Below are 57,671 nucleotides of genomic sequence, written 5' to 3' on the forward strand. Positions count from 1 at the left end.
GTTGGATCATCCGTCTCACCCACTTTTCGTGATGACTCAATTATACGTCAAAAAAAGCACAGCCACTTCAATTTTCTTGAAGTGCTGTGCTTTTTTATAGGACGGACTTTTTCAGTGGCCTCGCGCGATGCTCCGGGCTTTTGGTATATCCACTAACCGATAAAGCTGAAAATAATTTTATAGATGAGGTACGCCAGCACCATCGAAATGGGAATAGTGATGACCCAGGTCATAATCATCCGCGTAACCGTCGCCCACTTCACATCATGGAAGCGGAGGACAGAGCCCGTACCGATGATGGAGGAGGAGATGACGTGAGTCGTGGAGAGAGGCATCCCCATGTGAGTCGATACCTGGATGATGATGGATGAGTTCAAGTCGGAAGCGAACCCGTTCACCGGTTCAATCTTCAGAAGCTTTTTGCTCATCGTCTTGATAATCCGCCAGCCGCCGATTGAAGTACCGAGACCCATGGCCGTCGCAGCGGAAAGCTTCACCCACATGGGGACATCCAGCGATTCCTGGTAGCCCATGGATACCAAAGCGAAGACGATAATCCCCATAGCTTTCTGGGCATCGTTACCGCCATGCGAGAAGGAGAGCAGTGCGGCCGAGATGACCTGGAAGCTGCGAAATGTGCGGTTAAGCTTCGTCCGGGAGCTGTTCCCGCTGACCACGATAATCTGCCGGATAATCCACATGATGATAAATCCGGTAGCAAAAGCGATGATCGGTGATAACACGAGGATAATCACGATGCTTTTGAAGCCGGCCCAGTTCAGGGCTCCTGCTCCCGCACCGGCGATAACCGCTCCAGCAAGCGATCCGATCAAGGTATGGGAAGAAGAAGAAGGGATGCCATAGTACCACGTGAGCAGGTTCCAAATGATCGCTGAGATAAGTGCCGCTATAACAATATTCATGCCGTTCGCGATCGTAGCCGGGTTGGCTACCGACCCGCCGACGGTCTTCGCGACCTCGGAAGAGAATATCGCCCCGATGAAGTTCAGAGTTGCTGCTCCGATGACGGCGACCCGCGGCGACAGTGCACGGGTGGAGATGGACGTGGCGATGGCATTGGCCGTATCGTGAAAACCGTTGATAAAGTCAAAGAGCAGGGCCAGTGCTACAATGACGATGATTGTCGTTAACATGGGTTCCTCCTAAAGCTGCCGTAGAATCAATTGTACATGGTGGAGTAGGAACGGCTGCGTTAGGAGTAACGCAGAACTACGCTATCCAAAATATCGGCTACGTCCTCACAAGCATCCGTAGTCTGCTCGAGTCTCTCGTACAGCTCCTTGAGCTTGAAGTCGTGGTATGGGTCTTTCGGATTCATGAAAATTTCGCGGATGCCTTCGCGCATGAGGCGGTCGGCTTCATTCTCCAGCGAATTGATTTGAACCGTGTGATCGGTGAGCTGCGTGTACTTCTTCTTGGAGAGCAGCTTGAATGCATCCAGGATATGCTGACAGCTCGCAACAATAACTGCGGAGAATTCCTTCATATAATTATCGGAAACCGTAATGTTCAGGTAATCAAATCGGGCGATCGTGGCTTCAATGCCGTCCAGCACATCGTCCAGCTTCGTTGCCAGAATCATGATGTCCTCGCGGTCCAGAGGCGTAATGAACACTTTATTGAGCCCTTTGTAGATTTGGTGTGTGATTTGGTCCCCTTTATGCTCCAGATCTTTAAGCTGCGGATAGAAAGTTGCCGGTGGCTCGGTACCCATAACGGCATCGCGGAATTTCTGCGCAGCATCCAGAGTGTTTTCCGACGCTTTGATTAGAAGCAGCAAAAAGTCGGTATCATTTTTTTTAGCAAAAAGCATTGTTTTGGCCTCCCAAGATTGTGAAAGATTGTGAAATTTACAAAAAAATTATAGAATTTTCGGGTTTTATGTAGGAAATTAGCCCAAATTCACACAAAATTAAAAATAACATACTCATGTAACGATTTGCAATCTTAGTTTGTCCTCCAGGGGGACTTCTCATTAAAGTAATGAGTAATGTCATAGGTAGTCAACTCTCTTCAAGGCCTGGCCGTAAGCTTGATTTCCGTTCCTCTAAGATGTACAGTAAATTTATAGCGATTGAGGTAGCGAGAGGAGTTTTCAAGTGAAAAAAACGAGAATCGACAACGGAATCTTCATTACCATGGACGAAGGAAATCCGGTGGTTCACGGCACGATGATTATTGAGGGAAACCGGATTGCATACATAGGTGGAGCACCGGAAGGGGAATTCGGCGAAACGGAAGAGCGCATCGACGGGAAGGGCAAGGTATTCCTCCCCGGCTTCGTCAATACGCATAGTCACGCGGCGATGTCCCTGCTGCGCGGCTATGGGGACGATATGGCTCTGCAGCTGTGGCTTCAGGAGAAGATGTGGCCGATGGAGGCGAAGTTCACCGCAGGCGACGTACGCAGCGGCACCCTGCTATCGATCCTCGAAATGGTGAAGGGCGGAACCACGACGTTCGTTGATATGTACGACCATATGAATGAAGTGGCAAAAGCAGTACAGGAGAGCGGTCTCCGGGCTTGTCTTACCCGCGGCGTTATCGGGTTGTGCCCCCGCGACGTACAGGATGCGAAGCTGGAGGAAGCGGTACGGTTTGCCAAGGATTGGCATCAAGGGGCAGACGGTCGGATTACCGCGATGATGTCCCCGCATGCGCCGTATACCTGTCCGCCGGATTATATCGAGCGGATCGTTGCCGCTGCCCATGATCTTGACCTGCCGATACATACGCATATGTCCGAAACTGCGCGCGAAGTACAGGAGAATGTCGATCAGTACGGCGCTCGGCCGGTGGCCCATCTGGAGAAGCTCGGCGTATTCACGCGGCCGACGTTATTGGCCCACGGCGTCCATCTCACGGATGAAGAGATAGGTACTCTGAAGCAGTACGATGTTCGTGTCTCCCATAATCCGAACAGCAACTTGAAGCTGGCCAGCGGCGTAGCCCGGGTGCCGGAGTTGATGAAAGCGGGTGTCCTGGTCTCCTTGGGAACAGACGGGGCGGCAAGCAACAACAACCTGGATATGCTGGAGGAGATCCGACTCGCTGCGCTGATTCATAAGGGCGTGTCCGGTGATCCGGTTGCCGTACCGGCCTGGGATGCTCTGAAGCTGGGGACGGCCGACGGTGCCCGCTCCATTTGGCTGGAGGACGTTGGCGTGCTGAAGGAGGGCTGCAAGGCTGATTTCATTGCCATGGATATCGATCAGCCGCATTTCTTCCCGCGCACCAATCTCGTATCCCATGTAGTATATTCGGCTTCCTCCAGGGATGTAACCGACGTGTGCATCGACGGGAAGTGGATTGTGCGCAACAGGGAGTGTCTGACGCTCGACGAAGAGAAAATTATGCATGAAGCCCAGGCTTGCTTTGAACGGTTGACCTCAGGGTAGCTGAACGAAGGGTCTGGATGAAGGGAGTACGCGATGCGTAAACGGTGGAAAGGGCTTCTTTTGGCCGGAGCTGCCGTCATCGCCGCATTCGTGGGAGGAAGCTTGGTCTTTCAATCGGTGATGGATCCGGTATGGTCGCAGCAGCGGGAGGCGGTAAAGGCCGCCTACGAGAAGACCGTACTCGCCAAAGCGAATAAGGTGGAGCAGTTCGTAGGGGAAGAAACCTATACGGTCATTAAGGGAGAAGACAAGATCGGACAAGGGATATATGTTTTCGTGACGGGGGATAAATTCCGTACAGAGACTGCACCGGCCTCTATGAATGAAGAGACAGCCGCGGCGAAGGTAACGGCCAGGTTACCCGAAGCCGAGGTGCTGAGGGTTATGCCAGGCATTCAAAACGGGGTCCCAGTATGGGAAGTCTTCTATAAAGTGAAAGCCGACAAGAAGCCGGAGCAGCACTTCTACGAATATTTTACGTTTGCGGATGGACAACCGATCGATACGTGGAATTTGACGCTTCGCTAGATGAATAATAGACAAGATAGCAGCAAGGGAGTCCGGAATCGGCCGCGACAGCTTCTGCACACAACAGACCAAAAGCCGCGACGGACGACGCTGAACAGCCTCTCATCGCGGCTTTCTGCCTATTCATAAAGAAAAATTTAGGAATTTCACGGATTTTCCACACATTACATCGCCAATCGTATATATCTTGTGATATACTCTCTGTATGCCTAAGACGATATATTCTACGAAAGGGGGACGCTAGCTCATGAAGTTACGTCTCTTACCAGTCATTCTTAGTGTCCTTGTGTCGGCGTCGTTGTTGTTCGGCGGATATTTTGCATATCAGAGCTTTGCGATGGAGAGTCCGCTTCAGAAGACGGTATCGGGTATCAAAGGCGTCCAGTTGGTGTCAATGGAGCTTGGATCTACGGAGGCGACGATGGAGATTACACTCGACAAAGGTACCTCGCTGCGCGAAGTATATCACCAGATTCAAAATCAAGGCGGTACGGCACTGGCCCGTAAAGATCTGAAACTGAAAGTGACCAATCCGGGATCTCCCCGTTTGGAGCAGTGGTGGTCTTCCGCTCTGTTCGATATAGCTCAAGCCATGGAAACGAAGCAGTATGCACAAATCCCTGCCACATTGAAAGAGAAAGCCGCACAAGACGCACAAGCTGGAGGTGCCATTACAACCTCCACCGAGATGGACGAGCGTTATGTGTACATCACGCTGACCGACGGTGAAGCCAGCAAGTACATCATGCTGCCTCGTACAGCTGCCAAAATGGGGGTGTGGCCTAATGAGTAAATATGGCAAAGAGATTCTGATCGGGTTTGTTCCGGTACTCATCGTATTCTTATTCTTTCTTAATGTGAACGTGGTGCCGATTATCTTCATGTCGGTCATTCTTGGAACGTTCCTGTATATGGCCCGTGCCCGCAACGGGATGGGAGTAGGAACAACGGAACGCAAAACGCGCGCCCAAGCGCCGAAGCCTATGTCCTTCGACGATATCGGCGGGCAGGACCGCGCAAAGCGCGAATTGAAAGAAGCGCTCGACTTCTTGATCCGTGCCGAAGACATCCAGCGCCTCGGTATCCGTCCGCTCAAGGGCATCCTGCTGACAGGCCCTCCGGGAACAGGCAAAACGCTCATGGCCAAAGCATCCGCTCATTACACGAACTCCATCTTTCTCGCGGCTTCAGGCAGTGAGTTTGTAGAGATGTATGTAGGCGTGGGCGCAAGCCGGATCCGCGATCTTTTCAAAGAAGCACGCACCCGTGCAGCCAAAGAAAACAAGGACAGCGCCATTATTTTTATCGATGAAATTGACGTGATCGGCGGAAAGCGCGACGGCGGCCAGCATAAAGAGTACGACCAAACGCTGAACCAGCTGCTGACGGAGCTCGACGGTATCCATACGTCCGATGCTCCGCGGATCCTGATTATGGGAGCGACCAACCGTAAGGAGATGCTCGACAGCGCCCTGCTTCGTCCAGGCCGGTTCGACCGTCACATCGAAGTGGATCTTCCGGACAAAAAGGGCCGTCTCCATATATTAAACATCCACGCGAAAAACAAACCACTTGCCGACAATGTAAATTTGGAAACCATCGCGCAGGAAACATTCCACTTCTCCGGCGCCCAGCTCGAGAGCCTGATGAACGAAGCGGCAATCTATGCGATGCGTGAAGAATCGGAAGTGATCGGACAGCAGCATCTCTCGCTGGCCGTCGATAAGGTCATGCTCGGCGAGAAGACGGACCGCGAATCAACGAAAGAAGAGCGCGAGCGTGTGGCTATGCACGAACTTGGACATGCTATTGCAGCCGAGCTCGTCCGACCGGGCTCTGTATCGCAGGTATCGCTGAGTCCCCGGGGGAAGGCGCTGGGCTTTGTACGGCACAATCCGCAGGCTGACCAGTACCTGTATACGAAAGAGCATATCGAGAAGCAAATCATCGTCGCGCTCGCCGGCTCCGTAGCCGAAGAGATGTTCTACGGAGGCCGCAGCACCGGGTCGCGCAATGACTTCGAGCAGGCACTGAACATGGTCCGTACAATGATGGATTCCGGCTTGACCAGACTCGGCATTATCGACCGCGACATGGTAACCAAGGAAGAGCTGATGAAGGAGAATGCAGCCATTCTGGATGAGCTGACAGCGACTACCCGCACGATGCTGGAGCGCCACCGCAATGTCTTCGAACAGTCCCTGGATATTCTGATTGCCGAAGAAGTGCTCTCGGGTGACCAGTTCCGCAATCTGTTGATGGTATCCGTCACGCCACAAATCGCTTAATATTCACGTATCCCTTCTATAGAGGAAGCTGCAGGCCGCCAGCCTGCGGCTTTTTGCGTTTTTATCCTTGAATCCGCCCAAAGACAGGGAATTTTGAAGATTGTGCAACTTTTTTGGTGTTTGGTAGTCTAATATAATGGTAGATTTCGCCACATATACCCTTCGTTCTGCCGGAGGCGTCAGCATCATCCGGCATTCTACATAGGCATGATCAAATTACAGGAAATAAGAGGTGCATAATGAAGGCTTTAACTGCGTGGTTCACTCTGTTGATCCTGTCGCTCTTGATGCTGCCGGCGATGGCCGGCGCGGCGGCTCCCGCCATTCAGTTGTTCATGAACGGAGCGGCACTGCAGCCCGAGGTGGCTCCCCGCATTGTGAACGAAAGCACGATCGTGCCGATCCGGATCATAGCCGAATCGCTTGGATCCAAAGTGGCATGGAACGAGAAGAGCCGCAAAGTAACGCTGACGAAGGACGGTACAACGATCGAGCTCGTCATTGACAAGAAGGCCGCGTCAGTGAACGGGAAGGCATTTGCGCTGGAAGCGGCTCCCGTGATCGTTGATGGCAGTACGATGCTGCCGATCCGGTTCGTCAGCGAGCAGTTCGGGATCGAGGTCAAGTGGGACAACCTCTCAAGGTCCGTGTTCCTGACAAAGCCTGCGGATCCGCCGAAAACCGAGACAGCCGGGGGACAAGCACCGAAGGATCCGCAGAAAGAAACACAAGGAGAAGTACAGGAAGATACACAAAAAGAAAATCCGTCTGCAGGAAAAGATGCGGACATCCCTGCAGGAGAGTCTACCGCCGGCGAAGCCGTAAAAGCGGGAGATTCGCCAAGTTCTTCCAAGGGCGGAGAAGGCGGACAATCCGCGGGGCCGAACAAGGAACAGGGCAGTCAGCCGGCGGAGCAGGTCAAAGAGCCGGGCGGGAAGATCTCAGTCCCGCAGCCGGGATCCTCAGGGGCCTTGAAGCCCGGCGCCCCCCTTGTACCGACAAAGGAGAACGGGCAGAATGCTTCTGCTGAGACGGAAGGTGGAGCAGTAACCGGCGAAGGGACAGTGAATCCGGAAGACGCGCAGTCCACAGGGGAGAAGGAAGCCTCCGGCGAGATTGCTACCATACAGTCCATTACCTTGGCGGGGGAAACCCTCAGCATTCAAAGCGACGGCGGAGAAGTGAAGCCGGGCGTGTTCCGGCTTGCGAATCCCGAACGTCTGATCGTTGATCTTCCCGGAGCGGTCCTGGGCGATTCGCTGACGGCGAACCTGAAGGGGCTGAAGGAAGGCAAACTGCCCCTGTCGGGCGGTACGGTGACCGGAGTTCGCTATTCGCTATTTTCAAAAGAGGATTCTATCGTTAGAATAGTAATAGATTTGTCCCAGCGCTCCGACCTGAGTCTCGGCAAGGGGAGCAAGCCGGGGGAAATCACCGGCAAGATCGTGCCGGGCAAAACACGGTTCCGTGTGGTGATCGACGCGGGTCACGGCGGCAAAGACAGCGGCGCCATCTCCCTCCTGAAACGCAAGGAAAAGGATTATGTGCTTCAACAGGCGCGAAAAACGGCGGACCTGCTTAAAACCGATTCCAGATTCGATGTAGTCATGACGCGCTCGGATGATACCTTCATCGAACTCGGCGGCCGGACCGATCTGGCGAATGCGGCACAGGCGGATTTGTTCGTATCGATCCATGCCAATACGGCTGGCAAGGAGAGCATCCGGGGAACCGAGACGTACTATTATACGGAGCAGAGCCGGGATTTTGCAGGAATTATGCATAAGCATTTGCTGGGGGCGACCGGTTTTCCGGACCGTAAAGTGAAACAGGAGCGGTTCTATGTCATCCGGAATACACGCATGCCTTCCGTCCTGCTCGAAGTGGGCTTTCTATCGAACGCGGCGGATGAGGGGCAGCTCTATCAGGACGAGTTCCAAAACCGGGTTGCCGCGTCCATCGCTGCTGCCATCAAGGAGCAGTTGAATCTCGACTAAGGAGTGGGTAACGATGCAACAATCATGGCTGAAAGGCACGGCAGCGGCAGCGATAGCTGTACTCCTGGTCGCGGGCTGCGGCCAGAAGGCTCCGCTTGCGGGAGCGCCTGCGGCGCCACCGGCAACTTCCGCCCCCTCTACGGCGCCGTCAGTGGACACGGATAAGGAGCACGCAACGGCTCCGGCCAAGGAAACGCCGGCGGCACCTAAGCCCGAGGAGAAGGTGCTGGCGGTCAAAGCTTACTATAGTGATGCCAAGCTCGAAAAGCTGGTGGAGAAAAGCGTCAAAGTAACTTATAAAACGGACAAAGAGAAGTATATCGCGGTGCTGAACAGCCTGAAGAAGGCACCGGATGCCGAAAGTCTGACCTTGTTCAAGGGATTCACCTTCAAACAAGCCGAGCTGAAAGAAGGGCTCCTGACGGTCGACCTCTCGATGACCGAGGAAAGCAGACTGGGATCGGGCGGAGAAGAGATGCTGCTGCAGTCGCTGCAGAAGACCTTGTTCCAATTCGAGGAAGTGAAGAGCATCGAGGTGCTGCTGGACGGCAAGCAGACGGATTCCCTCATGGGGCATATGGAGCTTGATCACCCGATTCAGCGGCAGTAACACCATACTTAAGCGGCATTAGACTGAGAGGAGCCATACACGATGAGCAAGAAACATAACCAAGCGCGCAGGCTGGCAGCCGCCGTACTGGCTTTAACGCTGGCGGTGGGCAGTCCGGCTTACGCTGCGGAAACTTCCGAAGGGGGAAGCACCGCGGCTGCAGCCGATACGGCCTCTCAGCGGTTCTCGGACGTGAACGCCCAGCATTGGGCGATCAAACATATCACCAAACTAGCATCACTTGGCATCATTGAAGGGTACGAACGCAAGGAATTCCGTCCGGAAAACTCCGTTACCCAGCAGGAAGTCGTCGTTATGGCGCTTCGCATGATGGGACTCGAATCCGAGGTGCAGAAGAATAAAGCGGAGACCGTGCTTCCCGTAACTGTAAGCGACTATGCGAAGCCATACATCGCTTACGCATTCGATAAGGGCTTGATTACGCCGGCGGAGGAAGCGGAAGCCGCCTCCTCCAAAGTAGCTTGGGGAACGAAGGAAGCGAGCCGCGAGTGGGTGGCCAAGCTGGTAATCCGGGCGATCGGCAAAGACTCGCTTGCGAGCGATCTCAAGAACGAGAATTCCTCCTTCACAGATTCGAAGGACAATTCAGAATGGGCTGACGGCTATATTAACGCAGCCGTCTCCCTGAAGATTGTGCAAGGGTTCGAAGACGGCGGCTTCAAGCCGCAAGGCAAAGTGACCCGGGCCCAGATGGCCACCTTCCTGAGCCGGGCGGACAAAGAAATGACAAGCCGTCCCCAAAATATCGTCACCGGTTATGTGCTTGAACTCACCGACCGCAAGCTGAAGCTCCTGAATGCAAACGAAGAGACGGTCGAGTACACCTTGTCTTCGGATACGGCCGTCTACAGCGGCAAAGATGACAGCCGGATTCCTTTGTCCAATATCAAGCTGACCAATGAAGTGTATCTTGTTGTGAAAGGCAATGCGGCTGCCTATCTCGAACTGACGAACGAAGAACAGAAGCTGGAGACCTTCGAGGGGACACTGAGTAAGATGTACCTCGATCAGATGATGGTTTCCCTGCAGCAGGGCAACCAGGATACGCTCTATAAACTGTCCGCGAAGGTCACGGTAACGGATAAAGAAGGCCGCGGGCTCAGTCTTAGCTCGGTCGTGCCGGGAACGATCGTCGAGCTCAAACGCAACACGCTGCTCAAGGAAGAGAACATCTCCCTCATCGTGGTGAAGCAGCTTCCGATCAGTAAGACCGCAGAAGGCACCATCCTCAGCATCGAACAGGATAAGGGCCAAATCTCGTTCCAGGAGAGCGCGTCCGGCCTCCCGGAATCGTACGGGATATCGCTGCAGACGGCAGTCAAGACAGCCGAGGGCACGGCTTCGGATATCACGAAGCTGCGGGTAGGCGACAATGTGACCTATGAGATCAAGGACAACACGTTGCAGAACATAACGATCCGTAAGCAAGCGGACTTTGGGCAGAGCGTCACGGCAACGATGACCAGTCTCAACGAGGACAAGACGATTCTGACCGTGAGTAAGAGCGGGGAAGCGGGACTTGGGGCTTACTATGTCGCCTCTAATGCAACCGTGACGATTGACGGGCTTCAGAACGCTTCCTTGTATGATCTCGAAGCCGGAGACGCACTGAAGATCGAGCTGCTGAACGATAAAGTCGTCAACATCACCGTGACTTCGCGTTCCATCAAGCAGTATATATATGCGAGCGTTGTCGGATACGACGCCGACACGAAGATCGTGACGATCAATTCCGAGAATGGGGTCGGCGCGTTCAAGCTGACCGAGAATACGTCGATCCGCTACCAGGGTTCGAAGACGGACCTGACCAATTTCCAAACCATATTCATCGGAAGCTCGACAGGCACCAATGCACGCAAAACAAGAGTGGATCTCAAAGTATCGAAGGATAAGGTCGTCCAGATTGAGAATACGCAGTATGTGGACGGAACGATCGCCCAATTGACAAACAACAGCAACATTGCGAACGATCTGACGATCAAGACGCCCGGAGGGCAAAGCTTGACGTTCAAGGTGAACAACGGAACGCCTGTAGAGGTCGAAGGCAAAACGGCCGCGACGCTTGCCGACCTGAAGGTGGGGGATGCCGTCCGGGTAACACCGACGTTCGCCCAGGATTATGTAACGAAGATCACCACCGTCAAATCAGGGGTCTATAAGGTGCTGCTCACGAACGCCAGTACCCGGGAAGTTCAGGCCAAAGATGCTGCCGGCAAAACGGTCAAGTTCACAGTCGAGAATGATGACAAGATCTACAACCCGGGACAGTCCTCTCATGCATTCAACATGATCGGGATCGACGAGTATATTACCGCTACCATCACCGGTACCAAAGTGGATAGTGTTACGATCCAGAACGCCCAGCGGGGCAAAGTCAACGGTGTGGATACCGCAGCAGGCACGGTTACGCTGCAGACCTTGGGCGGTGCGGTTCAGGTGGTGAACGTCGGTTCGGGAGCCGCCGTAAAACAGGGGGCGGCCGTCACCGGCACGCTCAGCACAGTGAAGCCGAACGACCGGGTCGAGATTCGCAAGGATGAGACAGGCAAGTATGTCATTGAGATTGCGTCCGTATCCAAGCGCACCGTCAACAACTATGACAGCACCTTGAAGCAGATGATGTTCAAAGCCGGAACGAATAACGAGAAGACGAATTACAATCTGTTCACTAAGGCTTACCTGCACAAGGGAACCGAGACGCTGGCTCCCGGCGCTTTTGTCAACAACGAAGAAGTAAACTTATATATTATCGATGACAAAATCTATGAGCTCGAAAAGCTGTAATTAACAGCCGGAATTATAAATCTTGCGCCGATTTGAAACTTTTTCAGCCGGGAATCGTCTGTGTAGAAGGAGGCAGCTCCGAAGCACGGGCGGTTTCTTTTTTTGAGGGCCGTTTCTGGCTTAAAAAGTTCTCTTCGAAAAATAAAAAATCGTTTTTCGTAAAAAGTTCGCATTTTGTCGGCATTAGTCATTGATTACCATGAAGCGATTCGGTAAACTGAAAGAAACAAACGGAAGACAGGAGAGGGAACGATGAATCAAACTCAAGCCAGAGTCATTCTTGACACCATCGCCGACATGTTCCCTGACGCCCACTGCGAGCTGAACCACTCCAACCCGTTTGAGCTTACGATTGCCGTTCTGCTGTCCGCTCAGTGTACGGACGAAACGGTGAATAAGGTGACCGCTACGTTATTCAGCAAATACCGGAAACCGGAGGATTACCTGGCTGTTCCTCTCGAGGAATTGGAGCAGGATATCCGAAGGATTGGGCTGTACCGCAACAAGGCGAAGAACATTCAGGCGCTGTGCGCTATCTTGTTGGACAAGTACCATGGAGAGGTGCCCCAAGAGCATGAGAAGCTCGTTGAGCTTCCCGGCGTAGGACGCAAGACTGCGAATGTCGTCGTGTCGAACGCATTCGGCGTGCCGGCCATCGCCGTGGATACGCACGTAGAGCGTGTGTCCAAGCGTCTTGGCTTCGCGGCAGCGAAGGATTCCGTGTTAGAAGTGGAGAAGAAGCTGATGAAGCGGGTTCCCAGGGAAGAGTGGACGGATACGCATCACCGACTCATCTTTTTTGGGCGCTATCACTGCAAAGCACAGAACCCGAAGTGCGGGGAGTGCCCTCTGCTGGAGAATTGCCGCGAAGGAAAAAAACGTATGAAAACGAACCCGAGTAGGAAACCTATACCAAAGGTGAAACAAAGCAAAACGGCGACAGTTTAGAAACAGAAAGGACAGGGTAGCAATGAAATGTATTTCCGTGTACACCAATGATTTTGAGGTATTCTCCGACATTTACGAGAAAGTGCTCGAGACGCCTCTGCAGGAGAATGAAGAGAAGCTGGTTGAAGGCATTACGGTATCGGAGTCGGGCAGCGTGCCTGAGAACTACCTGGTGCGGATGAAGCAGCGTCCCGAAGTGGTTGTCATGAAAGTGAAAGACCGCGACATTACGATCCTCCAACATCGCGATGTGTTCGAAATCTTTATCCCGGAAACGGAAACTGTGGTACACTAAAACCGAAGCGATTCGGTTTTTTCTTTTGCCTACAAGTTCTTCTGGCTGGGCCGGGGCTGGTAAGCCAAAGAAAAAGACCGAACTGCCCGGGCGGAACAGCTTCGGACCCAGGTGGTTCCAAAGCTATAAGCCTAAGATAAAGAATCAAACTGGGAAGCACAATACAGAGACTAGGCAGGGGCAGGAGAGACGCATGACGACTGGAAGAACGGCGGGGGATACCGCCTTGAAAGAAAAAAAGGAAGAGGTAAGAACCTACGGGGAAAAAGCAATGGCAGGCGATCCGGCCATGTATGATGCGGTAAAAGGGCTGCTCAGCCAAGTCGAGCACGCAGGGGATGCAGAGAACGCGCGCAAACTGAAGCAGCTCATCGCCAAGGCGGAGAGCGGGCGGCTCTATTTGGCGTTCTGCGGCCATTTCTCCGCAGGCAAATCGAGCTTGATCAATAGGCTCTGCGGCCATCCGCTGCTGCCTTCTTCGCCGATCCCGACAAGTGCGAATATTGTCTCGATCGTGTCAGGAGAAGAAGGAGCCCGGGTCATCTACAGGGAACCTGCGGCGGACGGCTCGCTCCGTTCCGACCGTGTGGCGCTCGGGGAGCTGGCCGAGCACTGCCGTAACGGCGAAGGAATCGAGACCGTCGAGATATCTTATCCGATCGGGCTGCTGGGGGAGCATGCCGCACTGCTCGACACGCCGGGGATCGACTCGACGGATGACGCGCACCATCTCGCGACCGAATCGGCACTGCACCTCGCCGATGTGGTGTTTTACGTCATGGACTATAACCATGTCCAGTCGGAAATTAATTTGGGCTTCACCAAAAAGATGACGGAGTGGGGCAAGCCGCTGTATCTCATTGTCAATATGGTCGACAAGCACCGCGAGCAGGAAGTGTCCATCGATGCTTACCGCAGCGGCGTCCGTGAGGCCTTCGCTTCTTGGGGCGTCCGGCCGGACGGGATCGTCTATACCTCGGTGAAGGCGCCGGACCATCCCGCCAGCGAGTGGAGCCGTCTCGATTGGCTGCTGAAGGAGCTGATCGCTCTCCGCGAGCCGCTCGTGAGCCTCAGCCTCGAGAAGTCCGCGCGGGCACTGGCTGCGTCCCATGCCTCGAAGAAGGCGGAGGCCAACGAGCCGGCGAAGGAAGCGATCCGCAGCCGGCTTGACGCCGAGGGTATCGACGTCGCCGCCTCGCAAGAAGAGCAGGAGCGGCTCACGGCAGCGCTGGCGAAGCTCGATAGCCTGCCTCGCGAGCTGGATGCCGCCCTCCGCAAGGACGTGACGGCGGTGCTCGACAACGCCAACATCACCCCTGCGGTGACGCGCGATCTGGCGCATGCGTATCTCGAAAGCCGCCGGCCAGGCTTCAAGGTCGGCTGGATCGGAGCCGCCGCCAAAACGCAGGCGGAGCGGGAGGCGCGGCTCGCTGCGCTGCACAAGGATTTTGCGTCGCAGCTTGAGACGCAGGTGGCCCGGCATGTGCAGCAAGCCGTGAAGGCCCGGCTGGAGGGCCAGGGACTGCCCTCGGCCCAAGTCACGGAGGCGGCGGACCGCATCACAGCGGAAGTGACGCCGGCCTGGCTGGCGGCCCAGGTCAACGAAGCCGCCTCATTCGGGGGCGAGTACACGCTGACGTACTCGCGGGGCATTGCGGCTGAGGCAAAGGCGCTCTACCGCCAGGCGGCGCTGGCTGCCGGCGAAGCGCTGCTCGCGCAGCTGGACGCCGCGCTGCACGAGCAGCGGGCCGCGCTGCGCGGGCAGCTCGCCGCGCTCGAGGCGCGCCTCGGCGGGCTGCGCGAGCTCGAAGCGCTCGCCGCGCAAGAGGCGGCCTACGGCGCCGCGCTGACCGCGCCGCTGCCGGCGGCGCCTGCGCCCGCGCTGCCTGCGCCGGCGGACGCGCCTGCGGGCGCCGCAGCCGCCGGCACGGCGCCGCAGGCCGCGGCGCCCGCTGGGCAGGCTCAAGGCGAGTCCCTCGCCTTGAGCCTGCAGCGGGCGGGCCGCGGGGCGGCGCCTGCGAGCGGTGCCGCGCTCGGCGCTGGCGAGCACCGGGCGCAGCTGCACCGGGCGGCGGAGCGCCTGCGGACGGCCGCCGGCGAGCTGGACGGCACGGCTGCGCTGGCGAGCATCCGGCGCTCGCTGCTGGACAAGGCGGAGCGCCTCGGGCAGAGCCGCTTCACGATCGCGCTGTTCGGCGCGTTCTCGGCGGGCAAGTCTTCCTTCGCCAATGCCCTGATCGGGCAGCGGGTGCTGCCGGTATCGCCGAATCCGACGACCGCGGCGATCAACAAGATCATGCCGCCAGCGCCCGAAGAAGGCTGGCCTCACGGCACAGCCAAAGTACGGATGAAGAGCCGCGACCGGCTCATCGAAGATGTGGTGTACTCGCTAGGGGTGCTTGGGATCCGGGCGGAGGGCGAGCGGGAGGCGCTGGAAGCGGTAAGCAAGCTGCAGCCGGCTCACATTCCAGGCAAAGGGAAGCCGCACTATGCGTTCCTGAAGGCGGTGGAGAAGGGCTGGTCCGACATGGGGCCGAAGCTGGGCGAGGAACTCAAGGTATCGTCTGACGAATTCGGTGCCTATGCAGCCGAAGAAGCCCGTTCCTGCTTCGTGGAGGAGATCGAGCTGTATTACGCCAACCCGCTGACGGAGCAGGGGGTGGTGCTCGTGGATACGCCGGGAGCGGATTCGATTAACGCACGCCATACCGGCGTCGCATTCGAATACATCAAGAATGCGGATGCGATTCTGTTCGTGACGTACTATAATCATGCATTCTCGCATGCCGACAGGGAGTTCCTGCTCCAGCTCGGCCGGGTGAAAGACAGCTTCGAGCTCGATAAGATGTTCTTCATCGTCAACGCTGCGGATCTCGCCTCTTCTCCGGAGGAGCTCGAAGGAGTCGTCTCGCACGTGGAGAGCAACCTGCTCCAGCACGGAATCCGGCATCCGCGGATCTATCCGCTGTCGAGCTACTATGCGCTGCAGGGCAAGCTTGCCGGTGATACGGAAGCCGTGGAGGGGACAGGGATTCTCCGCTTCGAGCGGGAATTCGTGCGCTTCACCTTCGGCGAGCTGACCGAGATGGCGGTGCGGGCCGGCGATGCGGAAGTGAAGCGGGCCGCCGACGTGCTGAGCTTCTTCATGGAGCGGTCCACGGCGGATGCGTCGGAGCGGGAGAAGGAAGCGGCAGAGCTCAGGGCATCCCTGGAGCGGTCGCTCGCCCGTCTGGATACGATCCCGCTGGAGGCAGAGCAGCGGGAGCTCACCAAAGACATTGCCGAGCTTCTCTATTATGTCAAACAGAGGACCTCATACCGGTTCGGCGAGTTCTTCAACCATGCGTTCAATCCGGCGGTTTTCCGCGATGACAGCAGGGATCCGAAGCTGATTCTAGTGTCCGCGTGGGAGGACCTGCAGCGGATGATCGTGTTCGATCTTACACAGGAAGTGCTGGCCACTACGCTGCGGATCGGAAGCAAAGTGAACGCGCTTCTGCGCGAAGCCGGACAGGCGTGGGCGGAAGAGATCCGCAGCGGCGGGATTCCCTCCTTCGAAGCGCCGGACTTCCGTGCCATGGACTTGCCGACCCCGGAGCTGACGGCGAAGCTGCAGGTGGATATTGCGGCGAAGTGGCTGGGCGGCTTCTACAAGAACGCCAAGCAGTTCTTCGAAGGCGATGGCAAAGACAAGCTCCGCAAGGAACTCGAAGGCATGCTGACAGCGCCGATGACTGCGTTTGCCGAGGCGCAGACCCAGACACTGCAGTCCGTATATGCGCAGCAGCTGCAGGACGGCGCGGCGGTGCGGGCATCGGCTATGCGGGAGGCGCTACAGGAACACGCGGAGGGCTTGCTCGAAGCACTCCAAGCGAAGGTGGATCTGCCCGGCCTGCAGGCCAAACACACCCGCCTGCTCGCGTGCCTCGAGGAAGAAAGCGGCAGGTAGTTATATAGACGCAAGGCCGTACGGACGAAACCGTACGGCTTATTTTCTGTTCGCCAGGGCAGCTGGTGGCGGATCCGCATGAATCTTCCTCATGCCGTACCCTCGGCACTTACGTGAGGGAGCTCTCTATTCTACAACGGGAGAGAGTGGATGCGAAGAACCGGCGACAGCCGTACCCTGCCCCTTCTTACGCCCGAATAAAGATGGGCCCCGGCATTCCTACGCCTTGTGGCCCTGCTTGCTTACCTGCTTTGGCTTGCCGGCGTACGATTTTGTGAAAGGGTTTACAATTGGACGATTTCGCATGATTCCGATGAAAAAGATAGGTTGGTGCAGCCAAATGAGAGGATATGAAGAAATATCTGGATTAAGTCTCGATTATGCGGGCACACCTTGTTGCCGGTGCAGGGGGATGATGCTACACTTCAACTCATAGCTGAAACGCTTCAACCGGCACGGTTTCATGGATCCCGAGCGTGTTTTTTTGTGCGTACGACCGCTTCGGAAGACCTTGGCCTTCGTGTATGTTCGGCACGTAAGCTGTGCGGCCGGAAGACGGCCGCCGTTCCAGACAGTCCACTGTATGCAGCAGGGTGTTTGACCTGCTCCGGCGTAGCGCGGACGGGGCGGGCAGACCCGGGAGAAGGAGGGTCTCCATGAATGTATTTAGACAGCTGAAGGAGTATTACTGGTCGGAACGAAGGTATCTGCTGATTTCGGTGCTGAGCCTTATGACGGCAACGGCGCTGGGGCTCGTGTATCCGAATCTGCTCCGGTACTTGATCGACGATGTAATCGGGGAAGGGCAATACGGCAAGGTGCCCCAGCTCGCCCTTGCGGTATTCGGCGTCATGGCCGTCAAGGCCGGATTCCAGTATCTGCACGGGACGACCAGCGCAAGGCTCGGCAACATGACCGCGTTCCACTTGAGGGCGGCGCTGTACAAGAAGCTGCAGTACCTGTCATTTCCTTACTACGACAAGGCGCGGACAGGGGATCTGATGTCGCGGCTGACAGCCGATCTGCAGGCGGTGCGCGATTTTGTAGGCTTCGGGTTCGTCCAGATTCTCAATGTCATCACGATGCTGCTGTTCGGCACGGTCATGATGTTCTCCATTAACGGGGAGCTCGCCCTGTATACGATGGCGACGATGCCGCTGCTCGTCTTTACGGCGATCCGCTTCGAAGGCAAGATTCATCCGGCGTTCCGTACGCTCCGCCAGTCGATGAGCACGCTGACCACCTCAGTGCAGGAGAACATTACAGGGGTGCGCACCGTCAAGTCCTTCGCGAGGGAGCCGCACGAGATCGACAAGTTCTCGCAGCGCAATGACGAGTACAAGATCAACAACATGGCTACGGCCGGCATCTGGGCCAAATATTTCCCCCTGATGGAGCTGTTCGCTAACCTGAGTGTGGTGATTCTGCTTGGGGTTGGCGGCTGGATGGTGATCCGGGGCGAACTCTCGCTAGGTGAGCTTGTCGCCTTCTTCAGTCTCATCTGGTATATCATCGGCCCGATGTGGGGAATCGGGTTCCACATCAACAACTTCACCCAGTCCAAAGCGGCGGGCGAGCGGCTGCTCGAAATTCTGCATCATTTTGTTCATGTTAAAGACAAAGAGAATGCGCTTACACTCCAAGGTGACGAAGTACAAGGACATGTGAGGTTCGAGCGCGTCAACTTCGCTTACACGGAGAATCAGCCGGCCTTGACGGACTTCAGCCTGGACGCGCCCCAAGGGAAAGTGATCGGTCTTCTCGGGGGAACAGGCTCCGGCAAGTCGACCGTCATCCAGCTGCTGCTCAGAGCGTATAACGTGAAAGATGGCCGGATCACGCTGGATGGCCGGGATATCCGCGATGTCACGCTCGAGAGCCTGCGGAATCAAACGGCGATCGTCTTCCAGGAAACCTTCCTCTTCTCTTCAACGATCCGGGGCAATATCGCCTACGGCGTGAAAGAGGTGTCGATGGAGGAGATCGTGAAGGCGGCAAAGCTGGCCAAAGCCCATGACTTCATCATGGAGCTGCCACTCGGTTACGATACGATCGTAGGCGAGCGGGGACTCGGTCTGTCGGGCGGACAGAAACAGCGGATCGCCATCGCAAGAGCGCTGCTCAAGAACCCGAAGATCCTCATTCTCGACGACGCGACGAGCGCGGTGGATATGGAAACGGAGCATGAGATCCAGCGGGGGTTCCAGGAGGTCATGAAAGGCCGGACGACCTTCATTATCGCGCACCGGATCTCGTCGCTGAAGCATGCCGACGAAATCATTGTACTCGATAAGGGACGGGTGATTCAGAGGGGCACGCATGCGCAGCTTATGGCGCAGGAAGGTCCATATCTTGATACATACCGGATCCAGTTTGCGGACGGACCGGCAGAAGAAGGGGAAGAGGCAGCCGAAATGTACACGCGTACTTCCGGGCTTCCGCAGAGCGGTACCGCTTCGGGTGTGCTTCAAAGCGAACCGCCCCCCGGGGAGACGGCAGGCAGGGAAGTCGCGGCTTCTTCCCAATCCGAAGGTAAAGGAAGGGGGGGCATCCATTGAGCAGGCAGTCCCACCGAGCAGGGCAGGACACCGGGGCGGCTACTGCGGCCGAGCAGAACGTGAACCGGTTCGTCTATCAGGATGACGAGGAACTCGATAAGGGCTTTGACTGGGTACAAGTCAAGCGCCTCAGCAAATACATGAAGCCTTACGCGAAGCAGCTCGTGCCGGTCATGCTGGTCATGATGTGCGTCGGGGGCATAACCAAGCTGCTTAATCCGCTGCTGATCGCGTATGCGATCGACCATGCCCTCACGGAGAAGAACGGCACGAAGCTGCTGTACTGCGTGCTCGGCATGCTCGGATTGTATATCATCCAATGGGCGGCGAATGCCTACCGGATCCGCTATACGAACATGATCGGCCAGCGCATCATCTACGATCTGCGGCATGACCTGTTCAGCCATATTCAGCAGCTGTCCTTCCGCTTTTTCGACAAGCGACCGGCAGGTTCGATCCTCGTCCGGATTACGAACTATGTCAATTCGCTGCAGGATCTGCTGACCAACGGGGCCGTCAACCTGATGATTGACTGTGTCCAGCTCGTCGGCATCATCGCGATCCTGCTGATCTACAACGTGAAGCTCGGCGCCGCCATCATCGTTACCGTTCCCATCATGTTCCTGATCTCCACGAAGCTGCGGGTGAAGATCCGGCGGGCTTGGCAGGTCGTATCCACGAAAACCTCGCGGATCAATGCGCATCTCAACGAGTGTATCCAAGGCATCAAAGTGACGCAGGCCTATACGCAGGAGAAGCCGAATATGGCTTTCTTCGAAGGCATGAACCAAGACAACCATAAGGCCTGGACCCGGGCATCGAATCTCAACCAGTCGTTCAACCCGATTATTGAGGTTACCGGAGCGATCGGCTACTGTATTCTGTTCTGGTTCGGGGCTTACCTGATCGGGGCCGGGGAGATTACGGTCGGGGTTCTCGTCGCCTTCGCCACCTACATCGGGCACTTCTGGGAACCGATCAACCGTCTCGGACAGATGTACTCCCAAATGCTGATTGCTATGGCTTCCTCCGAGCGGATCTTCGAATTCATCGACGAGCAGCCGAATGTCGCCGAACGCGCGGCTGCGAAGGCGCTGCCGCCGATCCGCGGCGACATTGAGCTCGAGAAGGTCGAGTTCGAATACGAACCGGGGCGCCATGCGCTCAAGGGGATCGATCTTCGGGTGAAGGCCGGCCAATCCATCGCCCTCGTAGGGCATACGGGCTCGGGCAAAAGCACGATCATCAACCTCCTCTGCCGGTTCTACGACGTGACCGCGGGCAGCATCCGCATTGACGGTACGGATATCCGCGATGTGACGATCCAAAGCCTGCGCTCGCAGGTGGGTATCGTGCTGCAGGATACGTTCATCTTCTCAGGCACGATCCGCGATAACATCCGCTTCGGGCGGCTGGACGCGAGCGACGAGGAGATCGAGGCTGCGGCCAAGGCGGTGCGGGCCCATGAGTTTATTGCCGCACTGCCGCAGGGGTACGACACTGAGGTGCAGGAGCGAGGCAATGTGCTCTCTATGGGACAGCGGCAGCTGCTGTCTTTCGCCCGGGCCCTCTTGGCCGATCCGCGCATCCTCATCCTCGATGAGGCCACCGCAAGCATCGATACGGAGACGGAGCTGAAGATTCAGGAGGCGCTGAAGACGCTGCTCGCAGGCCGCACTTCGTTCATTATCGCCCACCGGCTGTCGACGATCCGCCATGCCGACCATATTCTGGTGCTCGACCACGGACGCGTGATGGAAGAAGGCGATCATGCGGCGCTGATCCGGGAGCAGGGCATCTACCACGGTCTTATTCAAGCGCAATACCGTCTGCTGCAAGAGACGGGTTAACCGGTAAATCCAAAACAGGCTGGGAGGATGGGGTGCGGCCTCCGGTACCCCCGGATTCCCCGCGGTTCCTATCCGAATCCATTGCCCTGCACCCGCCATTTTGTAAATGGGGAGCAGGGCTTTTTTGTGTGCGTGTCCGCCGCGGTGGCTAGGGGAACAAAAGGGTCTTGTTGGCGCTGGGGATTGCCTCTCCGCCTAGGCTGCACCGCGCCTTCCGGCGTATCATTTGCCCGGCCGCACGCCCGCGTTCAAGCGCTAGACTTCCACCGGGAATAGCATACCTTTGGCATGCGGGAAGACCTTGTCCCTTCGTTACTCCAACGCTCTTCTCTGTCTTTATTGTCCTATCTGCCTCCTGGGGGCATATACTTGGAGAGGCTGAGCGAACGGGAGACTCGGCCCGGCCCCAAAGGCCATCTTGGCTCTTGGACCGGCAAACCAGAACCGCAGAGGAGGAATGGACGTTGAACCGACGTGGATACGCTGGCAGAGGACCACGGGTACTGCTTCAATGGGCCGCGGCCTTGACTGTGATTGTGACGGTGGTGATCTCGGGACGGTGGTTCGTGACGGCAGGTACGTCACCTGCTTATGATGTTTTTCTTGACGGGGAATGGGTAGGTGCGGTATCCCATCCCGAGGTCGTAAGGCAGTGGAGGGACGAGCGGTATGCGGAGCTTGGCGAGGCCTCTTCTTCGCAGCCCTTGCACTCCAATCTCGAAGGGCTTTCGTTCGTACCGAAGCAGACTTTGCTTCCTACCCGGGACACGGGCTTGCGCACAGCGGAAGAGAGCCGGGTTCTGGCGGCCCTGGGCCATAAATTGCAAATAGACAAGTATGCGGTGGAAATTCGCGTAGACGGCCGGACAGTCGGCGTCGTAAGCGATATGGAGACCGCTTTTTCTATTCTGGAGAAGGTGAAAGCGCCCTACCTGATGGAGGCGGAAACCGGGACTGGGGTCCCTGCGACTGCACTTGCCGCCGGGTTCCAGGAAGCTGTGGAGCTTATGGAGCTCCCGGTGGTCCGCATGACTTCCTCCGCAGATGGATCTTCTTCTCCCGAAGAGGCGGATGCCGTCTATGCTAGGCTAGTCCAAGGGGAGGAGCAGCCGTTCCTCTATAACGTGAAGCAGGGGGATTGCCTGTCCTTGATCGCCGTCCGCCATGCGGTATCTGTGGAGGAGATCCGCCGGCTGAACCCGCAGCTGCGGGGCGATAGGATTCGGACCGGAGACGAACTGGCGCTAAGCCGTCCGAGACCGCTGCTGACGGTACGTGTCGAAGCCGTCCGAACGCGGCGGATTCCGCTGGCAAGCGGTGTGCGGTATGTGGATGATATGGAGATGAAGAAGGGGCAGGTGCGGGTGGCTTCGCAGGGACAGCAGGGGATCACGCTGGTGACCTACCGTACAGTAACGCTGAACGGGACGGAAGCGGAAGTGCAGCCGCTTGGGGAGGCCGTGCTCTCCGTTCCTGTGCCTTCCATAGTCCTGCGCGGAACGAAAGCGCCGGCGGACCGGGGGACGGGCCGCTTCGCGCTGCCGGTGCTGCAGCCCAAGGTCACGAGCGGGTTCGGCCGCCGGTGGGGACGGGCACATAACGGGACCGATCTGGTGTCGGAGCGCCGCGATATTCTGGCCTCGGACGCGGGACGCATCACCTTCGCCGGCTGGAAGTCCGGATACGGCCGGACCATTGTGATCGATCACGGCAACGGGTATGAGACGCTGTACGGCCATTTGAGCCGGATCGGCGTGAAGGAAGGAGAGGCTGTGGAGAAAGGGGAGAAGATCGGGGTGATGGGCAGCAGCGGCAACTCGACGGGGGTGCATCTGCACTTTGAGATGATCAAGGACGGGCGGCAGCTCAATCCGCTGCGGTATATTACCGTTCCTGCAGCGGCATAATCACCCGGAGGCGTTACCCGCAGGCTCCGGCCGACGCTCCCCTTGTGCGGCCCGAAGCCTGCGGTTCCCCCCTGCAGGTCATGCCGGCTTCCGCGTCTGCGGGGAGGCTCGGCATCTGCAGCTTCCGCGCTCTAGACGGAGGCGGGTTTGCAAATCGGTTCGAGAACCGCTACTCTAAACATAAAAGTGACCCGGGGATGTAAGGGTCCTCAGCTCATAAGGGATGGGGGAACATCAATGTTGTCGACAAAGTGGTTGTGGCGTTCGATCGGTTCGGCCGCCGTGCTGTCTACCCTGGTGTGCGTGTTCGGGTTCGGCTATACCGTAAACCAGATCATGTACCCGGAGCCGGCCCCGGCAGCGCTGACCGGCGATGAGGCGGCACAGCCGGCGGCGAAGCCGAAGGAGGAGGAAGCCTGGGCGGCCAAGAAGCAGATCCGCATCGTGGCGATCGGCGATTCTTTGACGGCCGGGACAGGGGATCTGGCCGGCAAAGGGTATGTGGGACATGTCAAAGACAAGCTCGCCCAGAAGCTCGGCAAGCCGGTCTTTGTGTATAATAACTTTGCCATACCCGGATTCCGAACGTATGATCTGCTGAAGGACTGGGACGCCAAGCGGGATATCGCGAAGTCCCTCGGCGAAGCGGATCTCGTGCTGATGACCATCGGCGGCAACGACCTCTTCGAGGGTGGGACAGGCATCTTCGGCGAGAACAGCGAGGGCTTCAATCCGCAGGCCGCGGCAGACCGGATCCCGGAAGCGGTGAAGCGGCTCGGAGAGATTCTGGACCGTACGTCGAAGGCGGCGCCGAACGCGCGCATTCTGTATGTGGGCCTCTACCATCCGTTCCTCGACCTGGATCCGGAGAAGGCAGGCGCGCCTGTCGTTCAGCGCTGGAATACGCTGGCGTTCGAAGCGGCTTCGAAGTATGCGAACGTGACTGTCGTACCGACGTACGACCTCTTCGAGCTCAACTTGAACAAGTACTTGTATACGGACCACTTTCATCCGAATGCGGCGGGCTATGAGCGGATCGCAGGACGGATTGTCGACGTATTGGACTAAGGGGGAGCGGGCATGGCAGGCAGGAAGGAAGCGGCGGGGAGCGTGCGCCCCGCGGGCAAGGGCCGGGATGCGGAGATTGTCCTCTCGGTGAACGGCGTGAAGAAGCGCATCGGCAAGCGACTCATCATCAAGGGCATCTCGTTCGACGTCCGGGCGGGGGAGATCTTCGGGTTCCTTGGGCCCAACGGCTCCGGCAAAACGACGACGATCCGGATGCTCGTCGATCTCATCAAACCGACAGAAGGGTCGATCGAGATCTGCGGCTACGACGTGACCCGGGAGCATAATGAGGCGCTCCAGTATGTCGGCTGCATCGTCGAGAATCCCGAGATGTATTCTTACCTCACGGGCTGGGAGAACCTGGAGCATTTTGCAAGAATGCTGCCCGGGGTGGACGCGGCGCGGATCCGCAGGGTGGTGGAGATCGTGGGGATGGATGAACGCATCCACGATACGGTGAAGACCTACTCGCTCGGTATGCGCCAGCGGCTCGGGATCGCGCAGGCGCTGCTGAACGATCCGAAGCTGCTCATCCTGGACGAGCCGACGAACGGACTCGATCCCCAGGGGATCAAGGAGCTGCGCGAGTTCATCCGAAGCTTGGCGGAGCAAGGGCTCAGCCTTTTCATATCGAGCCATCTGCTCAGCGAGATCCAGCAGATGTGCGACCGGGTAGCCATCATTTCGCACGGGGAGGTCATTACGGTCGGCGAGGTAGCGGCACTGGTCGACGAGAGCGTGACTACGGCACTCTGGAGCGCCGTCCCGGCGGACCGGGCGCTGCGGGTGCTGGAGAGTCAGCCGGGGGTCACCGTCCTCTCCAGCGAACTGGCGGCGGATACCGGGACGGAGAGTCCGGTCACCCTGGTGCCGAAGCTGGCGACGCAGCTGCCGCCGGAGAGCATCCCGGAGATTACGCGGCGGATGGTGGAGGCCGGCGTGCAGCTCTACGGCATCGAGATCAAGCATCCGACCCTGGAAGACTTATTCCTGAAGCTGACGGAGGGTGAGCGTATTGGTTAGCCTGTATCCCTTGGTCCAGAACGAGTGCATCAAGATCATCAAGAAGAAACGGCTGCTGGTCGTGCTGCTCATCCTGGCCGCCCTTATTCCGATGTTCACGTATGCCCAGCTGAAAGTCGCCCAAAATAACCTCAAGCAGTTCGGCACGAACGATTGGCGCGTAGAGCAGCGGCAGAAGATACGAGACTATACGCAGTCCCTGAGCTCCGGCCGGGTGCCCGAGGAGTGGAAGCAGTGGCGAAGGGTCGAAGTCAAGCTGGCGCAGTACTACTTGGATAAAGATGTGAATCCCGCCGAGCCGAACGGGGTAACCTTTACAAGAGAGTTCGTCAAGAACGCGGTCGGGCTGTTCATCCCGCTGATGGTGATGGTCATTGCCGCGGATATGGTCTCCGGCGAGCATACGACCGGCACGATCAAGCTGCTCTTGACCCGGCCCGTGCAGCGGTGGAAGATACTCCTGAGCAAACTGCTGGCCCTGATCTTGTTCACCTCGTTTGTCGTGATCGCCACAGGGGCGCTGTGCTACCTGATCTCGGGAGTTGTGTTCGGTTACGGCGGGTGGGATATGCCGATTTTCTTCGGCTTCCAGGTTGCCGGCACCGAGGTCGATTTCTCGTTCGTCCGTCCCGTGGAGCAGTGGCTGTACCTCATCATGGAATTCGGGCTGGTCTGGTATTCCGCGCTGGTGGTCGCCCTCATGACGCTGATGGTCTCCGTGCTGGTACGGAGTACGGCGGCCGGCATGGGCATTATGCTGGCCGTGCTCATCTCGGGCACGATCCTGACGAACATGGTCTCCTCCTGGGAGACGGCCAGGTATCTGTTCATGGTCAATCTCAACCTGACGATGTACCTGAGCGGGGCGCTTCCGCCCATCAAAGGCATGACGCTTCCGTTCTCGCTGGGTGTATTGACGGTGTGGGGACTCTTGTCCGTGATCGTCTCGTTCGCGGTATTCACGAAAAAAGATGTGTTGAACTAATCCGCCCAAGTGTTATAATGCTTGGTAGCTATTCTCAGTGGCACCCTTGTCCGAACGGATGTTCCTGTGTTACTGTATACGGGAGCGGACACACCGGCGGCCAGGGCGGCCGGGCGAAGGACGCAAGGGACGGATTGACATCAGGTTGGTAGGAGGCTGCAATGACGGATCAACTCGATTTGATAGGAAATGGGGCGGGATCGCCGGCCGATTACGGCGCGGATGATATCCAGGTGCTCGAAGGGCTCGTGGCGGTGCGCAAGCGGCCGGGGATGTATATCGGCTCGACGAGCACGTCGGGGCTGCACCACCTCGTTTGGGAAATCGTAGACAATGCCGTGGACGAGCATCTCGCCAAGCACTGTTCGCAGATTGACGTCACGATCCACAAGGATCAGTCGGTCACCGTGCAGGACAACGGCCGGGGGATTCCGACCGGCATGCATAAGACAGGCATACCCACACCCCAAGTGGTGTTTACGATACTCCACGCCGGCGGCAAATTCGGCGGCGGGGGATACAAGAAGTCCGGCGGGCTCCACGGCGTCGGCGCATCGGTGACCAACGCTCTCTCGGAGTGGCTCGAAGTGGAGATCTTCCGCGAAGGCAAAATTCACCGCCAGCGGTTCGAATACTGGATCGACGACAAGGGGATCGAGCATGTCGGGGAGCCGTCTACGGGCCTCGAGGTAATCGGCAATACCCGCAAGACCGGAACGAAAGTCACGTTCAAGCCCGACAAACGCGTCTTCCAGGGCGGAACGGCAATGAATTACGATACGCTGTATGAACGCTTACAAGAGATTGCCTTCCTGAACTCGGGCCTGAAGGTAACGCTGACAGACCTTCGCGCGGACAAGCAGGAGGCGTTCCAGTACGAAGGCGGCGCTTCGCAGTTCGTCCAGTTCCTCAACGAGGGGAAGGCCGTACTGCATGAGGTCATCCACTTTATGTCCGAGAAGGACGACATTGAAGTGGAAGTCGCCCTGCAGTACAACGACGGGTATACGGAGACGCTCGCTTCGTTCGTGAATTCGATTCCGACGCGCGGCGGCGGGACGCACGAGACCGGGTTCAAGGCGGCCTACACCCGAGTCATGAACGATTATGCCCGCAAGACCGGTCTGCTCAAGGAGAAAGAGAAGAACCTCGACGGGCAGGATCTGCGCGAAGGCATGATGGCGGTCATCAACATCAAGATGGGCGAGGTGGAATTCGTCGGCCAGACGAAGGACCAGCTCGGCAGCGCCTCGGCCCGCAGTGCGGTGGATGCCGTCGTGTCGGACAAAATGTCCGTGTTCCTCGAAGAGAATCCGCAGGTGGCCCAGATGGTCATGAAGAAGGCCATCCAGTCGGCCAAAGCGAGGGAAGCGGCACGCAAGGCGCGCGAGGAAGTGCGCAGCGGCAAGAAAGGCAAGAGCGAGAGCTCGAACCTCGGCGGCAAGCTGACTCCGGCGCAGTCGAAGGACTACACCCGCAACGAGCTCTTCATCGTGGAGGGCGATTCTGCTGGCGGCTCCGCCAAGCAGGGGCGCGACTCGCGCCACCAGGCGATTCTGCCGCTGAAGGGCAAGCCGATGAATCCCGAAAAAGCCAAGCTCCTCGATATCATGAAGAACGAGGAATATAAAGCGATTATCGCAGCGATCGGCGCTGGCGTCGGCCCGGAATTCGAAGTCTCGGAGAGCAATTATGCCAAAATCATTATTATGACCGACGCCGATACCGACGGCGCCCATATCCAGGTTCTGCTGCTGACGTTCTTCTATCGTTACATGAAGCCGCTGATCGATGCGGGCAAGGTATATATCGCCCAGCCGCCGCTGTTCAAGGTGACGAAGAAGGCGGGTAAGAACAGCTCCGTGCGCTACGCTTGGACCGACGAGCAGCTCGCGAAGCTGACGAAGGAGCTTGGGAAGAATCTGGAGCTTCAGCGCTATAAGGGACTCGGCGAGATGAATCCGGACCAGCTGTGGGAAACCACGATGGACCCGGCCTCGCGGACGCTTCTGCAAGTGCAGATCGAGGACGCCGCGAAGGCGGAGCGCCGGGTATCCACACTCATGGGCGATAAGGTGGACCCGCGTAAGCGATGGATCATCGAGAACGTGGACTTTACGGAATTTGAAGAATAAACGGGGGGCCTCTCGTGACCATACTCGAACAATTTTTGCCGGCCTTTCTCGAAGAGGTTGTAGGCGACCGGTTCGGCCGGTATTCCAAATATATTATTCAAGACCGGGCGATTCCGGATGTGCGTGACGGGCTGAAGCCGGTACAGCGCCGCATTCTGTATGCGATGTATGATGCGGGCAATACGCCGGACAAGCCGTACCGCAAGTCCGCGAAGACGGTCGGGGACGTCATGGGCAACTATCATCCGCACGGGGACTCTTCGATCTACGAAGGCATGGTGCGGATGGCCCAGCCGTGGAAGATGGGCCATGTGCTAATCGACGGACACGGCAACTGGGGTTCCATGGATGACGACCCCGCCGCAGCGATGCGGTATACGGAAGCACGGTTGTCCGAGATCGCGCTGGAGCTCCTGCGCGATATAGAGAAGCGCACGGTATTATTCAAGGATAACTTCGACAACACCACGAAAGAACCCGTGGTCCTGCCATCCCGCTACCCGAACCTTCTTGTTAACGGGGTCAGCGGCATTTCGTCAGGATTTGCGACCGAGATACCGACGCATAATCTACGGGAGATCGTCGATGCCTGTATCGCTCTGATCGACAAGCCGGATTCGACGCTCGAAGACCTGATGTCGATCGTCAAAGGCCCGGATTTTCCGACCGGCGGCATTATCATGGGCTCGGAAGGCATCCGGGAAGCCTATCGCACGGGACGCGGCCGGATCTATCACCGGGCACGCACCAGCATCGAAGACCAGCGGGGCGGACGGCAGACGATCGTCATTACCGAGATTCCGTATCAGGTCGTAAAGTCGCGTCTGGTGACGGCGATGGAGAACATCCGGCTCGAGAAGAAGATCGAGGGCATATCGGAAGTGCGCGACGAGAGCGGCCGCGAAGGACTGCGGATCGTCGTCGAATTGAAGAAGGATGCCGACGCGCAGAGCATTCTTGCCTTCCTGCTCAAAAAGACTGATCTGCAGGTAGCGTATAACTTCAACATGGTCGCCATCGTTAACAAGACGCCGAAGCAGCTCGGTCTGATCGATATGCTGGCGGCTTATATTGAGCACCAGAAGGAAGTCGTGACCCACCGCTCGCGCTATGAGCTCGAGAAGGCGGAAGACCGTGCCCATGTGCTCGAAGGGCTCGTCAAGGCGCTGAACATTCTTGACGAAGTCATCGCGGCCATCCGATCGTCGAAGAACCGTCAGGACGCACAGAACAACCTCGTCGAGAAATTCGGCTTCACCGAACGCCAGGCGGATGCGATTCTGACCCTGCAGCTCTACCGCCTGACGAATCTCGAGATTCATTCCCTCGAGAAAGAGCTGAAGGAAGTCCAGAAGACCATCGATACCCTGCGGGGCATTCTGGGCAGCGAGAAGAAGCTGCTTGCCGTGATCAAGAGAGAGATCGTCGAAATCCGGGATAAGTATGCCATCGCCCGCCGTTCCGACATTCAGGATGAAGTCGAAGAACTGAAGGTGAACCTGCAGGCGATCGTGACGGCCGAAGATGTCTTCGTGACCGTTTCCAATGAAGGATATGTGAAGCGTACGGGCAAGCTGTCATTCATCCGCTCGGGCGGGGAGATCGACAAGACCGGATTGAAGGAAGGCGACTATCTCCGGTATTTGTTCGATATCAATACGCTGGAGAACCTGCTCATCTTTACCCAGAAAGGGCAGTACTTCCTGCTTCCGGTTCATGCCATTCCGGAGTATAAGTGGAGGGAGAACGGGACAGCCATCGTCAATGTCATTCCGCTTCCGAAGGACGACCGGATCGTGCATGTCATGGCGCTGAAGGACTTTGACCAGCCGGACAAATCGCTTGTCTTCGTCACCCGCAAGGGGCAGGTGAAGCGAACCGAGCTTAAGGAATATGCGACGACCCGCTCGAGCGGTATCGTGGCGGTGAAAATCGGAGAAGGCGATGCGCTGCTCGATGTGCTGATGAGCACGGGCGGGAAAGATCTGCTGCTGGTATCAAGGCAGGGTCAAGCGATCCGGTTCAAGGAAGAAGAAGTGAATCCGATGGGCAGAGCGGCAGCCGGCGTACGCGGCATGCAGCTCAAAGAGGATGATGAACTTGCTGCCGCACGCTGGATCGATGGCGACGAGGGCGAAGTGGTGGTCATCACCGATATCGGGTATGCCAAGCGTTCGCTTGTGGCGGATTATGCGCTGCAGGGCCGCGGAGGCAAGGGCGTATTCACCTTCGAATTCAAAGAAGGCAAGCGGGTGAAGCCGAATGGAAGTATCTTGAGAAGCGCATTTGTCGTGAAAGAACCGTTCGACCTGACCGCGGTGCTGAGTACGGGAGAACGTACGACATTCTCGACCGAGCAGGCGCCGATCGAAGACCGCAAATCCACCGGCAAAGCGATCCTGCCGCTGAACAAAGGCGAGACCATATTGGATATTCTGAGACTGCAGTAGCATGCAGTCTCTTTTCTATATATACGTTCATATATCTCGTCAGGGCCCGATCCTGTAATCTTATATATCTTATAAACGCGCATGGCTTATGGGTCATCCATCCCGCATCCGGTTAATCGTAAGAACTGTAATCCTGCTCGAGCCGATCCATCAGCTTCAGCATCATCTGCAGCACAGCCCAGGCAGGCAGGGGTTCATCCAGCCGCTCGAGCCATCCGGCGTCATCGATAATTCCCCTGTGCAGCGCCTGCTCGCCAATGCTTTTTTTCCAAGATTCCATGTCTTTCACTCCTTGTCTTACACCGTTTGACAAGCTCCGCCCCCTAGGCGGGTGTCCCATGTGCAGTATATGTTGAAGCGCGTTGAATGGTACCTGAAACCCCCGGTTTATGTCCTAAAGTATTTAGATTGTTAACCTTTCATCTGCAGATGGACAATGCTATAATTAGGCAGGTAGCGGTAAGAGAATGGTGCTTCGGGAGTGATATGAAAAGTGGTAACTAGTGAATTTGCCAAGCTATGGTGGAAGCTCTCCAAAGATCTGCGAAGCCATATGGAATCGGAACTGGCCCCGACCTTGACGGAGGGACAGCTGACGGTACTCGAACTGCTGGTATACTCCGAACCCCAGAGGATGAAGCCCTCGGATTTCATCGATTATCTGACGACGACCCCCGCCGCGATCACCACGCTGCTCGACCGGATGGAGAAGGGCGGACTGATCGCCCGCGAACGCGACGAGAAGGACCGGCGTATCGTGTGGGTGCTGCTCACCGACAAAGGCCGCTCGGAATGCAGGCGCGGCGTCGCGATCCGCGAGCAGTTTCTGGAATCTTATCTGGGGCGTATCTCTTCTCACAATCAGCAGCTTCTCGTGTATTTGCTGGGCAAAGTGGCAAATGCGTAAACGCTAACATGGCTTGCATCCAACAGAAAAAACCCGGCGCCGCAAGTAAGCTCTGCGTGCGCGGGGTTTCTTTGTATTCTAGTATCTTTGTATTCTAGTATCTTTGTACAGCGTATCTTAAAGCTGGTACTGCGCTTCTTCCCACAGCAGCCAGGGGTAGGACCTCGGCGGCCGGGAGGTGAAGCGCAGCGGTTCTTTGGTCACCGGGTGGGCGAACTCCAGGATGCTCGACCATAGGGCAATCTGCTGGCCCGGCTGGGCCAGCGGACCGCCGTAGCGCTGGTCACCGACCAATGGGCAGCCGGTCGACGCGAACTGGACGCGGATCTGGTGGGGGCGTCCGGTGTGAAGCTCGACCTGCACCAGGGACAGGCCGTCCTGACCCGCCAGTACGCGGTAATCGAGTATGGCCTCCTTGGCCCCCGCCTTGGAAGCGGGCACGACCGACACCATATTCGTCCGTTCATTCTTCAGCAGGTGGTGGCGCAGCGTGCCCTGGGGTGCCTTCGGTTTGCTGTGAAGCACGGCGGAATACACCTTGCGGATGGTGCGCGTGCGGACCGCGTCCGACAGACGGGAAGCCGCCTTGCTCGTCTTGGCGAATACCATCACGCCGCCGACGGGCCGGTCCAGCCGGTGGACGAGCCCCAGATACACATTGCCCGGCTTGCCGTGGCGGTGCTTCAGATCCGCTTTGATCAGCGTGAGCAGATCGGGATCCCGCGATTCGTCCTCCTGGGTAGGCACATTAGGAGGCTTGACTACGACGATGACATGGTTGTCCTCGTACAGCACCGGTATGGCGGGAGCAGAAGAGCCGGCCATTGGCTTACGCCTCCCAGCGGCCCAGAATGCCGCACGGCAGATGCAGACCGGAAGCGGTAATCGGCAGGCCGATCTCGCCGCAGGTGATGTCTCCGCCGAACTTTGAGCCGAGCGAGAGCGTCAGAATGTTCTTGAGCACGGACGCCGACAGCCCGGTCGTGTAGGAGTTGATCAAGAAGAAGAGCGGCTGGTCCGAGAGAATGCTCATGCAGCTCTCCACGAAGGGATACAGATCCGTCTCGAGCTTCCAGGTCTCGCCGTTCGGTCCGCGTCCGTAGGACGGGGGATCCATGATGATGGCGTCATATTTGCTGCCGCGGCGCTGTTCGCGCTGGACGAATTTGAAGACATCGTCGGTGATGAAGCGGACCTGGCGCTCGCCGAGGCCGGAGAGCTGCAGGTTTTCTTTGGCCCACTGGACCACGCCCTTGGAGGCGTCCACATGGCAGACGTTCGCCCCGGCGGAAGCGCAGGCTACGGAAGCGCCGCCCGTGTAAGCGAACAGGTTCAGTACGCGGATCGGCCGGCCGCTGGAGGCGATCTTCTCGCGCATCCAGCTCCAGTTCACGGCCTGCTCGGGGAACAGTCCCGTATGCTTGAAGCTGGTCGGCTTAATATGGAACTGCAGACCGTTATAGGAAATCGTCCAGCGTTCGGGGAGCTGCTTCTTGTAGTCCCAGCTGCCGCCGCCGCTCGAGCTGCGGTGATAGTGGGCATCGGCATTCTTCCATGGCCCCGCGTCCTTCACCAAGGGCCATATAATCTGGGGATCGGGCCGCCGAAGTACAATGCTTCCCCAGCGTTCGAGCTTCTCCCCGCCGCCGGTATCGATAAGTTCGTAATCTTTCCAATCTTGTGCTGCAAACATGGGCTGTGACCATCCTTTTATCTTCATTTCGGCATCGCCCGCCGCAGGGCAGGCATTCCTATCTATTTTACACGATTCGGAGAGCGGACGCCATAAGCCGGGGAGTGTGGCTTCGCCCGGCGGGGCGGTACAAGAGGACGGAATGCCGGGAAGAGCCATCCGCTGGCCTGCTTGCATACGGACGCACCCCAAAGACCAGTACGCGCGCGTACTGGTCTTTGGGGCCAGAGGTGGGGTACAAGGGATCCGTACCTTCAACTCAGCAGCTTAAGATTAATGCTGGTGCTGGGCAGGATTCTCTTGAGCGGCTTCGCCTGCCGCCTGTTCTTCCTTCGGCAGCTCGAGCTTCTCGATGAGCGCAGGAAGCTCTTTCTCGATGAATTGGTTGTAGGCGGGCTGCAGCGCGTCACCGGCCAGCTCGTTCTTCAGCTGATCGAACGTGCGTACCGTACGGGATTCAACGCGCATCACGTGATAGCCGTATTCGGTTTCGACCGGATCGCTGATTTTGTTCAGCTCCAGCTCAACAGCCGCTTTCTTGAAGGCTTCGACCCAAGAGCTTACGGGCGCATTCTCATAGAGACCGCCGGTGTCCTTCGAGCCCGGGTCTTCGGTGTTTTCCTTAGCGAGCTTCGCGAAGTCTCCGCCGGCACGGAGTTTGGCCGTGAGCTCGTCGGCTTTTTTCTTTGCTTCTTCTTTCGTGCGGATTGTTTTCCCCTGGCCGTCGGTGAGCCCGATCAGAATATGGCGCACGGATGCCGTTGTAAACGCATTCGGATCTTCCTTCAGCTTCGCGTCATAGGCGGCTTTGAGCGATTCGTCGGTCACACCCGCTTTCAGTGCGGCTTCCACGCTCTTCATGCCTTCGAAATACCCGCGCAGTTCCTTCTCTTCAAGTCCTTTCGCAGCCAGCAGGGCGGCGAGGTCCCCTCCGGACTTAGCGAAATCTTCTTTGAACTTACTGAACTGTTCGTCGACCTTCGGCTGAAGTGCGGCGCGGTCCGCCTCGCTAAGACGCGAGGAGAGAATCCGGATGGAGATGATCCGCTTCGCGATATTCTCCTGGTATTCCGGCTGTTCCTTGTAGCCCTCGCTGCCTGGGCTCAGTACCGCTTCCATATTCATATACCGGTCGAGCTCGCCGTAAGTGAGCTGTCCGCCTTTATACGTTGCGATGACCGCGCTGTAATCGAGCTTCTTGCCGATCCAGATCCGGTTGTTGTCGCCGTCCCACTCCACCTTCTCGCCGAGCGCTTCGCTGACGAACCGGAGCGGTACATACGTCGTGCCGTTGTAGATGAAGCTTTGGCCTTGCTCCGCCGTCGGCTGCTTCTCCACGCCGTCGAACAAGTATTTAATCTCGCGGAACACGACTTCAATCTGGGAGGCTCCGGCCGCATAGACGGCGGATCCCGTAAGCATGGTGCCGAGCGTCAGCCCGAGTACCAGGCCTTTGAACTTGTCATTCATTTATGAATTCATCCTCTCCATGGGTCAGTCCTCTCACATATTCCACGGGCTCCAGTGAAATCCTTCTTTGTAGACGACAAAATAAGGCGGATTCTGCGAAGTATTGTCGCCCGCCGTTTCTTGACAAACCAGGTGGAATCTGCATGAATTGTCAATTCCACATTTTGAAGGAAAGCGCGCTCATTTTTCGCCGAATCGGCAACATTTTCAAGAAACGCTGGAGGAATTTATTCACTTGCGTAGTATTTGTGTAAGTAGAGATCAGACCATACCGTATTTTACCTAATCACTTGAGGGGGATGAATGTATCTATGTCGAGTCCGATCCCCGAACCGGATGACTTGTATTTGTTCCATGAAGGAAATTTGTTCCGCGGCTACCGGGTGTTCGGTGCTCATGCCGGCGAATGGGACGGGGTGGAAGGGGTCCGCTTTACCGTATGGGCGCCGCATGCCCGGGAAGTCCGGGTGGTAGGCGACTTCAACAACTGGGACGGAAGCGGACACGCGATGCGCCGGATCAGCTCGTGGGGCGTATGGACGCTGGTCATCCCTGACGTAAGTGAAGGGGAGTATTACAAGTATGAAATTCTGACATCGCAGGGGACGCTGATCTATAAAGCGGATCCGTACGGATTCTGGGCAGAGCTCAAGCCCGGCACGGCATCCCGGATTTACGACCTGGACGGCTACGCGTGGACCGACCAAGCCTGGCAGGAGAAAAAACGCGGTACCCAAGTGTACAACTCGCCCATGAATATTTACGAAGTGCACCTTGGTACCTGGAAGAAGCGGGAGGATGGAGCCTACCTCACCTACCGGGAGCTGGCGGACGAGCTGGTCTCCTATGTCAAGGAGATGGGGTACACCCACATTGAACTGATGCCGCTGGCCGAGCATCCGTACGACCGCTCTTGGGGGTACCAGGCGACAGGGTATTTCTCCGTCACGAGCCGGTTCGGATCGCCGAAGGATTTTATGTATTTTGTAGACCGCTGTCATGCGGCAGGCATCGGGGTCATTATGGACTGGGTACCGGGCCATTTTGTGAAGGACGAGCACGGGCTGCGTCAGTTCGACGGAGAGCCCCTGTACGAATACAGGGACGAAGCGAGGGCCGAGAAGCCGGAATGGGGCACCTTGTCATTCGACTTCACGAAGCCGGAAGTGGTCTCGTTCCTGATCTCCAACGCCCTGTTCTGGTTCGATAAATATCATATCGACGGGCTTCGGGTGGACGCAGTCGCCTCGCTGCTCTATCTGAACTTCGGCAAGCCCCGGGAGCTGTGGGTGAAGAACGAGCATGGTGGCGACGAGAACACGGAAGCGATCGCTTTCATCAAGAAGCTCAACCATACCGTCTTCAGCGCCTATCCCGACGCCCTCATGATGGCTGAGGATTCCTCCGCCTGGCCGCTCGTGACCGCTCCCGTTCACGCGGGCGGGCTCGGATTTAACTACAAATGGAATATGGGCTGGATGAATGATATGCTGAAGTACATGGAGATGGATCCGTATTTCCGCGGAGGCAATCACCAGCTGCTGACCTTCTCCTTCATGTACACGCACGCCGAGAATTACGTGCTGCCGCTCTCCCACGACGAGGTGGTGCACGGCAAACGCTCGCTGCTGAACAAGATGCCGGGGGATTACTGGCAGAAGTTCGCGAACCTGCGGGTGCTGTACGGCTATATGATGTCGCATCCGGGCAAGAAGCTGCTGTTCATGGGCGGCGAATTCGGCCAGTTCGACGAGTGGAAGGATCTCGAGGATCTCGACTGGGAGATGCTCGGCTACGAGAGCCACAACAGCATGCAGCGGTATGTGAAGGACCTGAACCACATGTATCTCGCGGAGCCCTCCCTCTGGGAGCTGGACCACCGCCCCGAAGGCTTCTCCTGGATCGATCCGAACGACCAGAAGCAGAGCGTCACCACGTTCATGCGGATGTCGAAGAACCCGGAGGATACGCTGGTTATCGTTAACAATTTTACGCCTGTGTATCACGAACGGTACCGGATCGGCGTACCCTTCCCTGGGGAATACGTCGAACGCTTCAACAGCGATGCGGGGGAATACGGGGGATCCGGCAAGCTGAATCCCGGCAAGCTGAAGACCGACGATCTCTCCTGGCATTACCAGCCGGACAGTCTGCACATCTCGCTGCCGCCGCTGGCGACCGTGATCTTCAAGCCGGTCCGGATCGTTACGAAGCCCGCTGCAGCCAAACGAGAAAGGGGTAAAGCCGATGCGTAAAAAAGAATGCGTGGCCATGCTGCTTGCAGGTGGCGAAGGAAGACGTCTTGGGGTGCTGACAAGCAAGCTGGCGAAGCCGGCCGTCCACTTCGGAGGTAAATACCGGATCATCGATTTTACGCTGAGCAACTGCACGAACTCCGGGATCGACACGGTGGGCGTGCTGACGCAGTACCAGCCGCTCGTACTCAATACATACATAGGGATCGGGGCACCGTGGGACCTCGACCGCAAACATGGCGGCGTCACCGTTCTTCCTCCCTACATGGAGCAGGGCGGAGGGGATTGGTACCAGGGAACCGCGAATGCGATCTACCGCAACATTTCGTTCATCGAGCAGTACGATCCGGAATACGTGCTTGTCATATCCGGCGACCATATCTACAAGATGGATTACGACCGGATGCTCGATTTTCATAAACAAAGAGGCGCCGACGCCACCATTGCCGTCATCGGCGTGAAGTGGGAGGAAGCAAGCCGCTTCGGCATCATGGCGACCGACGAAGAAGGCCGTATTACGGAATTCGCCGAGAAACCGAAGGAGCCGAAGAGCAACCTGGCCTCGATGGGTATCTACATTTTCTCCTGGAAGGTGCTGAAGGAGCAGCTCATCAAGGACGAGGAGGACGAGGAGTCGAGCAAGGATTTCGGCAAGGACATGATCCCCCGCATGCTGCGGGAAGACCTGAATCTCGTCGCTTATCCGTTCGAAGGCTACTGGAAGGATGTCGGTACGATCCAGAGCCTCTGGGAAGCGAATATGGACCTTCTGGAGAGAGAGCCCGCGTTCAAGCTCAACGACCGCGAATGGCGCATCTACTCGGTGAATCCGCTGCAGCCCGGCCAGTATATCGCAAGTACCGCCCAGGTGAGGAGGTCGCTGGTCAACGAAGGCTGCTGCGTCTTCGGCGAGGTCGACCATTCGGTCCTGTTCTACGGGGTTCAGGTAGGCGAAGGAAGCTACATCAAGGACTCGGTCATCATGCCGAATGTCACGATCGGGAGTCATGTGCGGATCTACAAAGCCATCGTCGGCGAAGGCACGGTGGTGGAGGACGGCGCGGTGATCGGCACGCCGGAAGAAGAAGGCGGCGGGGACATCGTCCTCATCGGCAGTAACGAGCGAATCGGGAAGATTACCTCCACAACCGGGAAAGGGTGAGCAGGCATGAAGCGTATGATGGGCGTTGTGAATCTGGTGAATGAGCCGGATGATCTGGAAGAGCTGACCTACTCCCGGAATCTGGCCTCCGTTCCCTTCGGATCCAGATACCGTTTGATCGATTTCACGTTGTCGAACATGGTGAATTCCGGCATAGAGAATGTCGCGGTGTTCACCCAGCACAAGTACCGTTCCCTGATGGACCATCTGGGCTCCGGCAAGGAATGGGATCTGGACCGCAAGCGCGGGGGCCTGTTCATCCTGCCGGCCGTTCTCCACGATACGAGCGGCGTGTCGAGAGGCGACCTGTACCAGTTCTATGCCCACCGGGATTACTTCTACCGGGGCCGCGAGGAATATGTGATCATCACGCGCAGCCATATGGTCTGCAACATCGATTACAATGACGTGCTGGACTACCATCTCGAGCGCAGCGCCGACATTACGGTTGTCTACAAGAAAGCGGACGAGCAGGAATATGCCAAGTACCGCCGGCTGGCCGTGAAGGAAGACGGCCAGGTGACGGTGATTGAGGACCATTCAGGCCGTCTGCGCACGGACAATGTGTCCCTGGAGATGTACGTGATGAGCAAGGAGCTGCTCCTCGATATGGTGGAATCCTGCCTGGCGCAGGGATATGACCATCTGGTCCGCGACGGGATCATGAAGAACATCGACAAGCTCAGTGTATTCGGGTATCAGCACGAAGGACATACCGGCATCGTCAATACAATCCAGAGCTATTATAAGCACAGCATGCAGCTGCTCAACCCCAAGATCTGGCGGGAATTGTTCTTCCAGAAAAACCTGATCTACACGAAGGTCAAGGACGAGCCTCCGGCACGCTATACCGAGTTTGCGCATGCACGCAACTCGCTGATCGCCAACGGCTGCGTCATCGAAGGCAAGGTGGAGAACTCCATCCTGTTCCGCGGGGTGAAGATCCGCAAAGGCGCCTATGTCAAGAATTCCATTATCCTGCAGAACTGCGAGATCGAGGAGAACGTGATCATCGAGAACGCGATTCTCGACAAGGATGTGTTCATCTCGAGAGGACGCGTTCTGACCGGAGACAAGCAGGCCCCGTTCATTGCCTCCAAAACCAAAGTCATCTAAGGCAAGGGCGCGCCGCGCTTGACGGACCGATCCGATCCGTCAAGCCGGCTTTTGATGTATTCATTTTCGCATCTCCGGTTTCGTCCGGTGACTTTTAGGGTACTAGTGGTAGTGAACAATGCGCCTACCCGCGCCGGTGTTCGAAGCGTCCCTTTGGCCTGCCAAGCCTTGAAAACGGCTTTCAGAGGCCGTCTTGCCGGAACGCTTTGAACTTCAGGCGCCGGGCGCTCCCAAGGAGGAAGCTTATGAAAGTGTTATTTGCCGCTTCGGAAGCCGTGCCCTTTATTAAGACGGGAGGACTCGCCGACGTGATCGGATCCCTGCCCAAGGAGCTTGTCAAGCAGGGGCTGGACGTACGGGTCATGCTGCCCAAGTACGAGGGCATTCCCGAGAAATACACGTCCGCGATGGAACTGATTACTATCTTCCAGCTGCAAATGGGATGGAGAAGCCTCTACTGCGGAATCTACCGGCTGGTACACGAGGGCATCGTCTTGTACTTTGTTGATAATGAATTCTACTTCCGCCGCCAGGGCTGCTACGGCTATGGTGATGATGCTGAACGCTTCGCCTACTACTGCCGTGCGGTACTGGACTCGCTGCCGCGCATCGATTTCATGCCGGAGGTGATCCACTGCCACGATTGGCAGGCGGGGATGGTGCCGGTGCTCTATAAGGCTCACTTCAGCTATCAGGAGCATTACGCGGGGATCAAAACGATTCTGACGATCCATAACTTGAAGTACCAGGGTGTATACGGGCAGAATGAATTCCGCGATTATTTTACCCTTGGCGACGAGCACTTCCACGGCAACGCGCTCGAGCTGCACGGAGGCGCCTCGTTCCTCAAGGGGGGGCTTCTGTATTCGGACTATATTACAACGGTTTCCCCTACATACGCGGAAGAGATTCAGACACCCTATTACGGAGAGAACCTCGATTCCCTGCTCCGCAGCCAGAGCCACCGGTTCCAGGGCATCCTGAACGGGATCGATTACGAGGATTTCGACCCGATGACCGATCCGCATCTCGAGATCAACTACCGGGATTCGATGCCGAAGAAGCTACTGAACAAGATGAAGCTCCAGGCATGGCTCGGCCTGCCGGTCGATAAGGATGTGCCGCTGATCGCGCTTGTCACGAGGCTTGTGGACCAGAAGGGTCTCGCCCTGATCGAGCGTGTCATCCATGAGCTTCTGGCGTTGGATGCCCAGTGGGTGATCGTCGGCACCGGAGAGCAGCGGTACGAGAACCTGTTCCGCTGGGCGGCCGATACGTTCCCGGACAAGCTGTCGGCGCAGATTCTCTTCGACGAAGGGCTGGCGCGGCAGGTGTACGCGGGCTCGGACCTGTTCCTGATGCCCTCGCTCTTCGAGCCGTGCGGCATCGGCCAGCTTGTAGCCATGCGGTACCGCTCGGTGCCGATCGTCCGCGAAACCGGCGGGCTCAAGGATACCGTCATTCCTTACAACGATGAGACGGGCGAAGGCACCGGCTTCTCGTTCGCGCACTACAATGCGCATGATATGCTGTATACCGTGGACCGCGCCGTGAACTTGTACCGCGATCCGGTCGTCTGGTCGAACTTGATGTCGAATATCAAGAAAAAAGATTTCTCATGGGGCAAATCCGCGAAGCAGTATGCTTCTTTGTACGGGGCTTTGACGCGATAACACATTGCAGATCTATAGGGGAGAATCGGTATTGTACAGATGCCGGTTCTTCTTTTGTTTGACAGAAAAAAGGAAAAAAAACGCTCCGCGTCGAATATATAAGGTTACAATTCCCATCCTAGCGGAGAGCGGGCGAACTAAGCCATGAAACCTACCATCGTATATTCCTCTTGGGAGGACGAAAAACAAAGGCTGCAGGAACTGAAGGAACTGGATATCGTCGGAACGGGGCCCGAGGAATCCTTCGACCGGATTACGAAGCTGGTCGCCCAGGTATTCGGCGTGCCCGGCTGCCTGATTACCCTCATCACCGAAGACAGACAGTGGTTCAAATCATGTATCGGGCTCCCGGACGTGCTGAAGGAAGCCCGTTCGACCGAACGCGAGAACACCATCTGCCAATATGTCGTCGCTACCAAGAAGGCTCTCGTGGTCGAAGACACGCGGCTTGATCCCCGGTTCAGGGACAATCCCGTTGTGACCGAGAGCGATTTCCGCTTCTATGCGGGCGCTCCGCTGGTTTCTTCGCAGGGCAATGTGCTGGGCACGCTCTGCATCAGCGACAGCGAGCCCCGGACTTTCACTGCGGTTCAGGTGGGGCAATTGTGCGATTTTGCAGCCTGGGTGATGACGGAGATCGAGCTCCGCCGCGACCTCAGGGATAAGGAAGTTCTCACGCGGGAGCTGCTGAAGGAGAAACAAACGATCGAAGCCCAGCGGGATCTCATCCGCAGCGCTTTCGACGAACCGTTCGAGGGGAAGCTGCTGTGCGACAGCAGCGGGCATATTCTGCTTCATAACAAAAGCCTGCTGGAGTCGTTTCTCGTGAATCCCGCCCTGCACAAGGATGTGCTTTCCTTCGTCGATAGCCTCCTGCGCGTCTGCCAAGTGGAGAACAGTCCGCTGCCGGGCAAGATTCTCTCCTTGCTGGAAGGCAGGGAGGCGTCATTCCTTGAACGCTTTACGAGTCGGATGGCCGGGGAAGAGCGGAAGGACTTTCAGGTATCGGGCATACTAGCCGAAGGGGAAGAACCGGGTAAGCGGCTCGTGTACCTTAATATCCGGGAGCGGACGGAGGAGGAACGTATCGACCGGATGAAGAGCGAGTTCATCTCTGTCGTCTCGCACGAGCTGAGGACACCGCTTACGAGCATTATGGGCTTCGTAGAGATCCTGCTGGACCGCCGGCCCGCGGAAGACAAACGGATGCGCTATCTGGAGACGATCCACCGGGAGGCCGAGCGGCTGACGCAGCTCCTGAACGATCTGCTCGATCTGCAGAAGATGGAGTCGGGCAAGCAGCAGTATATGTTCGAAATCGTGGATCTGAACGCCTTGGTGGAGGAGGTGGCCGACTCCTGGAGGGATCATCCTACCCACCGGCTGCAGATCCGCTGTCCCGAACAGAGCGTGCATGCTTTGGCGGACGGAGACCGGATGAAGCAGGCGCTTCACAATCTCGTCTCCAATGCGTTCAAATATTCGCCGGGCAAAGACCTGGTGGAGGTGACGCTCGAGGAGCGGGATGGCATGGCCTGTATCCGGGTGAAGGACGAAGGGCTCGGCATCCCCCCGGAAGCCGCGGAGAAGCTCTTCTCGAAGTTCTACCGGGTCGATAATTCGGACCGCAGGAAGATCGGCGGCACGGGACTCGGCCTTGCGATCGTCCGTGAAATCATGACGGCGCACGGCGGTCTTGTGGAGTTCGAGGCGTCACCAGGCGGCGGGACGGTATTCCTGCTCCGGCTTGAAGCCCTGCAGGGCCTGAGTCCCGCGAAGTGAGCGTTGGTTATTCGCCCGAGGCGGGCATGGCGAAACCGGCAGCGCCTGGTGCTTCTTCGAAATACATGGTTTCCCGGTTGAAGGAACGGTTATACCTTAGGAACATATGGAGCAGCTCCAGCATTTCGGATTGGTTTAATTCGAGCAGGAGGGGATCCTTTTCTCCGGAGGGGGAGGAGATTTGGACGAGGAGGCTGTCGCTCGCCGGATTCATGGCAATACGGAGTTGTCCTTGCTTCAGTTCACTATCCCACAGGGTCATGGTCTATCACCTTTCGCTTCCTACGCTGGATGTCGTCCCTTGAACTGGACGTGAGATCCATTATATGTTCGTTAGTAGTGGAATATGCCTACGAGATCACGGGAGTTCATACGAGTGTGTTGGGACGGAGCAGGAGTTCTCCCAAATTAGAAAGGCGCATGCGGCCGGCATGCGCCTTTTTGCCGTACGGTTAATTCGTGCCCGATGTGTCATTCCTCACTGTGTCCGCCGCGTACGCCGTGATAGAATCACAACCAAAGCAATGAATGCCATCACCTTAAGCTGCGAGAAGACATAAGACGCCGAGGCAGGCACCGGCCGCCCAAGCAGTCCATCCGAGGGATGGGGAGGTCCGTGTCAGCGCAGGCCAAGTGAATTCGACGAGAACCACATACAGAATCGTGCCTCCGGAGAGCCCAAGCAGGAGAGAGAGCCCGGTGGGAGGCAGATCCCCTAGTGCACTTCCGGCGGACGCCCCGAACAGGGTCGGCAGGGAGATCCAGAAGATCAGCTTGGCAAGTCCCCAGGGAGAGCGGCCTGCGGAGGAGAACGGGAGCCCAAGAGCAATGCCTTCCGGTATGGAATGCAGTCCCATGGCCCAGGAGAACGAGCGGGCCAGCTCCGGGACATTCCCGTAAGAGCTGCCGAGGGCAAATCCGGCAGGGAAATTATGCAGGGCAAGCGCCAGGCCCAGCAGCCCGGAGGAGTGGAAGAAGCTCTCCCGGCCCCCGGCGCTGGCATGGTGGTATCTGGAATGAACCCATCGGTCCAAGAGCAGGGCGATGCTCCATCCGGCAAGCATGCCGCCGAGGGTAGGCATCCATCCCCCCAGCCGGACACTCTCCGGCAGGACATCCAAGGCCAGCATCGCGAAGATCATGCCGGCCGCCATCGCGATCAGGAGGGGGAACAGCCGGGATAGGGTCCGGCCGAGTGCGTAGGCGAGCAGTCCGCCCGCCGCCGTACCCGCCAGGCAGATGCCCATGGAGACGGTACCGGCAGCCAGCGCATGCAGCAGGAGAAGGAACAACGGCAGCACCACCTTCCCGTCACGAGTGGCCCCCTCAAGGACAAGACAGGAGGGGACAGCCTATATATATGCGGCATACGGCCGGATATAACGGGCGGTCCTGGTACTTTCTATGCGTTTTACCACAAGGCTTCTATCGACCCTGCAACCCGCATGTGATAGTTTGGTGTAACGAACAAATACGCGGAATTCAGAGGAGGATGGCATGCAAGCACTGCACCCAGTACAGTCTTCGACAGCGGATCATCAGCGGGTGGATTATCGGGAGGTCCGGGATTTTCTTGACCGTCATGGAGGCAGCACGCTCTCCCATCTCGTCCTATTGCAGGATAAGGAAATCTATTGGTCTTCGAACAAGAAAGCATTGATCTCGTTCAAAAAGATGGGGAGCCATTACTTTGTGCTGGGCGACCCGATCGGCGATCCGGACAGCCTGCAGGGGGCTGTTCAAGAATTCAAAGCCTACTGCGCCCGACGCGGCGGCAAGGCGGTGTTCTACCAAGTTTCCCCGCTCTATAAGCGGTTGTATGAGGAGGAAGGATACCGTTTCTTCAAGCTGGGCGAAGAGGCGATCCTGGATTTGGAGAGCTTCGATCTCGCAGGCAAAAAGGGCAGTAAGCTGCGCACCCGCAAAAGCAAGTTCGAACGCAGCGGCTTCCGCTTCGAGGTCATGCTGCCTCCTTTCTCGGGAAGCTTCCTGGCTAAGCTTGAAGAAGTGTCGGCTTCCTGGCTCGGCAAGAGGCAGGAGAAGAACTATTCGGTCGGGTTCTTCACCCGCGACTACGTCGACGCGCATCCGGTGGCCGCACTGTATGCGCCGGACGGCAGCATGGTGGCCTTCGCGACGATCGGAGGCGGCGGTAGTGCGAAAGACCGCACGGTAGTGATCGACCTCATGCGCCACACGGCCGCTTCGCCGCACGGAACGATGGATATGCTCTTCCTCTCGATATTCTTTTGGGCCAAGGAACAAGGTTATGCCAAGTGCAGCTTGGGCATGGCCCCGCTCGCCGGCGTGGGAATACTGCCGAATTCCACGTCAGGCGAGAGGGTGGCCAAGCATATGTACGAATACGGCAACGCGTTCTATAAGTTCAAGGGGCTCCGTGAATTCAAAAGCAAATTCCACCCGGAATGGGTGCCCAAATATTTGGCCTATCAAGGCGGCATGCTGCCCCTGTTGATGCTGCAGCTGATCTGCCTGATCAATTTCCAGCGGAAGCTCAACCCGTCCCTGGTATTCAGCCTCTTGTACGGCAAGGCGAAGACAAGCGAGCTGCAGGGCCAGCCCAAGCGCGAGCAATGGGAAGTATAAGTGCAGCAGATAGCGATGACCCTAGTATAACCCCAAAGCCGAGGAGCCTACTCCTTGGTTTTTTTCTTTTCAATGGCATGAAAAATCAGGTCGGCCCCCGCTGCCGCCGCCCCTGTGTGACTTGGCATACGTCCTTCTACAGTGATAGGATCATAGCAGAGGATTGCGATAAGTAGCGGAGGCCCAAAGACAGGAGAAAGAATCTTATCGATCGCGCCTCGCGGTTGAGCTCCATACCTGAAGTGAAGAGAGGGATTCGGATGACGTATAACCTTACGAAGATGATCATCGAGCGGCCGGCCCATGAAGTATTCGAAGCCTTCGTCGATCCGGAGCGGATCAGCCAATTTTGGTTTTCATCCAGCTCCTGCAGATGGGAAGAAGGGAAGACCGTTACCCTGCGCTATGATGAGTACCAGGCTATTTTGGATATCGATATCTTGGAGATGGTGAAAGACCAAAGGATCGTTTTTCGATGGGGGGGCGACGGAGATCCGCATCGGATAACGATCGTGCTTGACGCGGTGGAGCCGGCGAGTACATGCATCGAAGTTACCGAGGAAGGGTTCAAGGAAGGGGATGCGGATTATATTCGTCTGCTGGTCGACAACAAAGAAGGCTGGGTGTATGTGCTGACCTGCCTCAAAGCGTATCTGGAATTCGGGGTAACCCGGTTGAGGGCGGGATTGGTTAAATAGGAGTGCAAGGAGGGAGGGGGATTCGTTTCGTGAGGGCTGGCCGGGAATTTCGGAGCACCCCCGAAGCCGCCGTACACTTCGTCGAAGCTTCCTTCATAAGCCTGGTAAGCCTTCTCCAGCAACGCTTCGGAGAGCCCGCCTTCCCGGCTGCCGATCATCCGCTTCTGCGTCTCCGCGGCAACCTGCTCACCGATATCCGCCACCTTCGCCGGGTCTTCCTTCCACTTCGCCCAGATCTGGGAGAGAATATCCATCAGGCCGCGCCGTCCGTGCCGGCGGGCTTTGGGGAAATAGGTGCCGGCAAAGAAAGGCTTCTGATCCGGCGTGAGAATGACGGTCAGCGGCCAGCCGCCCCGTCCGGTCATCGCCTGGCAGGCCGCCATATACAAGTTATCTCTGCTCCTCCGCTGCTGGCACCGTACCGGCGAGGATAGGGCACTGGCGATGGTGGAAAAAACACTCGATGCGATGTACCGCGGCGGCATGTACGACCATATTGGCTTCGGGTTCTCGCGCTACTCGGTGGATGAGAAGTGGCTTGTGCCGCATTTTGAGAAAATGCTGTACGACAACGCGCTGCTCGCTTGGACCTATCTGGAGGCTTACCAGAGTACCGGGAAGGAAACGTACGCGGAGGCAGCCGGGCAAATATTCACCTACGTCCTGCGCGATATGACGCATCCGGAAGGCGGCTTCTATTCGGCGGAGGATGCGGACTCCGAAGGGGAGGAAGGCAAGTTCTACGTATGGACGCCGGCGGAGGTGCACGAAGTGCTCGGCGAAGAGGAGGGCGGATACTTCTGTACCGTATACGGTATCACAGAAGAGGGGAACTTCGAAGGACACAGCATCCCGAATCTCATCGCCGCCGCCGCGTCTTCCGTCAGTAGGATGGCACTGGATGAGGGAGAGGTGCGAAATAGGCTGGAAGCCTCGCGTCGAAAGCTGTTCGAACACCGCGAGAAGCGGATTCATCCACACAAGGACGATAAGATCCTGACCTCCTGGAACGGGCTGATGATCATGGCGCTCGCCAAAGGCTGCAAAACGCTGGGGCGCAGCGAATATTTGGCGGCGGCGGCCAAAGCCGTGTCGTTCATCATCGGCCGTATGCGAAGGGAAGACGGCAGGCTGCTGGCCCGCTACCGAGACGGAGAGGCGGCATTCCATGGGTATGTGGACGACTATGCGTTCCTCGTCTGGGGGCTCATCGAGCTGTTCGAGGCTTCCTTCGACCCCGCTTATCTGGAGCTGGCGATAGAGCTGAACGCCCGGATGATCGAGCTCTTCTGGGACGAGGAGAAAGGAGGGCTGTTCTTCTATGGAAGCGATGGGGAGCAGCTCTTCACCCGCAACAAGGAGATTCACGACGGGGCCCAGCCTTCCGGCAATGCAGCTGCCGCTTTGAATCTTCTCCGTCTCGCCAAGCTGACGTATGACAGCAGTCTGTCCCGGCTCGCCGAGCGCCAGCTGAAGGCATTTGCCGGGACGGTGGAGCGCTATCCCCTGGGACATGCCATCTACCTGATCGCGCTCGATTATGCGCTGAGTCCGCCCGGCGAGATTGTGATCGCGGGTGACCCCGAAGCCGATACGACCCGGGAGATGGTGGCCGCCGTGTGGGCGGAGTTCCGTCCGAACACGCTCGTATTGGTTGTCCCCGAAGGAGAGCGGGGGGCAAAGGTCCGTGAGCGGGTGCCGCTCGTGCAGGACAAGCTTGCTATAGGCGGCCGGCCGACCGCCTATGTGTGCGAGAATTTTGCATGCATGTCTCCGACGACCGATGTGGAAGAGTTGAGGGAGCTGCTGCAGCACTGACCCTGCAGGCCGCTGCCGGAGATTGATGACAGCTCCTCCTCCATTCATTCATGGTGTCCCGCTGGGGTAGATCTGTTCCTTGGCAGGCAGCCCCGGAGGTCTGAGCTGTGCCCGGCGGACGGATGAATGCGCGGATCGCAGCTGCCGGGCGAACACAAAAAAGCCAGGATCCGCGCAGTGCGGACCCTGGTTTTTTTGTGTTTGGAATCAGCCGCCAGCCTACTTCTGCTGCAGCATCATCGACCAGAGGCTGGACGGATCGTACCCGAGGCGCCATGCGGCCACGCCGGCCAGATCGTACTTCTTGGCGAGGTCGATGCGGGCTTTCACCGTGGCCTCGTCCTCCATCCAGAAGACGTAGCGTGCGCCGTTCTCTGTGTACTCGACTTTATCCTGCCCGAAGCGGGCGTCCCAGGTGCGGACGGCCTTCTTCGAAGCGATGAGTGCAGGAAGATCCTTCATCAGCAGGGCACGGTTGCTCTCCAGTTGGCCTGCCGCGTCCAGCTTCCACTCCCGGACATAGAACGGAATGCCGATGATCAGCTTATCGCGGGGAATGCCGTACGCGAGGAACTCCTGGATGCCCTCTTCGACCCAAGGCAGTCCCGCGACGGAACCAGGCTCGGTGCTGCCTTTCCAGTGCTGGTCGTAGGTCATTGTAATGACATAGTCGACAATACCGGCCAGCTTCTCGTGGTCGAACGCCGTCTTGGCATTCCACTTCGCGCTTCCGCGCGGCAGATCGACGGAGAGGGTCAGCTTCGCGGCATGGGTCTTCGCCGCGAGTTCTTCCATGAATCGGGTGAAAGCGGCACGGTCAGTGCCGGACACGCTCTCGAAATCGACGTTAAGGCCGTCTACGCCAAGCTGCACGGCACGCTGGACCAAGGTGTCGATGAACTTGGCCCGGGCTTCGGACGATGCAAGGAAGGCCGTGGTAAGCTTGCTGTCGAACTGGTTCGCCACCAGAGGGTGAACCGAGTAGCCCTGCGATTTCAGCCAAGCTACCGTTGCCGGGTTGGATGTATCGGCAAGGGCACCCGACGCATCATCCAGCTGGAAGTAAGTCGGAGAGACGACGTCGAGTCCCGTCGTGCCTGCTACATGGCTGCGGATCGTGCTGTCGCCGGAGCTGCCGTTCCAACCCCAGTACTGCAGTTCCTTGAGGTTGTCCCAGATAACCGAACCGTCATCATACAACCGGATGGAGGCGTTGCTGTACCGGGAAGCATAAGCGAGTGCCCCGCCGATCGTAGAGAAGTCGGCGATCCACTGGTCTTTCTGGTATACCTGATAGTAAGGATAATTATTCCATATCGTACGAGCGGCCGTACCGGAGCCCGTGCTGACGTCGGTTATGCGGGTATGATCGAATCCCTGCGCATAAGAGATTGCATCCGACAGTCCGAGGAAGGCGCCGATTTCCTTGCCGGATTGGAACACTTTGTACGCCTTGACATTGGAGAATACGACGTTCTGATTATCCGTACGGCGCACTTCCGAGTTCCCCCATGCCAGCGAGGCGTTCACTGCATCCTCCAGGTAAGCATAGGTCCATGCCGGATTCGTGAAGCTACCCTGGTAGACCTGATAGACCGGCGCACCTAGACGGAGTTCCGTCTTGCGGTTCACAGGGATATTGTCCCACACCCACCGGTGGTCTGTCAGGTCGATGATATGGGCATTCCCCCAGCGCCGCGCTTCGGCGACTGCGGACTCCAGCGTAGGGAAGTCCCAAGTACCCGTAGTCGTCTCGCCTTGATACACGCGGTATTTGGGGTAGTTGTTCCACACCCAGCCGCCGCCTTCCAGATCGCGGACGCTGGCGTGTCCCCACTTGGACGCTTCGGCTATCGCCGCTTCCAAAGTTGCGAACTTCCACTCGGGCAGCGATGTGCCGTTCTGATAGACGCGGTATTTCGGATAGTTGTGCCAAAGCCACTTGCGACTGCCGATTTCTTCCACATGGCTGTCGGCAAACCAGCGGGCATAGGCCTGCGCTTCGGCGTACGAAGCGGTCTCGCTGAGAAGCTGCTGGTCTTGGTAGACCCGGTATTTGGTCGTCATGTCGGCTGCTTGAAGGGAGCCGGCGGACGAGAATAGTATAGCGAAGATGGACATGGAGGTCAGGGTCTTGCGCAGCAAATTCGATCAGCCTCTTTCTCTCGTAAGTCTATTCTATTAAACGCGGCGAGAGGGGCAGAAGTTGCACGGAAAATACTAGATGAGAGGATAGAACTGAGGGGGAAGAAGATTGACGAAGGCCGGAAGCCGCAGAACTTGGAAGCTGCGGGATCGGATGGTGGGGGCAGGTGGCCTTGGGGGAGTGCACTGAGGATCAAAAAAAGCCCCCTCCAAATCGCTTTGGAGAGGGCTTGTTGATCCGGCCTTCGGCGGCCGGGAGGCTGATCATCTACTGCACAATGTCCGCTACGATCTCATGCTCCAGCGTAAGACGGATCTGGTCCCGGAAGACACGGACGCCTTGGTGCTGGAAGAGGTATCGCTCGATGGCTTCGAGGATGTTCGCTGCGATCAGAATCTGGCTGCGGCCTTCTGCCGTGATCTCGGCGGAGAAGCCTAGATCGTCGTCGTACTCGAGCTCGACCTCCACTTGAGTAGGCTGGATGCCTTTACGTTCTGCGGTGTGCAGACAGATGGCATTGATGATATCCTGTTCGCTTAGTCTCATAGCTGCTTACCCCATCTTTCCGGATTAATAGCGCCGCGGCTCTTCCTTGAATTTCTTACGGTCTCGGAAGTAGACGAACACACGGGCGATAATCGCAATCAGGGCTACGAAAGCGATCACGTTGACGAGCAGGCCGAGGATGTTGCCGAGAGCGCCCAGTCCGCCGAACAAGCCGCCGAAGAGGAGTCCCGCAAGTCCGCCGATCATGAGGCCTTTCATCAGTCCGCCGCCGCTGAAGAAGCCGCGTTTTTGCGTTGCGGCCGCACCGGCAGCAGGCGACTTGGAAGCGGCAGGGTCGGCTTTATTCACGCCGCTGTTCGGCGTTGTCGTCGTTGCCCCGTTGCTCGGGCTGTAGCTCTTTTTAGGGGATTTGTACTTTGCCGCATCCGCCGTGCCCGCCGAGGAGAAGGAGAAGGCGATCGTACAAGCCATCAGAATCATTGATAATTTTTTCCACATGGTGTTTCCTCCATCTAAGGACGTTTTTGTTTTCAAAAGGTACTACGTTCTAATGTAGGCGCAGGTTTCAAAAAATAATCCGGAATTTTAGAAGTTTCGCGAAACCCCGTCAAACTTGTTACAATAGACAGGAGAAACAAAGATCATTCGGTATCGAAGAAGGCGGTATGCTCTATGGCACATGCACATCCATACCCGGAAGCCTACGTGCGCTATCTGGTTCATTTTCACGCGGAGCGTGATTATTTCGAGTGCCACGAGGTGCTCGAGGAATATTGGAAGGAACATCCGGAGGCGGCGGACGGCGATGCTTATGTCGGCCTGATCCAATTGGCCGTCTCGCTGTATCATCAGAGAAGGGGGAATACAGCAGGAGCGGTGAAGATGCTCGCCGGCGCCATCCGCCGCCTCGGAGGAGGGGCCGCGGCAAGGCTCGGCATCGCGGAGGAGGAGCTGCAGCGGCTCATGGGCGAGAGGCTGCAGGCACTGTCCGCGCCCGGGTTCGTGTACAGCGATCTTGAGATTCCGCTGGAGGACACCGCCTTGCGGCAGGCATGCCAAGCGGCCAGCGGATCTTCCTGGGACCGCTGGGCGCAGCCGAGCGACTTGTCGGACAGCTATCTGATCCATAAACATACGCTGCGTGACCGCAGCGGGGTGATCCAGGAGCGGGAGCGGCAGCGGGAAGAACGTCAGGCCCGGCGGGGGATGGGCGAATGAGCGGAGAAACCCCCGGCCGCCCGCCGGTGATCCTGGTTGTAGAAGACGAGAAACACATTGCGGAGGTGATCCGGCTCTACCTCGAGCATGGGGGCTACGAGCCGGTCTTGAAGAGTCACGGGGAGGGCGTGGCCGAAGGCGTGCCGGCGCTTGCTCCCGACCTAATCTTGCTCGACGTCATGCTTCCCGGGCTCTCGGGCTTCGAGATCTGTTCGCGGATCCGTGCGCTCCCGGAACCGGCCGGATCCACCCCGGTCATCTTCCTGACCGCGAAGGGCGAGTCCATCGACAAGCTGCGCGGGTTCCAGCTCGGCGTGGACGATTACATCGTGAAGCCCTTCGATCCCAATGAGCTGGTCGCAAGGATCAAGGCGGTGCTGAGGCGCGCTAAGGCCCCGCGGCAGACCGGCAGCTCCGAGGGAGGGCAGAAGACGCTGCGGGTGGACAACCTGACTGTCGATCTTGACCAATACAAGGTTATGGTCGACGGCAGTCGGGTGGAGCTTACCGCCAAGGAGATGGAGCTGCTGTATTTCCTCGCCTCCAGCCCGGGAAGGGTCTATACGCGGGAGGATCTGCTCGGCTTCGTGTGGAGCTTTGATTTTAACGGGGGGACCCGGACGGTGGACGCCCATGTCAAGAACCTGCGCAAGAAGCTCGGGACGGGCTACCGGTGGAGCATTCAGACGCTGTGGGGCATCGGCTATTCCTTCGAGGTGCGCGAAGCATGATCCGGCGCTTCCTCGGCCGCTGGAGCCGGAGTCTCTATATCCAGATTTTCCTGTCGTTCCTGCTCACCTGCATCCTGTTCTTCGCAGGCCTCGCGCTCTTCTGGAATTCTTACTTCACGGATTTCTTCTATAAAGACAAGAAGGAGCTGCTCGTTTCCCGGTCGGCGGAAGTAGTGAAGCTGCTGCCCTCTTACGAGGACGGCACCGTATCCAACCGCGAGATGCGCTTCGGCACCCGGATTATCGCCAGGGGATTCAACGGGATGATCTGGCTCGTCGATGCCAAAGGCAATGTGCTCAGCGGCTCCTCCGAGCGGGAGGGGTTGGCGCTGCCTTCAGAGCTGCAGCAGTTGTTCTCCGACGGCCTGAAGGGCGGCAGCGGATTCTATGCCGCGACGCTGAAGATCGAGCCCTTCCCTGCGGGCGGCGGGGGCGGGGCGGGCGGACGTTCGGGGCCAGCTGCGCCTGGAACCAGTACGGGGAACGGAGCTGCGGCTGGCGGGGAGCAGGCTTCCTCGGCGGGGGGCACCGGCACCCTGCGGAACGGTGCGGCAGAGGGCGGGGCATCGGCGATTCCCGTGCCGCCGAATCCGCTGGGACTCGGCGGGCCGGCTGACGAGAGCCTGCTCGTCTACTATACGCCGGCCGAGCTGCACGGCGAACGCATCGTGATCCTGATGCTGATGCCGGCGCTCGAAGTCAGCGAGGCGCTCTCCGCCGTGCGGCTGAATATTCTCGTGCCGCTGCTCTTCTCCATGATCGCGGTCGGCGCGATTCTCTTCATCCTCTCCCGCAAGCTGGCGGGGCCGCTGCAGCGGATGAACCGGGCGGCGCTGGAAGTCGCCGAGGGCGACTTCACGACGCGCGTTCCCGTTACCTCGCGCGACGAGGTGGGCGAGTTGGCGCACAGCTTCAACTTCATGGTGGACCAGCTCCAGCAGTGGGAAGACACTCGGCAAGAGTTTCTGGCGCATATTTCGCATGAGCTCCGGTCGCCGCTGACCTCCCTGCGCGGATTGATCGGCGCCATGAACGACGGCATTATCCCGCCGGACAAGGTGGCGCATTACCTGCGCATCTGCGACGGGGAAGTGCAGCGACTGCAGAGGCTGGTGAACGATCTGCTCGATCTGGCGCGGATTCAGAACGGATCGGATGTATTCCGGCTGCGTCCTGTGGTCCTCTCGGCCCATCTGCTGGAGACGCTGGAGCTGATCCGGCCTGCGGCCGAGGAGAAGGGGATCCGGCTGCGTATGCCGGAGCTTTCACCAGCCGCATCCGCGCTGATGTGCGATCTCGACCCGGACCGCTTCTCCCAGGTTCTGCTTAATCTGCTCTATAACGCCATCCGGTTTACTCCAGAGGGAGGCACCCTTACGGTAGAGCTCGCGGCGGAGGGCGAGGAAGCGGTGGTGTATGTGAAGGACACCGGCATCGGGATGAGCGAAGAGGAGCTCTCGCGCATCTGGGACCGGTTCTACAAAGCGGATGCCTCCCGCACCGGCGGAACCGAGGGGACTGGGCTTGGATTGACGATCGTCAAGCATCTGGTCGGGGGCATGAACGGTCATATCACGGTGGAGAGCGAGCCGGGAGCCGGTACAGTCTTCCGGGTGGCATTTCCGCTTCGCACCGGAGAAGGGCGCAAAACGGGCGGAGGCGAACCCTCCTGATTCGAGCAGGACCGGTTTAAGATTTTTTGCTTGTTCAACCCGACAAGAAGAGGTACAATTTCTCTAATCCAAAACCTGTTTTGGATTCGCCTACATAGAGACAAGAACATTCGGGAGGTAGAGAAACATGTCTGATTTGCTCGGTAACATTCTGTCATTTAACCGCACCTTTGTGGAAGAGAAGAAGTATGAGCCCTACCTGACATCGAAATTTCCGGAGAAGAAATTCGTTGTGCTCACCTGCATGGATACCCGCCTCGTCGAACTGCTGCCAGCTTGTATGAATATCAAGAACGGCGACGTCAAGATGATCAAGGCAGCTGGAGGCTTCGTCTCCACACCGTTCGGCGGCATCATGCGGAGCATCATTGTGGCGATCTATGAGCTGGGAGCGGAGGAAGTGTTCGTCGTCGGTCATTATGACTGCGGCATGAGCAGCGTCAACCCGGAGAAGATCAAGGGCAAGTTCGTGGAACGGGGCGTAAAGAACGAAACGCTGGAGACGCTGGAATACTCCGGATTCGATATCAACCGCTGGCTGAAAGGCTTCAATGATGTGACGGACAGCGTACGCGGAAGCGTCAATCTGATCAACAACCATCCGCTCGTCCCCGACATTCCGATTCACGGACTTGTGATCGATCCGGTGACTGGACGTCTCGATCTCGTGGTCGACGGGTATGCCAAGAAGAACGACAGCGCGGCGGCGGGCGAGTAAGAACATTCGCGGCAGGGAGGGAGCTTCGCTTCCTTTCAAGCCGCCCCGGCGCCTGCCCAACAAGAAGAAGCCTCGGATTCCCCTACTGGGGACCGAGGCTCTTTATCGTATGATGTATTACTCCGGCTTGAGACCCGCAGGCTGCCTGCGCTTATCGATGAGCTGCATTCTGCCGTTATAGATCTGGCTGCTGCTCTTCAGGGAGTAGATATGGCCGATTTCCTGGTAATCCACCTTCATCGCGTCCTCGAAGAACACTTCGTGCTTCTGTTCCATCAGCACGTCGAACGGTTCTCCGCGCTTTACGAGATCGAACGCGGCGGGCTCGTCCACGAGCCACAGTGTCGGCACGCCGCTCACCGAGCAGCCGCACCCCTCCGAATCGTAAGCCAGCTTGATATATCCTTGGCCTCCCAGGATCTTACCGATCGCGGTCTGGGCCGCTTCCGTGAATTGAATGCTCATGGCGATCTCTCCTCTCATCTGTCCATTCTCTGTCTCTCTTGTATTGCGCTCTCTATGGAGCGCTCTTCTGGCGATTTCAGTTGCGCACAATCTATGATAACACATTCCCCTCGGATTTGCTTCCCGCCCTCCAACGGGAGTATCATCAATGTATACCGATGAGGGGAGAGGGAATGTATGACAACCTTGAGCGGACCGATCACATGGGAGCGGTTCCAGCAGTATCTGAAGAAGATGAAGAGTTATGAGGAAGCCATTGGCTTGATCTACTGGGATATGAGGACCGGCGCGCCCAAGAAGGGCATAGCGAACCGGTCGGAAGTGGTAGGGGACCTGTCGGCGGAGCTCTTCAAGATGTCCGTATCCGATGAGATGGGAGCGTTCCTGGCCCACTTCGGTTCGCCGGAAGGACAGGAAGGCCTCAGCGATACGGACAAGCGGATCGTATGGGAATGCCAGCGGGAGTATGACCGCAGCAAAAAGATTCCGCCGGACAAATTCCAGGCTTATGTCGTGCTGACCTCGCAGGCTGAATCGGCTTGGGAAGGCGCGAAGCACAGCTCGGACTGGGAATCGTTCCAGCCTTACCTCGAGAAGATCGTGCAGATGAAGCTGGAGTTCGTGGAGCTGTGGGGCTACGAAGGGCACAAATACAATACGCTCCTCGATATGTACGAACCGGGCATGACAGTTGAGAAGCTCGACGAAGTGTTCGGTGCGCTGCGCAAGCAAGTGGTGCCGCTGCTCGCCGAGATTCAGAAATCGTCGCATGCGCCGGATACCTCATTCCTGAAGCAGACGTTCGACAAAGAAAAGCAGAAGAAATTCAGCTTATACATACTGCAGCAGATGGGCTATGATTTTGAGGCGGGCCGTCTCGACGAGACGGTGCATCCGTTCGCGACGGGACTAAACCCCGGGGATGTGCGCATTACGACGCGCTACCTGACAGGCGACGTCAACAGCGCGCTGTTCGGTACGATCCATGAGGGCGGCCATGCGCTCTACGAGCAGAACATCTCGGCGGATCTGCTCGGCACGCCGCTGTGCACGGGCACGTCCATGGGCATACACGAATCGCAGTCCCGCTTCTGGGAGAATGTGATTGGCCGCAGCCGTCCGTTCTGGACCCGGTATTTCGGCGAAGTGCAGAAGACGTATCCAGGGCAGTTCGACGACGTGACGGCAGAGGCATTCTACCGGGCGACCAACGAAGTGCTGCCTTCCCTTATCCGGATCGAAGCCGACGAGCTTACCTATAATCTGCACATTATGGTCCGCTACGAGATCGAGAAGGCGCTGATCAGCGGCGAAGCCCAGGTGGCGGATCTGCCGCAGCTTTGGAACGAGAAGTACCGCGAGTATCTTGGGGTGGAACCGGCCAACAACGGGGAAGGCGTGCTGCAGGACGTGCACTGGTCCGGCGGCGAATTCGGGTATTTCCCGTCTTATGCTCTCGGCAACATGTACGCGGCACAGTTCGACCGGGCGCTGCGCCAAGAGCTCGGCGATGTCGATGCGCTTGTGCGCGAAGGCAACCTGCTGCCGATCAAGGCGTGGCTGACGGAGAAGATATACAAGTACGGCAAGAGCCGTACCCCGAACGAGCTCGTGCTGGCGGTGACCGGCGAAGAGCTGAACCCGCAGTATCTCGTCGACTACCTCCGCGAGAAGTACACGGACATTTACCGTTTATAACGGGCCGCAGCTTCAGTTAAACCTGAGCCTCCTGCTCACCTGCCGCCCGCTCTCCTGCTTGGAGAGCGGGCTTTTTTTGTGCAGTTGTATATGAGCGCGTTCATCAACCTGGCAAGCTATTCGGACCGTTCGGGCATTGAAGTCATCGCGCGCACCAATGTAATGTTTCTTGTGATGATTATTCCTGTCGGCATACCGGCCTCGATCCTCACCCAAAAAGTGCTCATCTTGGTCATCATGTTCCTCGGCCCGGTGACGGGTCCTGTGGCGGTCTTTGGGGAGGAACGGAGCATGGGACCCAGCTTTCAGACGTTCCAGTTTTTGCGGGATATCATGGTAGGGACTTCATCCAGATGCTGTCCACGCGGGGATCGATGCGGCTGTAGATGTCATCTGCAGTCATGCGGATCCGGGGGAAGATCGGGTCCTGCGAACTGCGGGTGGAGGCGGATCGTCGGACTGGGCATCCGCCCATCAAGCCGGCTGCCGGACGGCGGGGGCTAGCCCTAGGCGCTATGA

Annotated in this window: 46 protein-coding genes; 33 read left to right on the forward strand and 13 right to left on the reverse strand. The window is 57.6% G+C overall.

Annotated features, from left to right (window positions below; translation table 11 throughout):
- Positions 1-152: 152 nt before the first annotated feature.
- Positions 153-1,154 carry an inorganic phosphate transporter gene (locus O9H32_RS18140; RefSeq protein WP_269867540.1) on the reverse strand — a complete coding sequence of 334 codons (1,002 nt, stop codon included), beginning with the start codon at positions 1,152-1,154 and terminating at the stop codon, positions 153-155.
- Positions 1,155-1,213: 59 nt separating this feature from the next.
- On the reverse strand, positions 1,214-1,834 hold the full coding sequence (locus tag O9H32_RS18145; protein ID WP_269867541.1) for a DUF47 domain-containing protein: 621 nt from the start codon (positions 1,832-1,834) through the stop codon (positions 1,214-1,216).
- Positions 1,835-2,120: 286 nt separating this feature from the next.
- On the opposite strand from O9H32_RS18145, the gene O9H32_RS18150 reads away from it, so the two are divergent.
- The 18 genes from O9H32_RS18150 (at position 2,121) to gyrA (ending at position 30,815) form a co-directional block, all read left to right on the forward strand.
- On the forward strand, positions 2,121-3,419 hold the full coding sequence (locus O9H32_RS18150) for an amidohydrolase (protein WP_269867542.1): 1,299 nt from the start codon (positions 2,121-2,123) through the stop codon (positions 3,417-3,419).
- A gap of 33 nt (positions 3,420-3,452) precedes the next feature.
- Entirely contained in the window at positions 3,453-3,947 is a 495-nt protein-coding gene (locus O9H32_RS18155; RefSeq protein WP_269867543.1) for a cell wall elongation regulator TseB-like domain-containing protein, read from the forward strand.
- A 247-nt stretch (positions 3,948-4,194) separates the two neighbouring features.
- The gene (locus O9H32_RS18160; RefSeq protein WP_269867544.1) at positions 4,195-4,740 is read left to right on the forward strand and encodes a hypothetical protein; all 546 of its coding nucleotides are present in this window, start codon (positions 4,195-4,197) and stop codon (positions 4,738-4,740) included.
- The gene (locus tag O9H32_RS18165) at positions 4,733-6,235 is read left to right on the forward strand and encodes an AAA family ATPase (RefSeq protein ID WP_269867545.1); all 1,503 of its coding nucleotides are present in this window, start codon (positions 4,733-4,735) and stop codon (positions 6,233-6,235) included. Before O9H32_RS18160 ends, O9H32_RS18165 begins: the two co-directional genes overlap by 8 nt.
- 239 nt (positions 6,236-6,474) lie before the next feature.
- Positions 6,475-8,232 carry an N-acetylmuramoyl-L-alanine amidase gene (locus tag O9H32_RS18170; RefSeq protein ID WP_269867546.1) on the forward strand — a complete coding sequence of 586 codons (1,758 nt, stop codon included), beginning with the start codon at positions 6,475-6,477 and terminating at the stop codon, positions 8,230-8,232.
- Positions 8,233-8,245: 13 nt separating this feature from the next.
- Positions 8,246-8,842: a GerMN domain-containing protein gene (locus O9H32_RS18175; RefSeq protein WP_269867547.1), complete on the forward strand. Its 597-nt coding sequence runs from the start codon at positions 8,246-8,248 to the stop codon at positions 8,840-8,842.
- Between the two features lie 42 nt (positions 8,843-8,884).
- The gene (locus O9H32_RS18180; protein ID WP_269867548.1) at positions 8,885-11,647 is read left to right on the forward strand and encodes an S-layer homology domain-containing protein; all 2,763 of its coding nucleotides are present in this window, start codon (positions 8,885-8,887) and stop codon (positions 11,645-11,647) included.
- 252 nt (positions 11,648-11,899) lie between these two features.
- Positions 11,900-12,595 carry an endonuclease III gene (gene nth, locus O9H32_RS18185; protein ID WP_269867549.1) on the forward strand — a complete coding sequence of 232 codons (696 nt, stop codon included), beginning with the start codon at positions 11,900-11,902 and terminating at the stop codon, positions 12,593-12,595.
- Positions 12,596-12,617: 22 nt separating this feature from the next.
- Positions 12,618-12,890, forward strand: a complete 273-nt coding sequence (locus tag O9H32_RS18190; protein WP_269867550.1) for an NAD/NADP transhydrogenase alpha subunit — start codon at positions 12,618-12,620, stop codon at positions 12,888-12,890.
- A gap of 193 nt (positions 12,891-13,083) precedes the next feature.
- Entirely contained in the window at positions 13,084-16,839 is a 3,756-nt protein-coding gene (locus O9H32_RS18195) for a dynamin family protein (RefSeq protein ID WP_269867551.1), read from the forward strand.
- Between the two features lie 656 nt (positions 16,840-17,495).
- A complete protein-coding gene (locus tag O9H32_RS18200; RefSeq protein ID WP_269867552.1) occupies positions 17,496-19,397 on the forward strand; it encodes an ABC transporter ATP-binding protein in 1,902 nt (633 codons plus the stop codon).
- Positions 19,394-21,247, forward strand: a complete 1,854-nt coding sequence (locus tag O9H32_RS18205; RefSeq protein ID WP_406627343.1) for an ABC transporter ATP-binding protein — start codon at positions 19,394-19,396, stop codon at positions 21,245-21,247. Before O9H32_RS18200 ends, O9H32_RS18205 begins: the two co-directional genes overlap by 4 nt.
- Before the next feature lie 464 nt (positions 21,248-21,711).
- A complete protein-coding gene (locus tag O9H32_RS18210) occupies positions 21,712-23,154 on the forward strand; it encodes a LysM peptidoglycan-binding domain-containing M23 family metallopeptidase (RefSeq protein WP_269867553.1) in 1,443 nt (480 codons plus the stop codon).
- A gap of 237 nt (positions 23,155-23,391) precedes the next feature.
- Entirely contained in the window at positions 23,392-24,222 is an 831-nt protein-coding gene (locus O9H32_RS18215) for a GDSL-type esterase/lipase family protein (RefSeq protein ID WP_269867554.1), read from the forward strand.
- A gap of 12 nt (positions 24,223-24,234) precedes the next feature.
- Positions 24,235-25,245 carry an ABC transporter ATP-binding protein gene (locus O9H32_RS18220; protein WP_269867555.1) on the forward strand — a complete coding sequence of 337 codons (1,011 nt, stop codon included), beginning with the start codon at positions 24,235-24,237 and terminating at the stop codon, positions 25,243-25,245.
- Entirely contained in the window at positions 25,238-26,230 is a 993-nt protein-coding gene (locus tag O9H32_RS18225; protein WP_269867720.1) for an ABC transporter permease, read from the forward strand. The genes O9H32_RS18220 and O9H32_RS18225 overlap by 8 nt, the downstream gene beginning before the upstream one ends.
- Before the next feature lie 161 nt (positions 26,231-26,391).
- Positions 26,392-28,365: a DNA topoisomerase IV subunit B gene (gene parE, locus O9H32_RS18230; protein ID WP_269867556.1), complete on the forward strand. Its 1,974-nt coding sequence runs from the start codon at positions 26,392-26,394 to the stop codon at positions 28,363-28,365.
- 14 nt (positions 28,366-28,379) lie between these two features.
- Positions 28,380-30,815, forward strand: coding sequence for a DNA gyrase subunit A (gene gyrA, locus O9H32_RS18235; protein ID WP_269867557.1), 2,436 nt, complete (start codon positions 28,380-28,382; stop codon positions 30,813-30,815).
- A 112-nt stretch (positions 30,816-30,927) separates the two neighbouring features.
- Here gyrA and O9H32_RS18240 read toward each other — a convergent pair whose 3' ends face one another.
- Positions 30,928-31,095, reverse strand: a complete 168-nt coding sequence (locus O9H32_RS18240; RefSeq protein WP_269867558.1) for a hypothetical protein — start codon at positions 31,093-31,095, stop codon at positions 30,928-30,930.
- Between the two features lie 213 nt (positions 31,096-31,308).
- Between O9H32_RS18240 and O9H32_RS18245 the strand changes: the two genes are divergently transcribed.
- The gene (locus O9H32_RS18245) at positions 31,309-31,722 is read left to right on the forward strand and encodes a MarR family winged helix-turn-helix transcriptional regulator (protein WP_269867559.1); all 414 of its coding nucleotides are present in this window, start codon (positions 31,309-31,311) and stop codon (positions 31,720-31,722) included.
- A 117-nt stretch (positions 31,723-31,839) separates the two neighbouring features.
- Here the strand turns inward: O9H32_RS18245 and O9H32_RS18250 are convergent, their stop codons facing one another.
- The 3 genes from O9H32_RS18250 to O9H32_RS18260 form a co-directional block, all read right to left on the reverse strand.
- Positions 31,840-32,547 carry an RluA family pseudouridine synthase gene (locus tag O9H32_RS18250; protein WP_269867560.1) on the reverse strand — a complete coding sequence of 236 codons (708 nt, stop codon included), beginning with the start codon at positions 32,545-32,547 and terminating at the stop codon, positions 31,840-31,842.
- Between the two features lie 4 nt (positions 32,548-32,551).
- On the reverse strand, positions 32,552-33,415 hold the full coding sequence (locus tag O9H32_RS18255) for a class I SAM-dependent methyltransferase (protein WP_269867561.1): 864 nt from the start codon (positions 33,413-33,415) through the stop codon (positions 32,552-32,554).
- 273 nt (positions 33,416-33,688) lie between these two features.
- Entirely contained in the window at positions 33,689-34,885 is a 1,197-nt protein-coding gene (locus O9H32_RS18260; RefSeq protein ID WP_269867562.1) for a peptidylprolyl isomerase, read from the reverse strand.
- A gap of 311 nt (positions 34,886-35,196) precedes the next feature.
- Here O9H32_RS18260 and glgB point away from each other — a divergent pair, with 311 nt between their 5' ends.
- From glgB to O9H32_RS18285, 5 genes are all read left to right on the forward strand, one after another.
- Positions 35,197-37,140: a 1,4-alpha-glucan branching protein GlgB gene (gene glgB, locus O9H32_RS18265; RefSeq protein ID WP_269867563.1), complete on the forward strand. Its 1,944-nt coding sequence runs from the start codon at positions 35,197-35,199 to the stop codon at positions 37,138-37,140.
- Positions 37,133-38,302: a glucose-1-phosphate adenylyltransferase gene (locus O9H32_RS18270; protein ID WP_269867564.1), complete on the forward strand. Its 1,170-nt coding sequence runs from the start codon at positions 37,133-37,135 to the stop codon at positions 38,300-38,302. Before glgB ends, O9H32_RS18270 begins: the two co-directional genes overlap by 8 nt.
- A 15-nt stretch (positions 38,303-38,317) precedes the next feature.
- Positions 38,318-39,418 carry a glucose-1-phosphate adenylyltransferase subunit GlgD gene (gene glgD / locus O9H32_RS18275; RefSeq protein WP_406627347.1) on the forward strand — a complete coding sequence of 367 codons (1,101 nt, stop codon included), beginning with the start codon at positions 38,318-38,320 and terminating at the stop codon, positions 39,416-39,418.
- A 245-nt stretch (positions 39,419-39,663) separates the two neighbouring features.
- Positions 39,664-41,091, forward strand: coding sequence for a glycogen synthase GlgA (glgA, locus tag O9H32_RS18280; RefSeq protein ID WP_269867566.1), 1,428 nt, complete (start codon positions 39,664-39,666; stop codon positions 41,089-41,091).
- A gap of 144 nt (positions 41,092-41,235) precedes the next feature.
- Positions 41,236-42,873 carry a GAF domain-containing sensor histidine kinase gene (locus O9H32_RS18285; RefSeq protein ID WP_269867567.1) on the forward strand — a complete coding sequence of 546 codons (1,638 nt, stop codon included), beginning with the start codon at positions 41,236-41,238 and terminating at the stop codon, positions 42,871-42,873.
- 7 nt (positions 42,874-42,880) lie between these two features.
- Here the strand turns inward: O9H32_RS18285 and O9H32_RS18290 are convergent, their stop codons facing one another.
- On the reverse strand, positions 42,881-43,135 hold the full coding sequence (locus O9H32_RS18290; protein ID WP_269867568.1) for a hypothetical protein: 255 nt from the start codon (positions 43,133-43,135) through the stop codon (positions 42,881-42,883).
- Positions 43,136-43,412: 277 nt separating this feature from the next.
- Positions 43,413-44,174, reverse strand: coding sequence for a ZIP family metal transporter (locus tag O9H32_RS18295; RefSeq protein ID WP_269867569.1), 762 nt, complete (start codon positions 44,172-44,174; stop codon positions 43,413-43,415).
- Between the two features lie 196 nt (positions 44,175-44,370).
- On the opposite strand from O9H32_RS18295, the gene O9H32_RS18300 reads away from it, so the two are divergent.
- Complete coding sequence (locus O9H32_RS18300) at positions 44,371-45,480, forward strand: phosphatidylglycerol lysyltransferase domain-containing protein (RefSeq protein ID WP_269867570.1); 1,110 nt, start codon at positions 44,371-44,373, stop codon at positions 45,478-45,480.
- A 260-nt stretch (positions 45,481-45,740) separates the two neighbouring features.
- On the forward strand, positions 45,741-46,178 hold the full coding sequence (locus tag O9H32_RS18305; RefSeq protein ID WP_269867571.1) for an SRPBCC family protein: 438 nt from the start codon (positions 45,741-45,743) through the stop codon (positions 46,176-46,178).
- On the opposite strand, the gene O9H32_RS18310 is transcribed toward O9H32_RS18305, so the two are convergent.
- Positions 46,067-46,543 carry a DUF255 domain-containing protein gene (locus tag O9H32_RS18310; RefSeq protein ID WP_269867572.1) on the reverse strand — a complete coding sequence of 159 codons (477 nt, stop codon included), beginning with the start codon at positions 46,541-46,543 and terminating at the stop codon, positions 46,067-46,069. The two genes, O9H32_RS18305 and O9H32_RS18310, sit on opposite strands and share 112 nt — an antisense overlap.
- Here O9H32_RS18310 and O9H32_RS18315 point away from each other — a divergent pair.
- Positions 46,509-47,996 carry a thioredoxin domain-containing protein gene (locus tag O9H32_RS18315; RefSeq protein ID WP_269867573.1) on the forward strand — a complete coding sequence of 496 codons (1,488 nt, stop codon included), beginning with the start codon at positions 46,509-46,511 and terminating at the stop codon, positions 47,994-47,996. The two genes, O9H32_RS18310 and O9H32_RS18315, sit on opposite strands and share 35 nt — an antisense overlap.
- A 219-nt stretch (positions 47,997-48,215) precedes the next feature.
- Here O9H32_RS18315 and O9H32_RS18320 read toward each other — a convergent pair whose 3' ends face one another.
- From O9H32_RS18320 to O9H32_RS18330, 3 genes are all read right to left on the reverse strand, one after another.
- The gene (locus tag O9H32_RS18320; RefSeq protein ID WP_269867574.1) at positions 48,216-50,141 is read right to left on the reverse strand and encodes a glycosyl hydrolase family 18 protein; all 1,926 of its coding nucleotides are present in this window, start codon (positions 50,139-50,141) and stop codon (positions 48,216-48,218) included.
- Positions 50,142-50,409: 268 nt separating this feature from the next.
- On the reverse strand, positions 50,410-50,688 hold the full coding sequence (locus O9H32_RS18325; protein ID WP_269867575.1) for a YxcD family protein: 279 nt from the start codon (positions 50,686-50,688) through the stop codon (positions 50,410-50,412).
- Between the two features lie 24 nt (positions 50,689-50,712).
- Positions 50,713-51,147, reverse strand: a complete 435-nt coding sequence (locus O9H32_RS18330) for a hypothetical protein (protein ID WP_269867576.1) — start codon at positions 51,145-51,147, stop codon at positions 50,713-50,715.
- Between the two features lie 174 nt (positions 51,148-51,321).
- Here O9H32_RS18330 and O9H32_RS18335 point away from each other — a divergent pair, with 174 nt between their 5' ends.
- The 4 genes from O9H32_RS18335 (at position 51,322) to O9H32_RS18350 (ending at position 54,989) form a co-directional block, all read left to right on the forward strand.
- Positions 51,322-51,867, forward strand: a complete 546-nt coding sequence (locus tag O9H32_RS18335; protein WP_269867577.1) for a DUF309 domain-containing protein — start codon at positions 51,322-51,324, stop codon at positions 51,865-51,867.
- Complete coding sequence (locus O9H32_RS18340; protein ID WP_269867579.1) at positions 51,864-52,598, forward strand: response regulator transcription factor; 735 nt, start codon at positions 51,864-51,866, stop codon at positions 52,596-52,598. The genes O9H32_RS18335 and O9H32_RS18340 overlap by 4 nt, the downstream gene beginning before the upstream one ends.
- The gene (locus O9H32_RS18345) at positions 52,595-54,271 is read left to right on the forward strand and encodes a sensor histidine kinase (RefSeq protein ID WP_269867580.1); all 1,677 of its coding nucleotides are present in this window, start codon (positions 52,595-52,597) and stop codon (positions 54,269-54,271) included. The genes O9H32_RS18340 and O9H32_RS18345 overlap by 4 nt, the downstream gene beginning before the upstream one ends.
- Before the next feature lie 127 nt (positions 54,272-54,398).
- Complete coding sequence (locus O9H32_RS18350) at positions 54,399-54,989, forward strand: beta-class carbonic anhydrase (protein ID WP_269867581.1); 591 nt, start codon at positions 54,399-54,401, stop codon at positions 54,987-54,989.
- Positions 54,990-55,106: 117 nt separating this feature from the next.
- On the opposite strand, the gene O9H32_RS18355 is transcribed toward O9H32_RS18350, so the two are convergent.
- Complete coding sequence (locus O9H32_RS18355) at positions 55,107-55,454, reverse strand: iron-sulfur cluster biosynthesis family protein (protein ID WP_269867582.1); 348 nt, start codon at positions 55,452-55,454, stop codon at positions 55,107-55,109.
- A 177-nt stretch (positions 55,455-55,631) separates the two neighbouring features.
- Here O9H32_RS18355 and O9H32_RS18360 point away from each other — a divergent pair, with 177 nt between their 5' ends.
- Positions 55,632-57,152: a carboxypeptidase M32 gene (locus O9H32_RS18360; RefSeq protein ID WP_269867583.1), complete on the forward strand. Its 1,521-nt coding sequence runs from the start codon at positions 55,632-55,634 to the stop codon at positions 57,150-57,152.
- A 90-nt stretch (positions 57,153-57,242) separates the two neighbouring features.
- Positions 57,243-57,656, forward strand: coding sequence for a hypothetical protein (locus tag O9H32_RS18365; RefSeq protein ID WP_269867584.1), 414 nt, complete (start codon positions 57,243-57,245; stop codon positions 57,654-57,656).
- Positions 57,657-57,671: the final 15 nt, after the last annotated feature.

It is taken from the genome of Paenibacillus caseinilyticus (genome assembly GCF_027533645.1).
GTDB classification, from domain to species: Bacteria; Bacillota; Bacilli; order Paenibacillales; family NBRC-103111; genus Paenibacillus_G; species Paenibacillus_G caseinilyticus.

Excerpts from the sequence above, each read along its gene's own strand:
- O9H32_RS18140 (WP_269867540.1), bottom strand. The coding sequence starts at position 1,154 with ATGTTAACGACAATCATCGTCATTGTAGCACTGGCCCTGCTCTTTGAC.
- O9H32_RS18145 (WP_269867541.1), bottom strand. The coding sequence starts at position 1,834 with ATGCTTTTTGCTAAAAAAAATGATACCGACTTTTTGCTGCTTCTAATC.
- O9H32_RS18155 (WP_269867543.1), top strand. The coding sequence starts at position 3,453 with ATGCGTAAACGGTGGAAAGGGCTTCTTTTGGCCGGAGCTGCCGTCATC.
- O9H32_RS18160 (WP_269867544.1), top strand. The coding sequence starts at position 4,195 with ATGAAGTTACGTCTCTTACCAGTCATTCTTAGTGTCCTTGTGTCGGCG.
- O9H32_RS18165 (WP_269867545.1), top strand. The coding sequence starts at position 4,733 with ATGAGTAAATATGGCAAAGAGATTCTGATCGGGTTTGTTCCGGTACTC.
- O9H32_RS18170 (WP_269867546.1), top strand. The coding sequence starts at position 6,475 with ATGAAGGCTTTAACTGCGTGGTTCACTCTGTTGATCCTGTCGCTCTTG.
- O9H32_RS18175 (WP_269867547.1), top strand. The coding sequence starts at position 8,246 with ATGCAACAATCATGGCTGAAAGGCACGGCAGCGGCAGCGATAGCTGTA.
- O9H32_RS18180 (WP_269867548.1), top strand. The coding sequence starts at position 8,885 with ATGAGCAAGAAACATAACCAAGCGCGCAGGCTGGCAGCCGCCGTACTG.
- nth (WP_269867549.1), top strand. The coding sequence starts at position 11,900 with ATGAATCAAACTCAAGCCAGAGTCATTCTTGACACCATCGCCGACATG.
- O9H32_RS18190 (WP_269867550.1), top strand. The coding sequence starts at position 12,618 with ATGAAATGTATTTCCGTGTACACCAATGATTTTGAGGTATTCTCCGAC.
- O9H32_RS18195 (WP_269867551.1), top strand. The coding sequence starts at position 13,084 with ATGACGACTGGAAGAACGGCGGGGGATACCGCCTTGAAAGAAAAAAAG.
- O9H32_RS18200 (WP_269867552.1), top strand. The coding sequence starts at position 17,496 with ATGAATGTATTTAGACAGCTGAAGGAGTATTACTGGTCGGAACGAAGG.
- O9H32_RS18215 (WP_269867554.1), top strand. The coding sequence starts at position 23,392 with ATGTTGTCGACAAAGTGGTTGTGGCGTTCGATCGGTTCGGCCGCCGTG.
- O9H32_RS18220 (WP_269867555.1), top strand. The coding sequence starts at position 24,235 with ATGGCAGGCAGGAAGGAAGCGGCGGGGAGCGTGCGCCCCGCGGGCAAG.
- parE (WP_269867556.1), top strand. The coding sequence starts at position 26,392 with ATGACGGATCAACTCGATTTGATAGGAAATGGGGCGGGATCGCCGGCC.
- O9H32_RS18240 (WP_269867558.1), bottom strand. The coding sequence starts at position 31,095 with ATGGAATCTTGGAAAAAAAGCATTGGCGAGCAGGCGCTGCACAGGGGA.
- O9H32_RS18250 (WP_269867560.1), bottom strand. The coding sequence starts at position 32,547 with ATGGCCGGCTCTTCTGCTCCCGCCATACCGGTGCTGTACGAGGACAAC.
- O9H32_RS18255 (WP_269867561.1), bottom strand. The coding sequence starts at position 33,415 with ATGTTTGCAGCACAAGATTGGAAAGATTACGAACTTATCGATACCGGC.
- O9H32_RS18260 (WP_269867562.1), bottom strand. The coding sequence starts at position 34,885 with ATGAATGACAAGTTCAAAGGCCTGGTACTCGGGCTGACGCTCGGCACC.
- glgB (WP_269867563.1), top strand. The coding sequence starts at position 35,197 with ATGTCGAGTCCGATCCCCGAACCGGATGACTTGTATTTGTTCCATGAA.
- O9H32_RS18270 (WP_269867564.1), top strand. The coding sequence starts at position 37,133 with ATGCGTAAAAAAGAATGCGTGGCCATGCTGCTTGCAGGTGGCGAAGGA.
- glgD (WP_406627347.1), top strand. The coding sequence starts at position 38,318 with ATGATGGGCGTTGTGAATCTGGTGAATGAGCCGGATGATCTGGAAGAG.
- glgA (WP_269867566.1), top strand. The coding sequence starts at position 39,664 with ATGAAAGTGTTATTTGCCGCTTCGGAAGCCGTGCCCTTTATTAAGACG.
- O9H32_RS18285 (WP_269867567.1), top strand. The coding sequence starts at position 41,236 with ATGAAACCTACCATCGTATATTCCTCTTGGGAGGACGAAAAACAAAGG.
- O9H32_RS18290 (WP_269867568.1), bottom strand. The coding sequence starts at position 43,135 with ATGACCCTGTGGGATAGTGAACTGAAGCAAGGACAACTCCGTATTGCC.
- O9H32_RS18300 (WP_269867570.1), top strand. The coding sequence starts at position 44,371 with ATGCAAGCACTGCACCCAGTACAGTCTTCGACAGCGGATCATCAGCGG.
- O9H32_RS18305 (WP_269867571.1), top strand. The coding sequence starts at position 45,741 with ATGACGTATAACCTTACGAAGATGATCATCGAGCGGCCGGCCCATGAA.
- O9H32_RS18315 (WP_269867573.1), top strand. The coding sequence starts at position 46,509 with ATGACGGTCAGCGGCCAGCCGCCCCGTCCGGTCATCGCCTGGCAGGCC.
- O9H32_RS18310 (WP_269867572.1), bottom strand. The coding sequence starts at position 46,543 with ATGACCGGACGGGGCGGCTGGCCGCTGACCGTCATTCTCACGCCGGAT.
- O9H32_RS18325 (WP_269867575.1), bottom strand. The coding sequence starts at position 50,688 with ATGAGACTAAGCGAACAGGATATCATCAATGCCATCTGTCTGCACACC.
- O9H32_RS18330 (WP_269867576.1), bottom strand. The coding sequence starts at position 51,147 with ATGTGGAAAAAATTATCAATGATTCTGATGGCTTGTACGATCGCCTTC.
- O9H32_RS18335 (WP_269867577.1), top strand. The coding sequence starts at position 51,322 with ATGGCACATGCACATCCATACCCGGAAGCCTACGTGCGCTATCTGGTT.
- O9H32_RS18340 (WP_269867579.1), top strand. The coding sequence starts at position 51,864 with ATGAGCGGAGAAACCCCCGGCCGCCCGCCGGTGATCCTGGTTGTAGAA.
- O9H32_RS18345 (WP_269867580.1), top strand. The coding sequence starts at position 52,595 with ATGATCCGGCGCTTCCTCGGCCGCTGGAGCCGGAGTCTCTATATCCAG.
- O9H32_RS18350 (WP_269867581.1), top strand. The coding sequence starts at position 54,399 with ATGTCTGATTTGCTCGGTAACATTCTGTCATTTAACCGCACCTTTGTG.
- O9H32_RS18355 (WP_269867582.1), bottom strand. The coding sequence starts at position 55,454 with ATGAGCATTCAATTCACGGAAGCGGCCCAGACCGCGATCGGTAAGATC.
- O9H32_RS18360 (WP_269867583.1), top strand. The coding sequence starts at position 55,632 with ATGACAACCTTGAGCGGACCGATCACATGGGAGCGGTTCCAGCAGTAT.
- O9H32_RS18365 (WP_269867584.1), top strand. The coding sequence starts at position 57,243 with ATGAGCGCGTTCATCAACCTGGCAAGCTATTCGGACCGTTCGGGCATT.